Annotated in this window: 53 protein-coding genes and 1 other RNA gene (2 of these 54 running past the window's edge); 34 read left to right on the plus strand and 20 right to left on the minus strand. The window is 57.2% G+C overall.

Annotated elements, in window-relative coordinates; all coding sequences use genetic code 11:
• From gatA to rnpB, 4 genes are all read left to right on the plus strand, one after another.
• A protein-coding gene (gatA, locus tag ACR0CZ_RS07075; protein ID WP_170392222.1) for an Asp-tRNA(Asn)/Glu-tRNA(Gln) amidotransferase subunit GatA crosses the window boundary here: on the plus strand, positions 1 to 1,170 show its 3' portion. The gene continues 318 nt to the left of window position 1, outside the view; the window shows 1,170 of its 1,488 coding nt (coding positions 319-1,488); the start codon falls outside the window, past its left edge; the stop codon is at positions 1,168 to 1,170.
• 41 nt (positions 1,171 to 1,211) lie between these two features.
• Entirely contained in the window at positions 1,212 to 1,916 is a 705-nt protein-coding gene (locus tag ACR0CZ_RS07080) for an excalibur calcium-binding domain-containing protein (protein ID WP_170392220.1), read from the plus strand.
• Complete coding sequence (locus ACR0CZ_RS07085) at positions 1,900 to 2,571, plus strand: N-acetylmuramoyl-L-alanine amidase (RefSeq protein WP_480503508.1); 672 nt, start codon at positions 1,900 to 1,902, stop codon at positions 2,569 to 2,571. The genes ACR0CZ_RS07080 and ACR0CZ_RS07085 overlap by 17 nt, the downstream gene beginning before the upstream one ends.
• Positions 2,572 to 2,695: 124 nt before the next feature.
• Positions 2,696 to 3,089, plus strand: an RNA gene (gene rnpB, locus ACR0CZ_RS07090) — RNase P RNA component class A.
• Between the two features lie 6 nt (positions 3,090 to 3,095).
• Here the strand turns inward: rnpB and ACR0CZ_RS07095 are convergent.
• On the minus strand, positions 3,096 to 3,428 hold the full coding sequence (locus tag ACR0CZ_RS07095) for a GYD domain-containing protein (protein WP_170392216.1): 333 nt from the start codon (positions 3,426 to 3,428) through the stop codon (positions 3,096 to 3,098).
• A 380-nt stretch (positions 3,429 to 3,808) separates the two neighbouring features.
• Here ACR0CZ_RS07095 and rpmG point away from each other — a divergent pair, with 380 nt between their 5' ends.
• Both rpmG and ACR0CZ_RS07105 read left to right on the plus strand, forming a co-directional pair.
• Entirely contained in the window at positions 3,809 to 3,976 is a 168-nt protein-coding gene (gene rpmG / locus ACR0CZ_RS07100) for a 50S ribosomal protein L33 (protein ID WP_010441901.1), read from the plus strand.
• Between the two features lie 207 nt (positions 3,977 to 4,183).
• Positions 4,184 to 4,690 carry a membrane lipoprotein lipid attachment site-containing protein gene (locus ACR0CZ_RS07105; RefSeq protein WP_170392214.1) on the plus strand — a complete coding sequence of 169 codons (507 nt, stop codon included), beginning with the start codon at positions 4,184 to 4,186 and terminating at the stop codon, positions 4,688 to 4,690.
• A gap of 294 nt (positions 4,691 to 4,984) precedes the next feature.
• Here ACR0CZ_RS07105 and ACR0CZ_RS07110 read toward each other — a convergent pair whose 3' ends face one another.
• The 8 genes from ACR0CZ_RS07110 to ACR0CZ_RS07145 all read right to left on the minus strand — a co-directional run bounded on the left by ACR0CZ_RS07110 (position 4,985) and on the right by ACR0CZ_RS07145 (position 13,894).
• Positions 4,985 to 6,040, minus strand: coding sequence for an ABC transporter ATP-binding protein (locus ACR0CZ_RS07110; RefSeq protein ID WP_170392212.1), 1,056 nt, complete (start codon positions 6,038 to 6,040; stop codon positions 4,985 to 4,987).
• Positions 6,040 to 7,287 carry an MGH1-like glycoside hydrolase domain-containing protein gene (locus ACR0CZ_RS07115; protein ID WP_480503505.1) on the minus strand — a complete coding sequence of 416 codons (1,248 nt, stop codon included), beginning with the start codon at positions 7,285 to 7,287 and terminating at the stop codon, positions 6,040 to 6,042. Before ACR0CZ_RS07115 ends, ACR0CZ_RS07110 begins: the two co-directional genes overlap by 1 nt.
• A gap of 5 nt (positions 7,288 to 7,292) precedes the next feature.
• Positions 7,293 to 8,501 (minus strand): carbohydrate ABC transporter permease, encoded by a 1,209-nt coding sequence (locus ACR0CZ_RS07120; protein ID WP_170392208.1) that lies wholly within the window; start codon positions 8,499 to 8,501, stop codon positions 7,293 to 7,295.
• On the minus strand, positions 8,501 to 9,733 hold the full coding sequence (locus tag ACR0CZ_RS07125) for a carbohydrate ABC transporter permease (RefSeq protein WP_170392206.1): 1,233 nt from the start codon (positions 9,731 to 9,733) through the stop codon (positions 8,501 to 8,503). The genes ACR0CZ_RS07120 and ACR0CZ_RS07125 overlap by 1 nt, the downstream gene beginning before the upstream one ends.
• A gap of 57 nt (positions 9,734 to 9,790) precedes the next feature.
• Entirely contained in the window at positions 9,791 to 11,146 is a 1,356-nt protein-coding gene (locus tag ACR0CZ_RS07130) for an extracellular solute-binding protein (RefSeq protein WP_170392204.1), read from the minus strand.
• Positions 11,143 to 12,303, minus strand: coding sequence for a LacI family DNA-binding transcriptional regulator (locus ACR0CZ_RS07135; RefSeq protein ID WP_480544541.1), 1,161 nt, complete (start codon positions 12,301 to 12,303; stop codon positions 11,143 to 11,145). Before ACR0CZ_RS07135 ends, ACR0CZ_RS07130 begins: the two co-directional genes overlap by 4 nt.
• Before the next feature lie 439 nt (positions 12,304 to 12,742).
• Positions 12,743 to 13,480 (minus strand): Bax inhibitor-1/YccA family protein, encoded by a 738-nt coding sequence (locus ACR0CZ_RS07140; RefSeq protein WP_010441904.1) that lies wholly within the window; start codon positions 13,478 to 13,480, stop codon positions 12,743 to 12,745.
• A gap of 195 nt (positions 13,481 to 13,675) precedes the next feature.
• Positions 13,676 to 13,894 carry a YjiS-like domain-containing protein gene (locus ACR0CZ_RS07145; protein ID WP_170392202.1) on the minus strand — a complete coding sequence of 73 codons (219 nt, stop codon included), beginning with the start codon at positions 13,892 to 13,894 and terminating at the stop codon, positions 13,676 to 13,678.
• Positions 13,895 to 14,021: 127 nt separating this feature from the next.
• Between ACR0CZ_RS07145 and ACR0CZ_RS07150 the strand changes: the two genes are divergently transcribed.
• Positions 14,022 to 14,900, plus strand: coding sequence for a LysR family transcriptional regulator (locus ACR0CZ_RS07150; protein WP_170392200.1), 879 nt, complete (start codon positions 14,022 to 14,024; stop codon positions 14,898 to 14,900).
• On the opposite strand, the gene ACR0CZ_RS07155 is transcribed toward ACR0CZ_RS07150, so the two are convergent.
• Positions 14,884 to 15,852: an NADPH:quinone oxidoreductase family protein gene (locus ACR0CZ_RS07155; protein ID WP_480537014.1), complete on the minus strand. Its 969-nt coding sequence runs from the start codon at positions 15,850 to 15,852 to the stop codon at positions 14,884 to 14,886. The two genes, ACR0CZ_RS07150 and ACR0CZ_RS07155, sit on opposite strands and share 17 nt — an antisense overlap.
• A 337-nt stretch (positions 15,853 to 16,189) precedes the next feature.
• Between ACR0CZ_RS07155 and ACR0CZ_RS07160 the strand changes: the two genes are divergently transcribed.
• The 3 genes from ACR0CZ_RS07160 (at position 16,190) to ACR0CZ_RS07170 (ending at position 18,846) form a co-directional block, all read left to right on the plus strand.
• Positions 16,190 to 16,561 (plus strand): helix-turn-helix domain-containing protein, encoded by a 372-nt coding sequence (locus tag ACR0CZ_RS07160; RefSeq protein WP_170343628.1) that lies wholly within the window; start codon positions 16,190 to 16,192, stop codon positions 16,559 to 16,561.
• Positions 16,562 to 16,605: 44 nt separating this feature from the next.
• Positions 16,606 to 17,397, plus strand: coding sequence for a histidinol-phosphatase (gene hisN / locus ACR0CZ_RS07165; RefSeq protein ID WP_170392196.1), 792 nt, complete (start codon positions 16,606 to 16,608; stop codon positions 17,395 to 17,397).
• A 114-nt stretch (positions 17,398 to 17,511) separates the two neighbouring features.
• Positions 17,512 to 18,846, plus strand: coding sequence for an 8-oxoguanine deaminase (locus ACR0CZ_RS07170; protein ID WP_170392194.1), 1,335 nt, complete (start codon positions 17,512 to 17,514; stop codon positions 18,844 to 18,846).
• Positions 18,847 to 18,908: 62 nt separating this feature from the next.
• Here the strand turns inward: ACR0CZ_RS07170 and guaD are convergent, their stop codons facing one another.
• Positions 18,909 to 20,201, minus strand: coding sequence for a guanine deaminase (gene guaD / locus ACR0CZ_RS07175; protein WP_170392193.1), 1,293 nt, complete (start codon positions 20,199 to 20,201; stop codon positions 18,909 to 18,911).
• 138 nt (positions 20,202 to 20,339) lie between these two features.
• On the opposite strand from guaD, the gene mgtE reads away from it, so the two are divergent.
• The 5 genes from mgtE to ACR0CZ_RS07200 all read left to right on the plus strand — a co-directional run bounded on the left by mgtE (position 20,340) and on the right by ACR0CZ_RS07200 (position 25,936).
• Positions 20,340 to 21,734 (plus strand): magnesium transporter, encoded by a 1,395-nt coding sequence (gene mgtE, locus ACR0CZ_RS07180; RefSeq protein WP_170392191.1) that lies wholly within the window; start codon positions 20,340 to 20,342, stop codon positions 21,732 to 21,734.
• Entirely contained in the window at positions 21,731 to 22,297 is a 567-nt protein-coding gene (locus ACR0CZ_RS07185; RefSeq protein ID WP_170392189.1) for a 5-formyltetrahydrofolate cyclo-ligase, read from the plus strand. Before mgtE ends, ACR0CZ_RS07185 begins: the two co-directional genes overlap by 4 nt.
• Before the next feature lie 112 nt (positions 22,298 to 22,409).
• Positions 22,410 to 23,222, plus strand: a complete 813-nt coding sequence (locus ACR0CZ_RS07190; protein ID WP_170392187.1) for a TIGR00282 family metallophosphoesterase — start codon at positions 22,410 to 22,412, stop codon at positions 23,220 to 23,222.
• 92 nt (positions 23,223 to 23,314) lie between these two features.
• Positions 23,315 to 25,093, plus strand: a complete 1,779-nt coding sequence (locus tag ACR0CZ_RS07195) for an SLC13 family permease (protein WP_170392185.1) — start codon at positions 23,315 to 23,317, stop codon at positions 25,091 to 25,093.
• 96 nt (positions 25,094 to 25,189) lie between these two features.
• A complete protein-coding gene (locus tag ACR0CZ_RS07200; RefSeq protein WP_170392183.1) occupies positions 25,190 to 25,936 on the plus strand; it encodes a YbaY family lipoprotein in 747 nt (248 codons plus the stop codon).
• Here ACR0CZ_RS07200 and ACR0CZ_RS07205 read toward each other — a convergent pair whose 3' ends face one another.
• The 4 genes from ACR0CZ_RS07205 to ACR0CZ_RS07220 all read right to left on the minus strand — a co-directional run bounded on the left by ACR0CZ_RS07205 (position 25,937) and on the right by ACR0CZ_RS07220 (position 31,063).
• A complete protein-coding gene (locus tag ACR0CZ_RS07205) occupies positions 25,937 to 27,598 on the minus strand; it encodes an FAD-binding dehydrogenase (protein WP_170392181.1) in 1,662 nt (553 codons plus the stop codon). It abuts the gene before it with no gap.
• Between the two features lie 11 nt (positions 27,599 to 27,609).
• The gene (locus ACR0CZ_RS07210) at positions 27,610 to 28,467 is read right to left on the minus strand and encodes a bile acid:sodium symporter family protein (RefSeq protein WP_170392179.1); all 858 of its coding nucleotides are present in this window, start codon (positions 28,465 to 28,467) and stop codon (positions 27,610 to 27,612) included.
• Positions 28,468 to 28,539: 72 nt separating this feature from the next.
• Positions 28,540 to 29,274, minus strand: a complete 735-nt coding sequence (locus ACR0CZ_RS07215) for a glutamine amidotransferase (RefSeq protein WP_170392177.1) — start codon at positions 29,272 to 29,274, stop codon at positions 28,540 to 28,542.
• Positions 29,275 to 29,290: 16 nt separating this feature from the next.
• Positions 29,291 to 31,063: an SLC13 family permease gene (locus ACR0CZ_RS07220; protein ID WP_170392175.1), complete on the minus strand. Its 1,773-nt coding sequence runs from the start codon at positions 31,061 to 31,063 to the stop codon at positions 29,291 to 29,293.
• A 110-nt stretch (positions 31,064 to 31,173) separates the two neighbouring features.
• On the opposite strand from ACR0CZ_RS07220, the gene ACR0CZ_RS07225 reads away from it, so the two are divergent.
• Both ACR0CZ_RS07225 and ACR0CZ_RS07230 read left to right on the plus strand, forming a co-directional pair.
• Positions 31,174 to 31,914 carry a YebC/PmpR family DNA-binding transcriptional regulator gene (locus ACR0CZ_RS07225; RefSeq protein ID WP_170392173.1) on the plus strand — a complete coding sequence of 247 codons (741 nt, stop codon included), beginning with the start codon at positions 31,174 to 31,176 and terminating at the stop codon, positions 31,912 to 31,914.
• Positions 31,915 to 32,086: 172 nt separating this feature from the next.
• Positions 32,087 to 33,361: an MFS transporter gene (locus tag ACR0CZ_RS07230; protein ID WP_480503498.1), complete on the plus strand. Its 1,275-nt coding sequence runs from the start codon at positions 32,087 to 32,089 to the stop codon at positions 33,359 to 33,361.
• Here ACR0CZ_RS07230 and ACR0CZ_RS07235 read toward each other — a convergent pair.
• Positions 33,358 to 34,251 (minus strand): LysR family transcriptional regulator ArgP, encoded by an 894-nt coding sequence (locus tag ACR0CZ_RS07235; RefSeq protein WP_170392170.1) that lies wholly within the window; start codon positions 34,249 to 34,251, stop codon positions 33,358 to 33,360. The genes ACR0CZ_RS07230 and ACR0CZ_RS07235 overlap by 4 nt on opposite strands.
• 84 nt (positions 34,252 to 34,335) lie before the next feature.
• On the opposite strand from ACR0CZ_RS07235, the gene ACR0CZ_RS07240 reads away from it, so the two are divergent.
• The 6 genes from ACR0CZ_RS07240 to ACR0CZ_RS07265 all read left to right on the plus strand — a co-directional run bounded on the left by ACR0CZ_RS07240 (position 34,336) and on the right by ACR0CZ_RS07265 (position 40,163).
• Positions 34,336 to 34,935, plus strand: coding sequence for a LysE/ArgO family amino acid transporter (locus ACR0CZ_RS07240; RefSeq protein WP_170392168.1), 600 nt, complete (start codon positions 34,336 to 34,338; stop codon positions 34,933 to 34,935).
• A 40-nt stretch (positions 34,936 to 34,975) separates the two neighbouring features.
• Positions 34,976 to 35,908, plus strand: coding sequence for a DMT family transporter (locus ACR0CZ_RS07245; protein WP_170392166.1), 933 nt, complete (start codon positions 34,976 to 34,978; stop codon positions 35,906 to 35,908).
• Between the two features lie 57 nt (positions 35,909 to 35,965).
• Positions 35,966 to 36,538 (plus strand): choline-binding transcriptional repressor BetI, encoded by a 573-nt coding sequence (betI, locus tag ACR0CZ_RS07250; RefSeq protein ID WP_170392164.1) that lies wholly within the window; start codon positions 35,966 to 35,968, stop codon positions 36,536 to 36,538.
• Entirely contained in the window at positions 36,535 to 38,043 is a 1,509-nt protein-coding gene (betC, locus tag ACR0CZ_RS07255) for a choline-sulfatase (protein WP_170392162.1), read from the plus strand. The genes betI and betC overlap by 4 nt, the downstream gene beginning before the upstream one ends.
• 88 nt (positions 38,044 to 38,131) lie before the next feature.
• Entirely contained in the window at positions 38,132 to 39,790 is a 1,659-nt protein-coding gene (betA, locus tag ACR0CZ_RS07260; protein WP_170392160.1) for a choline dehydrogenase, read from the plus strand.
• Positions 39,791 to 39,923: 133 nt separating this feature from the next.
• A complete protein-coding gene (locus ACR0CZ_RS07265) occupies positions 39,924 to 40,163 on the plus strand; it encodes an HP1242/YdcH family protein (protein WP_170392158.1) in 240 nt (79 codons plus the stop codon).
• A 56-nt stretch (positions 40,164 to 40,219) separates the two neighbouring features.
• On the opposite strand, the gene ACR0CZ_RS07270 is transcribed toward ACR0CZ_RS07265, so the two are convergent.
• Both ACR0CZ_RS07270 and ACR0CZ_RS07275 read right to left on the minus strand, forming a co-directional pair.
• On the minus strand, positions 40,220 to 41,620 hold the full coding sequence (locus ACR0CZ_RS07270; protein WP_170392156.1) for a helix-turn-helix transcriptional regulator: 1,401 nt from the start codon (positions 41,618 to 41,620) through the stop codon (positions 40,220 to 40,222).
• Positions 41,621 to 41,684: 64 nt separating this feature from the next.
• The gene (locus ACR0CZ_RS07275; RefSeq protein WP_170392155.1) at positions 41,685 to 42,890 is read right to left on the minus strand and encodes a multidrug effflux MFS transporter; all 1,206 of its coding nucleotides are present in this window, start codon (positions 42,888 to 42,890) and stop codon (positions 41,685 to 41,687) included.
• Between the two features lie 181 nt (positions 42,891 to 43,071).
• Here ACR0CZ_RS07275 and ACR0CZ_RS07280 point away from each other — a divergent pair, with 181 nt between their 5' ends.
• The 3 genes from ACR0CZ_RS07280 (at position 43,072) to ACR0CZ_RS07290 (ending at position 45,602) form a co-directional block, all read left to right on the plus strand.
• A complete protein-coding gene (locus ACR0CZ_RS07280) occupies positions 43,072 to 44,604 on the plus strand; it encodes an acyl-CoA carboxylase subunit beta (protein ID WP_170392153.1) in 1,533 nt (510 codons plus the stop codon).
• Positions 44,605 to 44,632: 28 nt separating this feature from the next.
• Complete coding sequence (locus tag ACR0CZ_RS07285) at positions 44,633 to 45,112, plus strand: DUF6497 family protein (protein ID WP_480439172.1); 480 nt, start codon at positions 44,633 to 44,635, stop codon at positions 45,110 to 45,112.
• A 136-nt stretch (positions 45,113 to 45,248) separates the two neighbouring features.
• The gene (locus ACR0CZ_RS07290) at positions 45,249 to 45,602 is read left to right on the plus strand and encodes a hypothetical protein (RefSeq protein ID WP_170392151.1); all 354 of its coding nucleotides are present in this window, start codon (positions 45,249 to 45,251) and stop codon (positions 45,600 to 45,602) included.
• An 86-nt stretch (positions 45,603 to 45,688) separates the two neighbouring features.
• Here the strand turns inward: ACR0CZ_RS07290 and ACR0CZ_RS07295 are convergent, their stop codons facing one another.
• The gene (locus tag ACR0CZ_RS07295) at positions 45,689 to 46,840 is read right to left on the minus strand and encodes a DcaP family trimeric outer membrane transporter (protein WP_170392149.1); all 1,152 of its coding nucleotides are present in this window, start codon (positions 46,838 to 46,840) and stop codon (positions 45,689 to 45,691) included.
• A gap of 650 nt (positions 46,841 to 47,490) precedes the next feature.
• Between ACR0CZ_RS07295 and ACR0CZ_RS07300 the strand changes: the two genes are divergently transcribed.
• Both ACR0CZ_RS07300 and ACR0CZ_RS07305 read left to right on the plus strand, forming a co-directional pair.
• The gene (locus tag ACR0CZ_RS07300) at positions 47,491 to 47,694 is read left to right on the plus strand and encodes a hypothetical protein (RefSeq protein WP_170392147.1); all 204 of its coding nucleotides are present in this window, start codon (positions 47,491 to 47,493) and stop codon (positions 47,692 to 47,694) included.
• Between the two features lie 117 nt (positions 47,695 to 47,811).
• A complete protein-coding gene (locus ACR0CZ_RS07305; protein WP_170392145.1) occupies positions 47,812 to 49,857 on the plus strand; it encodes an acetyl-CoA carboxylase biotin carboxylase subunit in 2,046 nt (681 codons plus the stop codon).
• 76 nt (positions 49,858 to 49,933) lie between these two features.
• Here ACR0CZ_RS07305 and ACR0CZ_RS07310 read toward each other — a convergent pair whose 3' ends face one another.
• Positions 49,934 to 50,380 (minus strand): DUF4174 domain-containing protein, encoded by a 447-nt coding sequence (locus ACR0CZ_RS07310; RefSeq protein ID WP_170392143.1) that lies wholly within the window; start codon positions 50,378 to 50,380, stop codon positions 49,934 to 49,936.
• Positions 50,381 to 50,550: 170 nt separating this feature from the next.
• On the opposite strand from ACR0CZ_RS07310, the gene ACR0CZ_RS07315 reads away from it, so the two are divergent.
• From ACR0CZ_RS07315 to ACR0CZ_RS07340, 6 genes are all read left to right on the plus strand, one after another.
• Positions 50,551 to 51,366, plus strand: a complete 816-nt coding sequence (locus tag ACR0CZ_RS07315; protein ID WP_170392141.1) for a hypothetical protein — start codon at positions 50,551 to 50,553, stop codon at positions 51,364 to 51,366.
• Entirely contained in the window at positions 51,363 to 53,489 is a 2,127-nt protein-coding gene (gene scpA / locus ACR0CZ_RS07320) for a methylmalonyl-CoA mutase (protein ID WP_170392139.1), read from the plus strand. Before ACR0CZ_RS07315 ends, scpA begins: the two co-directional genes overlap by 4 nt.
• 109 nt (positions 53,490 to 53,598) lie before the next feature.
• Positions 53,599 to 54,201 (plus strand): VOC family protein, encoded by a 603-nt coding sequence (locus ACR0CZ_RS07325; protein WP_170392137.1) that lies wholly within the window; start codon positions 53,599 to 53,601, stop codon positions 54,199 to 54,201.
• Entirely contained in the window at positions 54,198 to 54,722 is a 525-nt protein-coding gene (locus tag ACR0CZ_RS07330; RefSeq protein WP_170392135.1) for a GNAT family N-acetyltransferase, read from the plus strand. The genes ACR0CZ_RS07325 and ACR0CZ_RS07330 overlap by 4 nt, the downstream gene beginning before the upstream one ends.
• Before the next feature lie 9 nt (positions 54,723 to 54,731).
• Positions 54,732 to 55,412: a molecular chaperone DjiA gene (locus tag ACR0CZ_RS07335; RefSeq protein ID WP_170392133.1), complete on the plus strand. Its 681-nt coding sequence runs from the start codon at positions 54,732 to 54,734 to the stop codon at positions 55,410 to 55,412.
• A gap of 3 nt (positions 55,413 to 55,415) precedes the next feature.
• Positions 55,416 to 56,182: the 5' portion of an endonuclease/exonuclease/phosphatase family protein gene (locus tag ACR0CZ_RS07340; RefSeq protein WP_170392131.1), read on the plus strand. 226 nt of this gene lie beyond the right edge of the window; 767 of the gene's 993 nt are visible here — the first part of the coding sequence; its start codon is at positions 55,416 to 55,418; the stop codon falls past the right edge of the window.

Here is a 56,182-nt window from a genome sequence, read left to right on the forward strand (position 1 = left end):
TCGCAACAATTGGCGGATGCTGGTGCTGTGATGCTGGGCAAGCTGAACATGGACGAGTTCGCGATGGGTTCGTCTAATGAAACATCCGTTTACGGCAATGCGGTCAGCCCGTGGCGGCGCGGCAATGACGATGCACAGCTGACACCCGGCGGCTCGTCCGGTGGCTCAGCCTCGGCTGTCTCGGCTGACCTGTGTCTGGCCGCGACCGGTACCGATACCGGCGGTTCGATCCGCCAGCCTGCTGCTTTTGTCGGTATCACCGGCATCAAGCCAACCTATGGTCGTTGCTCGCGCTGGGGCATTGTGGCCTTCGCCTCTTCTCTGGATCAGGCCGGTCCGATGACCAAGAACGTCCGAGACGCAGCGATCATGCTGGAAACCATGTGCGGTCATGACCCCAAGGATTCCACCAGCGCCGAGCTGGCCGTGCCAAATTTCGAGGCGATGCTGACCGGCGATATCAAAGGCAAGAAAATCGGTATCCCCAAGGAATACCGCATGGACGGCATGCCTGCCGAGATTGAAAAGCTTTGGGCCGATGGCACCGCTATGCTGAAAGACGCAGGCGCCGAAATCGTAGATATCTCGCTGCCGCATACCAAATACGCGCTGCCTGCCTATTACGTGATTGCTCCTGCCGAGGCGTCGTCGAACCTCGCCCGCTATGACGGTGTCCGGTATGGCCGCCGAGCGCAGTTGGCTCAGGGCGATGGCATCACCGAGATGTACGAAAAGACCCGCGCCGAAGGCTTCGGTCATGAGGTCCAGCGCCGGGTGATGATCGGCACCTACGTGCTGTCTGCAGGCTTCTATGACGCCTACTACAACCGCGCCCGCAAGGTCCGCACCCTGATCAAGAAGGACTTCGAAGATGTCTTTGCCGCAGGCGTTGATGCGATCCTGACCCCGGCAACGCCGTCGGCCTCGTTCGGTCTGGGCGAGATGACCGAGGCTGATCCTGTTCAGATGTACCTGAACGATGTGTTCACCGTGACAGTGAACCTCGCTGGCCTGCCCGGTATTTCGGTTCCTGCTGGTCTGGACAAACAGGGCCTTCCGTTGGGTCTGCAGCTGATCGGCCGTCCGTGGGAGGAAGGCGATCTGCTCAACACCGCCTACGCGCTAGAGAGCGCGGCTGGGTTTGTGGCCAAGCCCGGAAAATGGTGGTAATCCTCAAACTTGACACGGCAATAAAGAACCGGAGCAGCCAAATGCGCAAATTGCTTCTGATCCCGGCCCTTTGGCTGATCGCGGCATGTGATACCGTTACCCCTGTTTCGGGTACCGGTTTCAATACGCCGGAATATCAGGCGCAGCGCGAGGCCGAACTGGCCGGGCAGGGTCTGGCCGGTAATCCGCTTGCGCCACCCGAGGCGGTTTCAGAGCAGCCGCTCTCGGCGCAGGGGGCTGTTGGTGCCGTACCAACAGGCGACGCCTCTGACATCGCCAACCAGACGGCCATTGCCTTGGCGAATACGTCGGGTCAAGAGACGCGCGTCGCGCCTCTGACTGCAACAATCAACCCAAGTATCTCTGATGAACAGGATTTTGAGGCTGTCTCAAACCGTCGCAGTGTCGATGCCGACGCCGCTCGTATCGAACAGAATCGGCAGTCTTACGAGGTCGTCGCCCCTACTGCCGTGCCCGAGCGTGGCTCTGACGGGCAACCCAATATCGTGCAATACGCCCTGAGCACTTCGAACCCCATCGGTACCCAGTTGTACAGCCGAGCCGGATTTAACCTGCAGGCCAAGGCACAGCGCAACTGCGCTCAGTTCGCCTCTCCTGATCAGGCGCAGATTGAGTTTCTGTCGAATGGAGGCCCCCAGCGTGACCGCAAAGGGCTGGATCCGGATGGCGACGGTTACGCCTGCGGCTGGGACCCCAGCCCGTTCCGCAGTGCCGTCAACAACTAAGCTCTCCCCCATCTGGCACCCATCGCCCAATTTCGGCCCCCGTCGGGATGGGCTGTCACCCAAGCTGATCGTGCTGCACTACACCGCAATGGAGAGCGCTGCTGCCGCGCTTGAACGTCTCTGCGATCCGGGTCCCGAGGTCTCCGCCCACTACCTGATCGGTCGTGACGGTGCGCTATGGCAGCTTGTCCGAGAGGAAGATCGCGCTTGGCACGCCGGGGCAGGGGAGTGGCAAGGGCAAGCCGACATAAACTCCCGCTCGATCGGGATCGAGCTGGACAATGGCGGAGATCACCCGTTTGCCGAACCCCAAATGCGTGTATTGGAACAGCTTTTGCCCGAACTCATGCAGCGTTGGACCATCGCGCCAGAGGGTGTGATCGGGCATTCCGACATGGCACCGGGCCGCAAGTCCGACCCCGGCCCCCGGTTCGACTGGCAAAGGTTGGAACACCAGCGCCTTGCCGCTCGGCGTGGTACTGCCCTCGAACCGAACGTCAACTTCCGCGAGCTGGCGCAGAACCGGGGCTACACAGCGACAAGCGACGAGAAGACGCTCCTAAATTCCACGCGCCTGCGCTATCGCCCGTGGGCCTCCGGCCCCTTGCACCCCGATGATCTCAAAGCGCTCTGTCCACTCCCAAGATCAACCTGATCCGCCCTTCATCTGGCCAAAAATATCTCGGGGATGAATTGGCCGCAGGCCAAGAAGGGGCTGGCCCCTTTAACGTGCCAACCACCCTTGACGCCACCTTGCACAGAGCCTACCCAACCCACGCGCGGAGGGCCGGATGGCCGCTGGGGTCGTAAGGCCCGAGAGGAAAGTCCGGACTCCACAAGGCAACGGTGCCGGGTAACGCCCGGGCGGGGAAACCCGACGGAAAGCGCCACAGAAATCAGACCGCCACACACGTGTGGCAAGGGTGAAACGGTGGGGTAAGAGCCCACCGCGCCGCTGGCAACAGTGGCGGCACGGCAAGCCCCACCGGGAGCAATGCCGAATAGGGTCCCCGCGCGGGCCGGTCGGTGCAAACCGATACCGCCGCTAGGCACGCCTTGGCCGAGAGGGACCGGGTTGGCAGCTCGAGCCGCGCAGCAATGCACGGCCTAGAGGAATGGTCATCGAAGGGGGCAACCCTGGAACAGGATCCGGCTTACAGGCCCTCCGCGCATCTCCTGTTACCCGCCCGGAGGTGTGTAGGTGCCGCCAAGTGCTGCAGCTTTTTCGGCGACGGCAACAAATTCCTGCGCCGACCATGCGCGAACGGTCTCGATCCTCGAAACCGCACCCGTGCCCGCGACGGCCATGCCAATTGCCACAGCATCACTGCCTTCAGGCAGTTCGCTGATAACGACGACATCATTGCCTCCGGTGGTTATATAAAATGAGATCAGTCTGCCGCCTGCTTTCTCAAGCAAGGCCTTGACGGGACCGGTGCGATCTTCCGGTTTTGCCAACATTCCTTTGACCCCATCTTGCGAATAAGACGCATAGGTAATGAAAACAGGCATATTTCTCTCCCTTGGTTGCAGTTTATTCGGAGCGCTAAAAGCGGCCGACTCCTTGGCCGTGTCGCGTGCAGGATTGCGCGCAAACCGGAAAAGACCCGGCTAAATAGACAGCCGGGCGTTGCTATAGTTGTGAGCGGTGTTGTCCGCCGGAATTTACATCCGGCCCGGTATTACCTAAGTCCGCAAAACGGGCTTCGAAGGTTCCGGCGACACTATCACAGAATCGTGAGCGCTCCAAATCGACTGCTCTTGAAGCCGTGTCAGGAATTGTTCCCCTAACGCGGCGAATCCGGTTGACTTGGGCGCATGAGCGGTTAAAAGCGCACGCTCATAAGGATTCAACCGAAAGGCCCCTGCCTTTTCGGACGCAGGAGATAACCATGGCGAAGCCGACGACAATCAAGATCCGTCTGAACTCGACCGCGGGCACGGGCCACTTCTACGTGACCAAGAAGAACGCGCGCACCATGACCGAGAAAATGACCATTCGTAAATACGATCCGGTCGCTCGGAAGCATGTCGAGTACAAAGAAGGCAAGATCAAGTAATCTGCCCTCTGACATACTTTTTGAAGAAGGACTCTGCCATGCAGGGTCCTTTTTTGTATTGTTTTGGGGTATCTCTTGGTCGGCTTAAACCAAGCAGGGGCGTTGCAGGGGCGCATCAGAGGTTTGGGTGTTCTGAATCTCAGCGGCTTGCTTTTTCTAATCCCCTGCCGCTACGCTTCAGCAACCCTTTCCAAAATGTTGACCGCCATGAAAAAAATCTTGTTGCCCGCTCTTGCTGTTCTGACATTGTCAGCCTGCGAAGACCCCTTTAACCGCGAAGGTGTTGGTTTCACCGGGATTGATGGTGAACCGCGCACAGTGTCGGATGTGAAAGGCGCCGTAGCCTTTTTGCCGCCAGAAACCAACATCCCGGCGGAACTGGCCAAGCTACCAACGGTACAGGTTACATCGGACAAAGCCGAGCTTGAAAAGATCGCGGGTGTCGCAATCGATAATGGCGGTCGCTCAGATGCGAATTCAGTTCAGCTCACTGGCAGTGATACCAATCTGTACCTGAGCAATGTCAGTGTAAACGGTCAGTTGTTCGGCGTCCTGCGTACGGAAAACAACTCCACCAAAGTTGATACATCGGTGGGCTCGGCCTTTGGCGCTCAAACGGAACGCTTTACCGGATGCTTGCCCGCGGGTGATGTATACCGCAAAGGTTCGTCCGAGCGCAGTTCGGGTTTTGCAGTGCCACTGAACTGCCGTTAATTTAGCTTACACAATCTAAGTAAAAGCCCCCGCCATTGGCGGGGGCTTTCTAGTTTCAGTGTTTCTGCAAGTCTTACGAGACGCTGAACAAGGGCCCAAACCCAGCAGCGGTCATTCAATCCATGTGACACACCGGACGATGATCACGTGAGTTCAGAGGCCCCCGCCATCCGTTGGCATCCAAGCAAGCGCTATGCGTGTTCTCTATTTCGCCCCACCGCCAAAGAATAATCAGTGGTGAAACTCAGACCCGATCAGCAGAACTGTTTAACCTCAACTGATAGGAAGCAACGTTCATTGCTCTACCAATGCCTGCCCATTCTCGTCAAAGAAATGAAGTTTGTCGGTGGGAAAATGCAGGCCGATCTTTGCCCCAGGCTTTAGAGCGGTGTCCCCATTCAGGCGCACGGTAACCTTCTCTTCGGCGCCGCAATCCACGATCAGGAAGGTATCTGCCCCCAGATACTCAATCACCTCGATGATGCCATCACATTGCCCATCGCCCGACGATACAACATCGATGTGTTCGGGGCGAATGCCGAGTTTGCTTGCTACACCCGAGCGCGCGAAGTCGCCGCCTCTGCCATGTTCCAGAGTGTAGCCATCGTTCTGAGTCGTGCACGGCAATATGTTCATTTTGGGGCTGCCAATGAACTGTGCGACAAACAGATTGGCAGGGCGTTCGTAAAGTTCGCGGGGTGTGCCGACTTGCGCGATCTTGCCGTACTCAAGCACGACGATGCGGTCGGCCAATGTCATCGCTTCAACCTGATCGTGCGTCACGTAGATCATTGTGCGCTTTAGGTTCTGATGAAGTTTCGCGATTTCGTAACGCATTTCGACACGAAGCGCTGCATCAAGATTCGAGAGCGGTTCATCGAACAGAAACGCCGTCGGGTCGCGCACGATAGAACGACCAATCGCAACGCGCTGCCGCTGTCCACCGGACAGGTCCTTGGGGCGACGTTCCAGAAAAGGTCCCAGCTTGAGAACCTCGGCGGCTTTATTGACCTGCTCTGCTATCTCGGCCTTCGGAACACCCGCGACCTTAAGTGAGAACCCCATATTTTCGGCGACCGTCAGGTGGGGATAAAGCGCATAGGATTGGAACACCATCGTCAGACCCCGCTTGGAGGGTGGGTGATCCGTGACATCATTGCCGTTGATTAGTAGCGATCCGCGCGAGATATCTTCAAGCCCACCGATCATGCGAAGCAGGGTGGATTTTCCACAGCCCGATGGACCGACGAAGACGATGAATTCACCTTCATCAATCATTAGGTCAACGCCTTTGATGACCTGGGCCGAGCCAAACCACTTTTCGACGGATTTTAGTTCGATGCTGCCCATTAGTTCCTCCCTGCCCAATGCAGCCAAACTGCGGCTGTCCAGGTGAATGAATTCCCTCCGGCAGGGCTGCCGGTCAGTGGATCGTAGTATTCAGCGAAGCCGTTCGTTGCGATCAGCTGCGACGTTTTCTGGCGCAGTGCCTCGGCTTCTTCCAGGTGCCCCATATCCGCCAATCCAAACCCGATCAGCATATTCATGAACCCCCAAGTGGGACCCCTCCAGTACCTGCGTTGGTCGAAGTTGGGCATCGCGGGGTCATAGCTGGGAACTGGAAAGGGTACTTTTGCAAGCGTCGCCTGCAGGCGCTCCAGCATGTGCTGTGAATCAAGCCCCCCAAACCAGCAAAGATACGACGCGTTAGAGATGCTTCCGGCCCAATCACCAGTCAGCGCATCACGCGAGTCGAACGAGCTCAGCGTTTCGTTCCACAAAGATCGCGCGCCCGCTTCGAGCCTTTGAATGTCGCTACTTAGTCCATCCGCAGCAATTCCAAGCCTTTCGCTGATCTCCTGCAGATCGCGTGCGGCGCGCAGAGTGATAAATGTCATCGTCGGATCTGCGACTCGGAAGGGATTCAGGCTCAGCAACTTCTGTTGATCCCAGTCGGCCTGACAGCCGATCTGAACCAATTTGATATAGCGGTCATAGTCGTATTTGGTCGGTCGATCTGCACTGTTGACGTGGCTTGTGTCACGGCGCTGGTAGTCTCCGACACCTGTGGGATCTACGCCCTCCATTGCTTTGTCCCAGTCCGGTGCATTGTCGCGACCAGCTTCCCACGGATGCGTGGTGCAGACCGCGCCGTGTTCGTCGAGTCGCCATCTCATGATCCAGCGATGCCACGCCAGCAGAGATGGGAAAAGCGCGCGAACGCGGTCCGCGCCTGCATCGCCATCTTTTTCCCAGATCTTCCGCGCCACAGTTGCAGCCACCGGGGGCTGAATGATGCCTGAGGATGGGATCGGCCCGTGGCCACCCCAGACATCCGGGCCGGGGTAATATCCGTCATCCTGTTTGTGGAACAGGATATGCGGCACCATTCCATCATCCCACTGGCCCGAGAACAGTGTTTCAAGTTCCACCCAGGCTCGATCAATGTCGAACTCGGCAAAACCAAGCGCCGCAATCGCGCTGTCCCAATTCCATTGATAGGGGTAAAGCCCTTCGGTCGGGATGGTGTAGCCGCCGCGATCATTGGCAACCAGAATGTTGCGCGCCTCGCGGTCGGGGTTTGTATGTTGGTTCATCTCAGTCATCCTTTGACGGACCCCGCAGTCAGGCCCTTAGTCATGAAACGTTCAAGTCCCAGGAACAGCGCCATGATCGGAACGGTGGCGATCACCGCACCGGCCATCAGATGCTGTCGGGGAATTTCCGAGGAGTTCAGCATCGTGACGCCTCGGGTCAGGGTAAATTTCGAAGGGTCGTCCAGCAGCATGAAGGCCAGCAGGAACTCGTTCCAAGCGATCATGAAGACGTAGAGCGAGACCGACGCCAGCGCAGGCAGGCTAAGCGGCAGCGTAATCTTCCAAATCACTGCCAGCCGCGAAAGCCCATCCATGAGACCGGCCTCTTCCACCTCAGTCGGCAAGCCACGGAAATAACCTTGCAGCATGTACAGCGCGACAGGGATCGTCGTGACCGGGTAGATCATCACGATGCCAAGGATCGAGTTGCGCAAGCCAGTCAGCGAGAACGCGATATAGATCGGCAGCGCCAGAACGATCATCGGCACCATGTAGATCAGCAGGATCGAGCGTGAGAACGCCTTTTGCCCCGAGAAACGGAACCGCGCGACGGCATAGGCTCCGGGGACGCTGAACAGCAGGGTGATAAAGACCGTCAGGACCGAGACGTAGAGCGAGGTCCAAAGATAGGTGCCGAAGTTGAAATCGCGAAACAGCTCGGTATAGCTGCGAAACAGCGCGGTGCCTTGTGATAGATCTACCGAGAAATCCAGCGGGTTCTGCAACAGGGCCTGTTGCGACTTCAGGCTGGTCATCACCATCACATAGAACGGAATGATCACGATCGCCGTGAAGAAGATATAGCCAAAGCCCGTGCAGAACCGGATCACGGCCTCTTCGTACTCGTGGCGGGTGAGCTCGCCGAACGGTGTCTCTTTCAGGATTGCGGCAACGGATAGGTGTATCACGACCGCCATCGCCACGACGGTGACCAGTATTGCCTGCAGGGATGTGTCAGAGCCGATCAGGACAGGCCCGACTCCGGTCAGGCAAGACAGGCCTAACAAGGCGGATACACCCAGTCGGGCCGGTGCGCGTTGCGCCGAGAAGCGGACATACACCAGACCGGCAATAGCCCCCCATATCAAGCAGAGCAAGACCTGTGGCCGGAACGCAGCCCCGGTCGAGAATGACATGGTGATGGCGACAGTAGTGGCGATCACCACCAGCCAGAGCGCGCCTAGAATCGGGGCGGTTATATACCCTTTGCGCATCACAAACCCTCCTCACGGCTGATGAAGCGGAAGAAGACGAAGCTGAAGGCGATCAGGCACATCAGGATCACAACGGCCACCGCTGCGCCTGCGCCGATGTTCGAAACCGCAAAGGCCTGTTCATAGACATTTACGGTCAGAGTACGGGTGCCGGCATTGCCGCCGGTCAGCAGGAAGATGTCGTCGAACTTGTTAAACGTCCAAATGAAACGCAGCAGGAACAGTACCGACAGGATACCCAGCAATTGCGGGATGCTCAGCAGCCAGAACTTCTGGAATGGTGAGGCTCCATCCATATCCGCTGCTTCATACATGCTAGAGTCGATGGATTGCATCCGCGCCAGAATGAACAGGAAGGACAGCGGGAAATAGCGCCAGATCTCGAACACTGTCACCATGATCAGCGCCAAAGGGCGTTCCCCGAAGAAGTTGATCGGTTCACTGCTTAGTCCCATCTGCACCAACAATGCGTTGGCAGAACCCGAGAACGGGTCGAACAAGGTGACCCATGTGAAGGCCACAGCGATGACTGGCGCCACATAGGGGAACAGATAGAGGCCGCGTATGAACCCTTGTCCCTTGAAGCTTTTATTCAGTAACAATGCTGCAAACAGGCCCATCACCAAAGCTCCAATGGTGCCGACCACGGTGTAGAACAACGTGACCCACAGCACGCCCCAGAACTCGTCTCCATCAAAGACACGGGCGTAGTTTTCCAGACTGAATTCAAGGTTGGTCAGGACGCTGGGTCCGCTCCCGGTCACGCCGGGCTCTGATCCTTCGAGCAGCTCTTCGAAAACGTCCGGATCTCCGTTCAAAGTGACCGGAATACGGATGCGTTCGCGTTGACCGCCTTCCAGTGTGCCGAAATCGCAGAACAGGTTTTGCCCGTCCAGAACACAGGGACTTGCAACTTCGCGCGCCGTCACGCCGTCCGGTAGAACATCTGTCAGGGTGACGCCGACAACGGCGATGTCCTGACTTGAGTTGCGGACGCGGTATTCAATCCGCAGATCGTCTCCCGATCCGCGCAGGCTTTCACGCACCACAGGTGCAGGCGGACGAAGGTCAGACAGGGTGAAGGGCTTGAAGCTGATCCAGAAGATCGCCAGCAAGGGCAGGATCACCACAAGCGATACACTGATCACTGTCGGAGCCAGCAGCGTCCAGGCCAGACGCGCCTCGCGTTTGGCTAGCGCCCCGGTTCCGGTCGGTGGGGTGGCCGAAGACATGGGATACCTCGAAGGGTTGGGTGCAGCGGCGTAATCGCCGCTGCATGTGTCACAAGGTTACTGAACCTTCGCGAGCTCGTCGTTCATTGCGGCCACTGCAGCGGCGGCATCGATTTCATCGTCGATATATTGGCGCACGACCCGGTTAATTGCCTGGCTGTTGATCATTTTGGACGCCAAAGCCAGCTGGCCTTCAGCAACGCCCCAGCGCTGCGCCACGTCCAGACCGCCGACGATCTCATCGATCATCGCCTGATCATACAGCTCGCCCAACGGGGCTTTGCGGTCCACGCCAACAGGCAGCTCTGCCCATGCTTCCGAGAACGCGGTCGGGTTGTCAGCATTACCGCGACGGACCGGAAACTTGCCCTCGGGTGCGATGGCCAGTGTTTGAGTATAGCCGTCGTCCATGGCGAATTTCACGAACTCCATCGCCGCGTCGGTGTCGGCGTCGTTGGTGATGCCAAAGTAACGAACGTCACCCCAAGCCGCGCCATCCGGGTTCGATGGGCCCGAGAAGTTAGTGACGATACCAGTCTTCGAGGCCAGATCGCGCGAGGTCGGATCATCGTTGATCGTCGGCGGGGCGCTGTCGCGCAGACCGGCCAGTTCGTCAAGGATGAAGGGCGACCAGATGATCATCGCTGCTTTGCCATCAAAATACAGCTCGCGCGATTGTTTCCAGAATAGCTCACCCGGGGGCGAGGCTTTCGAGATCGCCTTGTAGAAATCCAATACCTCTATGGTCTTGGCTTCATCCAGCGGCTGGAAGCCGTCCGCGCCAACAGGGGTCACGCCATTGGCGAGGAACACATGCTCCAAAACCTGACTCATGAAGTTTTCATCAACTTTGGTTGCAGCAACGAAACCGTACATCTCGGGCGGGTTGTGCAACTGCTCCAGCGCAGCAACGACGTTGGCGAATGAGTTCGGGGCCTCAAGGCCCGCTTCATCAAACAGGTCTTTGCGGTAGACAACCATTTGGGTCCATCCATCGACCGGTACCGACGCGGTTTCGTCATTGAACGCCGCCATACCAAGCGCGCCGGGGGCGAAGGTGTCGGCGCCCAGTTCTTCGATCACTTCGGTGGCGGCTTCGGTGTCCAGAATGCCCGCTTCAGCCCATGGCAGGGCATATTGCAGCGGATGATAGACCACATCTGGCAGGTCTCCGGCGGCAAATGCTGCTGTGGCGCGTGTACCCAGATCACTTTCGGTGACCGGGATAACCTCGACCGTGGTGCCGGTTTCAGCCTTGAACTGGTCAGCCATTTCCTGTTGCTTGGCCAGCCGCTCGGGCTGTTCTTCGGTGGTCCAGAAGCGGATCGTATCCGCCTGAGCTGACGTCGCCGCCAATACTAGCGCAAGCGATGTTCCAAGCATCATTCGCGATGCTAAAGGTGCAAGTTTCATAGTCGGTTTCCTCCCCGGTTATGATCTTTTGAAAGTTGAATTTTTCGGGCCAGTTCCTCGGCTGTAACGCTTGGTGGCCCGTCGGAACTGCGTTCGATCAGAACGGCCTCACCAATCTCACGCAGATCTGCGGGCGCTTCACCGCGAGTCTGACTGATCAGCATCGTCGCAAGGCGTTCTCCTGCCCGCTTAGAATCGACGCTGAACGTGGTTAGACCAGGGCTGACATATTGGCATTCAGGGATGCCGTCATATCCCAGAATTGATACATCTTGCCCGACCTCGAGGCCCAGTTCTGTACAGACCGAGTAACACCCCAGCGCAGCCAGATCCGTTGCAAATACTATTGCAGTAGGTGGGTGATTCAGCGTCAAAAGCGCGCGTGCCTCAACCGCACCCTCCTCGCGCGTACGAGCACCTTCCCGGATCAACTCGGGATCGGCAAGCAAGCCCGCGATCTTGAGACCTTCGAGATAACCGTCACGGCGCAGATGGCTGTAGTTGAATTTCGGATCGCTACCGACATATCCGATACGCGTATGGCCAAAATCGACGAGCCGACCAACCGCATCACGGGTTGCAGATTCACCCGAAATGTCGAACCAGGATGTCTCATCCTGCCAGTCCGCCTGCCCATACCCCGTGCGGCCATACATGATGAAGGGAACCTTCAACTCTTGCAGGTATTTCACCCTCGCATCGTCGACCTCGGTCCGGGGCAGAATGAATCCATCGGCTTTGCGCTCTTCGACAAGCCGCCCCAATACATCAAGCATATCTTTTTCGGACTTCGCCGTAGAAATCGTCATCGTCCAGTCGGATGCGCTCGCCGCTTCGCATGCTCCGGCCAGAAAGTCCTGAAGAAATGGATTATGCCGGTCTGGTTCTTCGCTGTTGATGACCATGGCGATGGCGCGCACCCGCCCGGTTCGTATCGCCTGCGCATGGCTGAGTGGGCGATAGCCCATCTTTCGCGCCGTGGTTTCAACGCGCTTTCTCGTGGATTCCGAGATGTCGGTATATCCATTCAGGGCGCGGGACACCGTGCTCTTAGAAAGCCCAAGATGATCGGCCAATTGATCCAGTTTTACCCTGCCGGGGCCAGAATGACTCCGGGGGCGAGACTGCGGTTGCTGGAGACTTGGATTCGTCATCATTCTTCTATTTGTTTTCTCCGAAACCGGTTTCGGCAATCAAAATTATGAAATTCTTTGATTGGATCGACCAAGTACACGAACGTTCCAATGGCGAAAGGCGCTGATGAACGCATATGCAAACTTGCAAACGCGGCTTTCAGAGTGGTGCAAAATTAGGGTTGCGCCAACATGGTTGACTGCCGACTGCTACAGTAACTGCAGGCTGATCATTGTTCGCGGAGCTTTGATGGGAATCGGTGAATTGAGCATGAGGACTATGCGTAAATACGGGCGACTATCCGGCTATGAGGGCGTGTAAAATTTGTGGAGGCAAAATAAACTAGTCGGAAAATCATGCGAATTCACCAAGGCTTGGTATGGGCTTTTGAAGAGCAACATAAAAAAAGCCCCGCTTAGCGGAGTGCTAAGCGGGGCTTTCTGTATTCTGTTGGAAGCAGTTTTATTCTCTGTTGCCCAGTAGTTGCAGCAGGAACATGAACATGTTGATGAAGTCCAGGTACAGGTTCAATGCACCCATGATTGCCGCTTTGCCAAGCCATTCCTGATCGCCAGCATGAGCCATCTGCAGATAGGTGGTTTTGATCTTCTGCGTGTCATAGGCGGTCAGGCCGGCAAAGATCAGCACACCCAGGATCGACACTGCGAACATGATCGCAGGCGACTGCAGGAAGATGTTGATAACCATCGCGACGATCAGGCCGATAACGCCCATCATCAGGAAAGTACCCATGCCGGACAGGTCTTTCTTGGTCACATAACCGTACAGCGAAAGACCTGCAAACGCGATCGAAGTCACCAGGAATACCTGCGCGATCGAGATGCCGGTGAATGCTACGAAAATCCAGCTCAGCGACAGGCCCATCACGGCTGCAAATGCATAAAAGAACAGCTGTGCGCCGGACGCCGAGAGGCGGTTGATGGCGGCGCCAAAGCCAAACACCATCGCCAAAGGTGCAAACATCACGATCCAGCCCAGGATATTGGGGCTCAGCGTGACCGGATCACGGAAGATCGACAGCAGTTGCGGGCTCGAGCCCACGGCCCATGCCACGGCAAATGTGATCAGCATGCCTACGGACATCGTGCCGTAGACTTTGTTCATATGGGCGCGCAGGCCCTCGTCTATCTCGGCAGCGCGCGCGCCGGACGCCGTCCGGATCGTGTCGAATTGTGCCATATAGGGGTCTCCCTTCAATATTCTGTTCGCAGCCCACGGATGCGAGCCGGTTTCCCGGTAAATATCGGAGAGTGTGGCCCTCGTTTCAAGGGTTTTAAGCCTGAAACTCAGCAAAACTGTCGGCAATTTTTGCAACTGTCGCCAAAAAACCGGCGGCTTGGTCGCCAAATCCCTCAAGCCGCCGGTATTTTCGAATTAATACAGATGTTTGTGCCAGCTGTCGGGCGCGTCCCAGAACGGGCGCTCTGCTTCGTTACGCGCGTCTTTGCGTGAAACGCCGATGTCATGCAGTGCATCATCATCAAGCTGGGCGAGTTCGCGACGCTGACGAGCGAGGTTAAACAGGTCAAGTATCCGAGCACCAATCGCCTTACGCTTGATGCGACGAGGGGTTGAGATGGCTATATGGGTCATGATCATTGCCCTTTCCTGATTGTTTGATGAAACTTAGCGCTTCAATCAATTTCCTTGATCTATATGGAGCAGTCTGACATATTTTGGAAATGAATGTTTATGACGAGTCTCATAAGGAATATTGAACATGCGAAATTTGGACATCACTACATTGCGGTCTTTCGTAGCTGTTGCTGATCATGGTGGCGTGACGCGTGCCGCTGGATTTCTTCACCTCACGCAATCTGCGGTCTCTATGCAGCTCAAGCGGCTGGAAGAGCTTTTGGGCCTGGAATTACTGGATCGATCCGGCCGAACCATCGCGCTAACGGCGTCCGGAGAGCAGTTGCTGGCTTATGCGCGGCGGATGATTGCGTTGAATGATGAGGTAATCGGGCGGCTGACGGATCAGGCGTTTGAGGGCGAGGTCGTGCTAGGCGTACCGCATGACGTCGTTCATCCGTTCATCCCGCGGGTGTTGAAGCGTTTCAATGCCAGCTTTCCCCGGGTCAGCGTGAACTTGGTAACGTCCAACACGCGGCACTTGAAAGAAGAGTTCGCACGCGGAAGCTTCGATCTGATTGTGACTACGGAATCGGGTGCGGGCGAAGGTGCCGAAACCCTGCACCATATGCCTTTGCGTTGGGTTGGCGCGCTGAACGGATCTGCCTGGCGCCAAAAGCCTTTGCGGCTGGGGTTTTGCCGGAATTGCATTTTTCGCCCAGTCGCGACAGCGGCGCTGGATGATGCGGGAATCGAATGGGATATGAGCATCGACAGCGATTCCGACCGCACCGTTGAAGCCACCGTCAGCGCTGATCTGGCTGTGGGAGTTTTGCTGGAAGGCACCCAGCCCAGCCATCAGGAACTGATTGACCATGCCGGGGTTCTGCCGGATTTGCCTGTGCAGTTCATCAACCTCTATGGTGCCGAGCGGGTACGTGAGGAATACGTATCAGAGCTTGCGAACCTACTGCGCCAAAATTTCAATCATCCAACGGCGCAGCCGCTTAAAGTGGCGAGTTGATGCGGATCACCACCTTGCCAGTGGATTTGCGATCGCGCAGCAGTTCCAAACCTTTTGCTGCATCCTGCAAGGGCAGGACGTGGCTGATATGAGGCTTTATCCGGCCCTCAGAATGCCAGCGGAACAAGGTGCTGAAGCAGTCGCGCACGATCTCGGGTCTGAAATTCAGATAGCCGCCGATATATACGCCGATCACGGTCAGGTTCTTGACCAATAGATGGTTGGCCGGGATCTGAGGCACCTCACCTCCCGCAAATCCGATCGGTAACAAGCGGCCTTCCGGGTTGGTCGCGCGGAAGGCGGCCTTGAAGACATCTCCACCAATCGCATCGTAGACCACGTCAGCACCACCCAGAGCGAGAACGCGGTCGCGCAGGTCTTCGCTTGCGTCAAGCAAATGGTCTGCACCAGCTTTTTGTGCCACGGCCAATTTGTCATGCCCGCGGGCTTGGGCGATGACTGTCGCCCCCATCAGTTTTCCGATTTCAACTGCGGTCAATCCCACGCCACCGGCGGCCCCGGTGACCAGCAGTGTCTCACCCGGTTGCAAGCGCGCCCGGTGTGCCAGAGCAATGTGGCTGGTGCCATAGGCGATCTGGATCGCGGCGGCGTCTTCGAAACTTGTGGAATCTGGAAGGGGAATAGCCCGGTCTGCATCAAAAACGCCTGATTCGGCCAACCCACCCTGGCCGGAATAAACCGCAACGCGATCACCCAGTTTCAAATGCGCGACATTGTTTCCAATTTCGGTGACAATCCCCGCGATCTCCATGCCCAGTGTATACGGCGCTTCGGGAGTATCCTGATACGTGCCTTTCTGCATCAGAAGGTCTGCGAAGTTCAGGCCGCAGGCGCGGATTGCGATACGAACTTGGTTCTCTTGCAGCGGTACTTCGCGTGTTTCGCATAGCTGAGCGGGTGCCCCTTTGGTCTCGATACGAAATGCCTGCATCATTGGTCTCCGCTCTTTTGTCGCCATAGGCCGTTTGGCTTGGCCGTTTGTCAATTCCATTCGCAATCTTCACAGCGTTAAACTGAATAGGGTGGATCAACTGTTTCCCATTTAGAAACTATTAATCTCTATGTTGGCCGTACAACCACAAACCACTGTTCGAATTCTCTGATTCAACCAGCTTGAAAAAATAACGGATTGCGGCAATATTGTACTATGGTGCTGTTCGGGGGGCACGATCCGAATTAGGGAGTTCTTAAGCAGCGACCCGCTAACTAAGCGGCGATGGCTGCTGTCGCGGTTTCCCGGACAGGTGTTTGTGTAAAGGAGACTACCAATGACCCATCACGTCGATGTCCATGTGGGCAAACGCGTCCGGCATCGCCGCTGGCTGATTGGCATGACTCAGCAGCAGTTGGCGCAGCAAGTTGGTATCAAGTTTCAACAAATCCAAAAATACGAAACAGGGGCCAACCGGATAAGCGCATCGCGTTTGTGGGACATTGCCGAAGCGTTGGATGTTCCCGTCAGCTTTTTCTTCGAGGGTCTTGAAGAGGCTCAGAAGTCGGATGCAGACAAGAAATCGGTTCCTGCGGATTTGATGGGTGACAAAGAAGCGCTTGATCTTGTTCGCTCGTATTATGCGATCCCGGAAAACCAGCGTCGCCGCCTGTTTGAACTGGCACGCGTGCTGAGCGACGTCGCCTGATACAAGCGCTTGACTTCGCGGGGTGTGGGGCGCACGGGTAAGCAATGCAAAACACCCTACGAAGCGATCTAGAGATTGCCGAAGAAATGGCCGACGCTGCGCGGGCGGCCATTCTTCCGTTTTTCCGCCAATCTAACCTGAAGACAGACAACAAACTCGATGCCGGTTTTGATCCGGTGACAGCCGCTGATCGCGAAGCAGAAAAAGCAATGCGTAGGGTGCTGGCTGATCACCGGCCTGAGGACGGTATCCTGGGGGAAGAGTTCGGTCATTCCGAGGGAACTACCGGACGAGTTTGGGTGCTGGACCCAATTGATGGCACGCGCGGTTTCATAAGTGGTACGCCCACATGGGGTGTTCTGATCGCCCTAAGCGATGAGACTGGACCGAAGCTTGGTGTGATCGATCAGCCCTATATCGGCGAACGTTTTATCGGAGATAAAGAGCACGCCTTTGTCAAAGGCCCTTTGGGACGCACCGAACTGGGGACGCGTGACACTCGATCTCTGGACCAGGCGATCATCTTCACCACCTTCCCGGAGGTTGGCAGCGCGGTCGAGGCCGCCGCCTTCAAGGCGGTTTCTCAGAAAACGAAGCTGACACGCTATGGGATGGACTGTTATGCCTACGCGTTGCTCGCTGCAGGTCAAACCGATCTAGTGGTCGAGGCCGGATTGAATTCCTACGATATCCAGGCCCCAATCGCGGTGATCGAGGCCGCGGGTGGTATTGTGACGGATTGGCAGGGTAATCCGGCTCATAATGGTGGGCGTGCGCTCGCTGCAGCCAATACTGAGATTCATGCGGCAGCGCTAGAAATTCTGAAGCAATACTAAACGGGTTGCCGACCCTTCTTTGCAACTTTAAACTGATCACGGCTGGTTCTTACGCCCGTTTTCCACCAGCCCATCACTCCATGCATGAGACGGGCAGTATGCGGGAGTGCGAAAATGACAGAATTTCTGATCCGTAACGCCAATATGATCCTGACGATGGATGATGATCGGCAAGAGCTTGCAGGCGCTGATCTGCTGGTTCGGGATGGTAAGATAGCCCAGATTGGCCACCGCCTTACGAGCGATGGCGAAATACATGATGCCACTGGGTGTGTTGTGACCCCCGGTCTGGTGAACACCCATCACCATCTCTACCAAACGCTCACCCGCGCGGTTCCCGGCGGGCAGGACGCTTTGCTGTTTGGTTGGTTGCGAACGCTCTATCCCATCTGGTCCCGCTTTGGTCCTGACGAGATGTTTATATCTGCCCAGATCGGATTGGCCGAGATGGCACTGTCCGGCTGCTCGCTTAGCTCTGACCACCTTTACCTATATCCCAATGGCGCGCGGCTTGAACACACGATCCATGCAGCGTCAGAGCTGGGGCTGCGTTTTCATCCCACGCGTGGAGCTATGAGCATTGGCGAAAGTGATGGTGGACTGCCTCCTGATGCTTTGGTCGAATCCGAGCAGGCTATTCTGGAGGATATGATCCGCGTAGTAGATGCCTATCACGACCCATCTGAGGGTTCGATGTGTCGCGTTGGTTTGGCGCCATGTTCGCCGTTCTCGGTTAGTCGGGACCTGATGCGCGATGCCGCGCTGTTAGCGCGCGACAAAGGTGTGATGCTGCACACCCATCTGGCGGAGAACGATGAGGATATAGCCTATTCTCAAGATCAGTTCGGCTGTAGACCCGGCCAATACGCCGAAGAATTGGGCTGGACCGGTTCGGATGTCTGGCACGCTCATTGTGTCAAGCTGGATGGCGCCGAGATTGACCTGTTTGCACGTAGCCGAACCGGCGTTGCGCATTGTCCATGTTCCAATTGTCGTCTTGGTTCAGGTATCGCGCCAGTCCGAAAAATGCGTGATCAAGGCGTGCCAGTCGGGTTGGGTGTGGATGGATCAGCCAGCAACGACAGCGGCAATCTGATGGCCGAGGCGCGCCAGTCCATGCTGCTGCAACGAGTCGCAAACGGCGCTGACGCCATGTCGGCCCGTGAGGCGCTTGAGATCGCCACCCGAGGCGGGGCGGATGTGTTGAATCGGCCCGATTGCGGCCGGCTTATGCCCGGTAAACGAGCTGATATTGCCATTTGGGACGTGCAAGGAATTGAAAGTGCAGGCAGTTGGGACCCCGCTGCGCTCCTTCTGGCCGGACCAACGCGTGTCAAACACCTCTTTGTCGAGGGACGCCAGATTGTTCGTAACAGTCAGATCGCCACGATCGACCTGCCAAGGGTCATAGAAACCCAGAATCGTCTGGCACGCGCGCTGGCAGAATAGCGGATCCGCTCTTCATCTGGCTAAAAATACCTCCGCCGGAGGCATGGGCCATAGGCCCATTCCTATCGACCAGAAACAGCTCGTCCGGCGATCCAGGTATCGGTTACGGCACGGTCATCACCCATCATAATGGTCGGGAACACCGCTTCCCAAAGATCATCAGCATGAGCTTCGCGCTGGGCGATAGCAGGCGTCGATGCGAGGTTCAGCACCGCCAGATCGGCCTCCATGCCCACGGCGATGTTGCCAATACGGTCATCCATCCGCAGGGTACGAGCCGATCCCACCGTTCCAAGCCAAAGCAATTGCGAGGGGTGCAAGGGATGGCCTCGCAATTGACCAATCTCATAGGCCGCAGCCATTGTGCGCAGCATTGAAAAACTTGAGCCGCCTCCGGTGTCGGTGGCCAAGCCCACGCGGTGCCCTGAGTGGATCAGACCATTCATGTCAAACAGGCCAGAGCCGATAAACGTGTTTGATGTGGGGCAGTGGATCAGAGCTGCATCTACCTCGCGCAGACGATCGCGCTCCCGCTCTTCCAGATGGATCACGTGCCCGTAAAGGCCATTTCCACCCAGCAGCCCAAACTGCTCATAGGTGTCCAGATAGTCGCGCGCGTCGGGGAACAGGGATCGGACCCATTCGATCTCATCGGTCTGTTCGCTCAGATGGGTTTGCATCAGGCAGTCGGGATGCTCGGCCCAAAGCGCGCCCATCGCCTCCAGCTGTTCTGGCGTCGATGTCGGCGAAAATCGTGGAGTGATGGCGTAAGATATGCGATCAACCCCATGCCACTTTTCAAGCAGAGCTTTGGACTGGTCGTATCCGGTTTGTGCAGTATCTCGCAGCCCCTCAGGCGCATTGCGATCCATGCAGGTTTTACCCGCGACAACCCGCTGCCCACGCGCCTGCGCGGCGGTAAAGAAGGCATCAACACTCTCTGGATGAATGGTGCAAAAGCTGCACATGGTTGTGGTGCCATGGGCTGCGGTTAGGTCTAGATATCTGTTTGCAATTTCAGCGGCATAGGCGGGGTCGTCAAACTTCATCTCTTCAGGGAACGTGTAGCTGTTCAGCCAATCGATCAGCCGCTTTCCCCAGCTCGCGATCATTGCCGTCTGCGGATAGTGGACATGAGAATCCACAAATCCCGCCATGATCAGCTGATCGCCATAATCCTTAATGTTGGCTTCGGGATGCGCGTCAGACAGGTCGGACGCCTGGCCCAGTGCCGCGATGCGGCCATCTTCGATCAGGACGGCTTGGTGAATTTTGGTCGCATCGGTGGGCTCACCTTCGAACGGTGATCCGTTGAAGCTAAGCACACGTCCCTTCAGAAGCGTCTTTTGCGCCATTTGTTCTGTTCTCCGCCTGTTTTGGACCGCCAACCAGCATAGGGGCGCGAAAGATGCGGGTAAATTGGACCATTGTCATTGTTTTCCGGTAGCTGCTTCTTCTATCTAGGGGCAATCGACAAGAAAGAGGGGCAGCGCATGACGACAGGCAACGACGAAGCCAGACCCGATCAGCCCCGCGATGAGGACGCCTATGCGCTGGACCCGCGAACCGTTGCGGCCATCCTTTATGCGGTTGATGTCGAAGACCGTGCCAAGCTGATTGAGCTGATGGAGCCGCTACACGCGGCCGATATCGCTGACCTTCTGGAACAGATCAATCCTTACGACCGTGCGCGCCTGATCCGGCTGTATGACAAAGAGTTCGACGGCGATATCCTGTCGGAGCTCGACGAGTCAGTTCGGGAAGAAGTGATCAATGTCCTGAAACCGGACGTTCTGGCCGAAGCCGTTCGGGATATGGAAAGTGATGACGTTGTTGACCTTCTGGAAGACCTTGAAGAGCCGCAGCAAGAAACCATCCTGGGCGCGCTTGAAGACTCCGAACGCGTCGCGGCAGAGCAAGCCCTATCTTATCCAGAAAACTCTGCTGGCCGCCTTATGCAGCGCGAGGTGGTCATGGCGCCCGATCACTGGACCGTGGGGCAGGCCATCGATTTCATGCGTGCCAATGACGATTTGCCGGAACAGTTTTATCACGTCATACTTGTTGACCCGCGATTGAAACCGGTTGCTCAGGTCACGCTGGGCAAGTTGATGGCAACCCGGCGCGAGGTGCCGCTGCAGGACATTGCCGAAGATGAATTCTACACCATCCCCGTCGAACAGGATGAAGAGGACGTGGCCTATGCGTTCAATCAGTATCACCTGATTTCGGCTCCCGTCGTGGATGGCGACGGTCGTTTGGTCGGTGTCATCACCATCGACGATGCGATGGTGGTCCTGGACGAAGAATACGAAGAGGATATGCTGCGTCTTGCGGGCGTCTCGGACGAAAGCTCTCTGTCCGATAGTGTAGCGGCAACCAGTAGGCGCCGCTTGCCTTGGCTTGGTGTCAATCTGGTTACGGCGATTTGCGGATCGCTGGTGATTTCTCAGTTTGAGGCCGCGATTGATCAACTGGTGGCGCTCGCGATCCTGATGCCGATCGTCGCCTCGATGGGGGGCAATGCCGGGACCCAATCACTTACCGTTGCAGTGCGGGCGTTGGCAACACGCGACCTGACCGGCTCGAACGTAGGGCGCGTAATCCGGCGAGAACTGCTGGTGGGAATGCTCAACGGGCTGTGTTTCGCTATCGTGTTGGGAACCGTCGGGATGATGTGGTTCGACTCCCCGCTGCTGGGTGTCGTGATCGGATCGGCGCTGGTCGTGAACATGATCATCGCGGGCTTTGCTGGTACGGTAGTACCGGTAGTGCTGGACCGTCTGGGTGTTGACCCGGCGCTGGCGTCAGGAACCTTTGTGACCACGACAACGGATGTCATGGGGTTCTTCATCTTTCTGGGGCTTGCCAGCGTGGTGCTACTGTGAACGAGACAACCGATCTGACCGAAATCAAGGCCGCAGCGCGCAAGGCGGCATTCGCGCGACGCAAGGTAGCGTTTGATATGCGCATCCCGGGCGCGGCCGGGCGCTTGTCCGAGGTTCTGGCGGGTCATCGCGGTGTTCCCATGTCTGGCTATATGCCGATCCGCACCGAAATCGACCCGCTGCCTGCAATGGCCGAGGCTTCTGCATATGGCACAGTGGGCGTGCCTGTCATTCAGGCCGCAGGGCAGGCGTTGCGCTTCTCTCGATGGACGCCTGAGGGCATACTGAAAGATGGACCCTTCGGCGCGAAAGTGCCCGAGATCGATGACTATTTCGACCCGGAAATCCTGATCGTGCCACTGGTTGCGTTTGATGCGAAGGGTGGCCGCTTGGGCTATGGCGGCGGCTTCTATGATCGCACGCTTGAAGGGTTGCGCGCCAAGCGCCCGACGCTTGCCATAGGATTTGCCTTTGATGCGCAGGAAGCCGAACATCTGCCGCTGGAGCCGACCGATCAACCACTCAATATGGTGATTACTGAAAGCCGGGTGCTAACTTTCTAAGCTATCCCTCGCTATGCGCGATCGCGATTTCCTTTACATTGGCAGGCTTCAGGCTGAGTGATTGTTTGCTTCTGCCTTGTTATTGCCACTTCCAGCCCCTAGGACCGCAATCATGAGGATTTTGTTTCTTGGTGACGTCATGGGGCGTTCGGGTCGCGCCGCCATCCAGCAGCATCTGCCACGCCTGCGTGACGAATGGCGGCTGGATTTTGTCGTTGTCAACGGCGAGAACTCCTCGAACGGAATGGGGCTGAGCGGGGACCACGCCAAGCTGCTTTTGGACGCGGGGGCCGATTGTATCACCTTGGGCGATCATGCTTTCGACCAGAAAGACATGCTGCAGTTTATTGAGAAAGAACCTCGCATCGTGCGTCCGTTGAATTATGCCAAAGGGGCACCGGGGCGGGGGCATCGACTGTTCACCGCGCCGGGCGGTCGCAAGGTTCTGGTGGTGCAGGTGTTAGGGCAGGTCTTCATGAAACGCCCCTTTGACGATCCCTTTTCGGCCATTGAACCGATCCTGAAATCGCACCCACGCGGCGGCCAGGCGCAGGCGATCATCGTCGACATGCATTGCGAGGCAACGTCCGAGAAGATGGCGATGGGCCATTATTGCGACAAACGCGCGACCCTTGTGGTTGGGACGCATACGCATGTGCCTACCGCGGATGCGCAGGTATTGCCGGGCGGTACAGGATACCTGACCGATGCCGGGATGTGCGGCGACTATGACTCGGTCATCGGAATGGACAAGCAGGAACCGATGCGCCGGTTCATAACCGGGATGCCCAAGGCGCGGTTTACGCCTGCGACCGGTGAGGCGACCTTGAGCGGAGTTTTTGTCGAAACCGATGACCGCGATGGAAGCGCAAAATCCGTGCAGATGATTCGTGTTGGCGGGCGGTTGCAGCAGTCTACACCCTGAAAAGCACGTCAGACTTGCCCCGCCGCACGCAATACGTGAAACTACCTATTAGGGCGCGTATGCCAGATCAGGGTTCGGACAGAATACCAAGAATGCAATTCCTTCAACTGACAGAGATGGGCAGCGCAATTCTGGCGCTGATGATCGTAGCGGGCATGTTCATCATGTTTCTGCGCGAGGTCTATCCGACCGAAGTTGTCGCCATCGGCGGGGCGGCCCTGATGCTGGCAACCGGTATCCTGCCCTATCAAAGTGCGCTTGCAGTCCTTTCGAATCCCGCGCCGTGGACCATCGGCGCGATGTTCATCATCATGGGTGCCTTGGTGCGCACCGGAGCGCTTGACGCGTTCACCTCGCTCGCGCAGAAGCAGGCGCAGGTGAACCCTCGGTTTGCCATCGGGTTATTGATGGCGTTTGTCGTCGTCGCTTCGGCGGTGGTGTCGAACACACCGGTTGTCGTTGTAATGATCCCGGTCTTTATCCAGATCGCCCGCACGCTGAACGTTTCGGCGTCCAAATTGTTGATCCCGCTCAGCTATGCGGCGATCCTTGGGGGTACGCTGACGCTGATTGGCACCTCGACTAACCTGTTGGTCGATGGTGTGGCCCGCGCACAGGGTATGACGGCGTTTTCAATCTTCGAGGTTACCCCGCTGGGCATCGCGCTGGTGATCTACGGTATGGTGTACCTGCGCTTCATTGCGCCACGACTGCTACCCGAGCGTGACAGCATGGCTGAGATGCTCAGCGACCGGTCCAAGATGAAGTTCTTTACTGAGGCGGTTATCCCACCCGACAGCAATCTGATCGACCGCGAAGTGACCGGTGTTCAGCTGTTCAAGCGCCCCGGTGTGCGCCTGATCGACGTCATCCGAGGCGATGATTCACTGCGGCGGAACCTTAAGGGGGTGACGCTGAAAGTGGGCGACAGGGTAGTTTTGCGCACCGAGATGACCGAATTGCTGAGTCTTCAAAGCAACAAGGAACTCAAGCGCGTGGATCAGGTCTCAGCTGTTGAGACCAAGACGGTTGAGGTTCTGATCACGCCGGGCTGCCGTATGGTCGGTCGAACGCTTGGTGCGATGCGGTTACGTCGCCGATATGGTGTCTACGTCCTGGCGGTTCATCGCAGGAACCAGAATATCGGGCGTCAGTTGGATGCTTTGACCGTGCGCGTCGGGGATACGCTGCTGTTAGAGGGCTCGCCTGCGGATATCCAGAAGCTGGCCGCCGATATGGATATGGTCGATGTTACGCAACCTTCGGCACGAGCGTTTCGCCGCAGCCATGCGCCCATAGCCATCGGTGCGCTGGTCGGGATCGTCGCCCTGGCGGGGTTGGGCGTGGCACCGATTTTGCTGTTGTCGATCATCGCCGTTGCCGTGGTTCTGCTGACCCGATGTATCGACGCGGATGAGGCGTTCTCATTTGTCGAAGGCCGATTGCTGGCCCTGATCTTCTCCATGCTCGCAATTGGGGCTGCGCTCGATAAATCGGGTGCGGTTACACTGATTGTCGAAGCGGTCGCACCGGCGCTGGGCATGTTGCCACCTTTCTTGATCATATGGGCCGTATATCTGTTGACCTCGGTGCTAACCGAATTGGTTTCGAACAACGCCGTGGCGGTGGTGGTCACTCCTATCGCGATCTCTCTGGCTCAGGCTGTAGGAATTGATCCGCGCCCGCTGGTGGTCGCGGTGATGGTGGCGGCATCGGCATCCTTTGCGACGCCGATTGGCTATCAGACCAACATGATGGTGTATGGCCCGGGTGGGTACAGATTCACCGATTTTCTGAAAGTTGGTGTGCCGCTGAACCTGACTGTGGGTCTGCTGGCGTCACTTCTTATTCCGTTCATCTGGCCGCTCTGACACTGGCACGGATTCGCCGACCTGGTGTTTCGGGCCTTGTAAATGTCGATATCGTCACAATCTTTTTGCCTAAGATGAATGTGAAAGGATGGGATCATGCCTTTTCCAAAACTCGGGCAGGCCATTGTGGCCGGAGCAATCGTATTGGCCTTGCTGGGCAGCCAAAGCTCGGCAGGAACAGTAACTGGCACGGCAACCTACCGTGAACGGATCGCCCTGCCACCGGATGCGACGCTATTTGTCGAATTGCAGGATATCTCTCGGGCCGATGCGGCAGCGGTCACGCTGGCGGCGCAACGCTATGCGTTGAACGGAGTGCCCTCGGAATTTGAGCTGACTTTTGATGACGCGCTGATCCGCGAGGGTATGACCTATGCAGTACGCGGATCGATCTATCGCGGGGGTGAGCTGTTGTTTACGACGGATACGGTCCATCCCGTGCTGACCAACGGCGAAGGCAATTCGGCAGATCTTGTGCTGGTGCAGGCCGGTGCTCAGAGCCCCGCGGCCCTGGAAGGGACTGAGTGGACAGCCATCGGTATCGGTGGAACCGTGCTCGACACAAAACGGCCGCCTCAGCTTTCCTTCGCCCAAGGTGGTGCGTTCGGTGGCACGGGCGGTTGCAACCGGTTTTCCGGGCAAGCCGAGATCACCGGCAACAGCCTTGAGTTTCCAGACAATATGGCCGCGACTTTAATGGCGTGCCCGCCAGAGTTGGACGAGGTCGAGGATCAGTTCTTTGCTGCCCTGCAAAACGTGACGAACTATGCCGTTGCCGGCGACAGCATGGTTTTGCTCGATGCTGCAGGTGAGCCGATACTGAAATTCGTGCGCACTCAGTAATCAGGCCACTGCGCGGGACCTTCCTGCGTTGCGACCCGAGAAGATGCAACCGCCCAGAAACGTGCCCTCTAGCGCGTTGTACCCGTGATAGCCGCCGCCGCCAAAGCCCGCGACCTCTCCGGCTGCAAACAAGCCGGGGACGATTTGTCCATTGGCGCCGATCATCTGACTGTCCAGATTGGTCTGCAGCCCGCCCAGTGTCTTGCGGGTCAGTACGTGCAGCTTGACCGCGATTAGCGGGCCGTTTGATGGATCGAGGAACTTGTGCGGTTTGGCCGTCCGGATCAGCTTGTCGCCCCGATAATTGCGTGCCGCAAGGATGGCCATCATCTGGGCGTCTTTGGAAAACGGATTGTCGACCTGAGAATCCCGTGCCTCGATCTGGGTGCGCAGATGCGTCTCGTCTATCAGACCCCCGCCTAATTGGTTCATGCCGCTGACCAATTCAGTCAGCGTGTTGGCGACGACGAAATCCTCGCCCTTTTCCTTGAACGCCTCGACCGGCCCAGTCGCCTTGGTGCCAGACAGGATGCGCTGACGGATCACCTCTTTCCAGCTGCCCGAAGTGAAATCCGGGTTCTGCTCGGACCCCGAAAGTGCAAATTCCTTTTTGATGATCTTCTGGGTCAGAACGAACCAGCTGTATTCATATCCGGTTTTCAGGATCTCTTTCAGCGTTCCCAGCGTATCGAACCCCGGCAGGCAAGGGGGTTGTAGGCGATTGCCGCGCGCATCGAACCACATCGAACTTGGGCCGGGTAGAATACGTATACCGTGCGCGGGCCAGATCGGATCCCAATTGCGCACCCCTTCGGTGTAATGCCACATTCTGTCACCGTTGATGACATGTCCGCCAGCTTTCTCGCTGATCGGGATCATGCGGCCATCGACATGAAACGGAACGCCTGCCACCATATCTTTGGGCGGTTCACCCAGCCGGTCGCGGGGCCAGTTCTGTCTCACCATCTCAAAATTCCCACCGATCCCACCAGAGGTGACAATAATCGAAGGGGCATAGACTTCGAATTCGCCTACTTCGTCCCGGTTGGTCTTGCCACCTCTTTGAATGCCGTCATCGGCCAGGACTTCCCCTGACACGCCTTTGGCAGAACCATTTTGCATAATGATGTGGCTGACTTGGTGACGGAACTTCAATTGGATCAAGCCGGCGTCGACATGCGCGCGGACGCGGCGGATAAAATGCTCAAGTACACCTGGGCCGGTTCCCCAAGTGATGTGAAAGCGCGGGACCGAGTTGCCATGTCCGTCCGCATAAGAACCGCCGCGTTCGGCCCAGCCCACGACGGGAAACCAGCGCAGCCCCATGTCATGCAGCCACGGACGCATTTCACCTGCGGCGAACTCGACATAGGCTTCAGCCCATTTGCGGGGCCAGTTGTCTTCATCGCGGTCAAACTGCGCGCTGCCCATCCAGTCGCGCAGCGCCAGATCGTGGCTGTCGCGGATGCCCATGCGACGTTGCTCGGGGGTGTCGACCATGAACAGGCCGCCGAGGCTCCAAAACGCCTGTCCACCCAGAAAATGCTCGGGCTCCTGATCCAGCACGATCACCCGCTTGCCCCGGTCGCCCAATTCGGCCGCCGCCGAGAGGCCCGCAAGGCCGCCTCCGATCACGATCGCATCTGCGGTGGTATTGGTCATCGGATGTCCTTTCAGCGGCTGCGGAACCAAAGGATGAAGGGGGTTACGACCACATACATCGTGATACCATAAACGGCGGCAGGAACGGCAAGTGGGCTGAAGCCGGTCGTGGTGCCGGTGATCAAAGCTGCCAGCGTAATTCCCATCGCCGAATTCTGAATGCCAGTCTCGACCGAGATCGTTTTCGCCTCACTCCATGTCAGATTGGCGATGCGCGCCAGCCCCAGACCGATCAGCAACAGCGCAACGTTCAACGCGATCAGAGCTGCCCCAATCGAGCTGAGGTTTTGGATGAAGAACTGCCAGTTTCCGGCCAGTGCCGCCGCGACGATCAGCACGAACAGTATCGATGCGAGCGTCGAAAGCGGGCCGTCGACCCGAATGGCGAACCCCCTTGCAAAGTGACGTATGGCGACGCCAATGGCGACTGGAAGGGTCGTGATCAGGAACAGCGCGGTGGCTAATGCGCTGATCGAAACTTTGGGTGCGGCCTCGCCTATGAAATGATCTATGGACCATGCGGCGAGAATGGGGACGGTCACGATGGACAGCAGGCTGATCACCGCTGTCAGGCTGACCGACAGCGCCACATCACCCTTGGCAAATTTTGCGAGGATGTTGCTGGTGACCCCACCGGGGCAAAAGCTTAAAAGCATGACACCCACGGCGATTTCAGCGGGCAGTCCGAACAGAGTGACCGTCGCGAAGGCAGCCAATGGTATCAGCACAACTTGACTGATGGCGCCAATGGCGAAGGGGTACCCCCGCGCCAAAACCCGGCGGAAATCGGCGGCTTCTAGCCCGATCCCCAGTGACAACATGATAATGGCCAGCGAAATGGGCAGGCCAACGTTGATAAGCAGGTCCAAGAACAACTCCTCCCAAAGTCATTCGGGCCAGCCTATGCGAGGGGTCGTAGATCAGGCAACAACGCCGTTGGGTCACCCGTAGCGTTGAGCAAACCGGCGCAGGATTTCACCCGGCTCCGTAACGTCTGCGGCATGGCACATATCGATCAAGCTTTGCGCATCCTCTGGCGGAAAATAGCCGTGGTCCTTGTAGATGTTGATCCGCTGCTCAAAACCTTTGGCGTCCGCTTCGGGGTGGAATTGGGTGGCATAGACATTCTGCCCCCAGCGGATCATCTGAAACGGGCAGGGGTCAGACGCTACCAGATGAACGCAGCCATCCGGCAGTAACTGTACGGCTTCCTTATGTCCCACAAACGCTTCGAATTTCGGCTTTAGGCCTGCGGTCAAGGGGTCTTGGGCGCCATCCTCTGTCAGACGGCAGTCGGACGGTCCGACCGGTTCGCCAAATTGCCGTTTGCTGACATCTCCGCCCAAATGTACGGCGAGAATACCCAAGCCATAGCAGCAGCCCATGAACGGGTGATCTTTCGCCGTGATCTGGGGCATCAGTCTCATGATCGCGCCTTCGATCTTTGCATCCAGCGCGGATTTGGTGGTCGGATCGTCACTGACGCAGCCGGGACCCCCACCCACGATGACACCAGCGTAATCGACGACATCCAGCCCTTCGGGCAGGTCTTCGCAATCCAGCCGGATGCGATGAGTTTGCGCAGGGCTCAGCCCGGTTTTGTCCAGTATCGAGGCATATTCGGCATCCGATGCATCGGTTTCCGGGCGCAGTTGCAGGATCAGAAAGCGTTTCATAAACAGCCTTTAGCCATCAAAGCGGCCAGAACACAAGGATCGCGGGGATCGAGACCGCGATGATCAGGATTTCCAGCGGCAGCCCCATGCGCCAGTAATCACCAAAACGGTATCCTCCGGGACCAAGCACCAGCGTATTGTTCTTGTGCCCAATGGGCGTCAGAAACGCGGCAGACGCCGCAACGGCCACCGTCATCAGAAACGGATCGGGCGACACCTCAAGCGTGCGCGCCATCTGAATGCCAACCGGGGCGGCGACAATGGCGGTGGCTGTGTTGTTCAACACATCGGACAGGGTCATCGTCACGACCATCAGTACGGTCAGGATTGCCCAGGCGGGCAGGCCGTTGGTCAGCTGAATCAAGGCGTTGGCGATCAACTCGGTTCCGCCCGAGGTTTCAAGCGCGCTGCCCAGTGGGATCATTGACCCCAGCAATACAACCACCGGCCATTCGATGTGGTTGTAGATATCCGCAATCGGCATGATCTTAGTCAGAACATAGGCTACGACCACGAACCCCAGTGCGATCGGCAGATAGATCAGCCCGATACTGGCCGCCAACACGGCAGCCGCAAATAGGCCGATGGCAAGCCAGGCTTTCTCATTCGCGGTTACATTCAAGCCGCGCTCGGCCAAGGGCAGGCAGCCGAGCCACTCAGTGACATCGGGTGCTCGGTCGCGCGGGCACAGCAGCAATAAGATGTCGCCGGGCTCGACCTCGGTTTTGCGAACCTGACTGGTGATCCGGCGCCCTTGGCGTGAAATGCCCATCAGGACTGTACTCTGTCGCCAGGCCAGTCCTAACGCCTGTGCAGTTCGCCCAGTGATGCGCGCGCTTTCGGGGACAACGACTTCAACCACTTCCAGCCCTTCGCCTTCGGCAGTCAAAACCTCCTGCCTACGGGCGTCCGAGAAATCCAGATTGAGCGCGGCGCGGAACTCATCCAGCGCTTCGGGGCGTGCTTCCAGAACAAGCGCATCGCCTTCATGCAGGGTTGCGTGGGTTGATCGACCATAGCGTCGCTTTCCGTCCCGGATCAGGCCGATGATAGCGACGTCAGATTTCTCGGCGGCCTCATAGAGCTCACTGACCCGTTTCCCGATATGGGGCGATTCAGGCGGGATCGTCAGTTCGGCGATGTATTCGGCCAAAACTTCCGAGGTTTCTTCCTGCGCGCCGCGATTGGGGATGAGGCGCCAGCCGATCAGCGCGACGAACGCCAGCCCCGCAATTGCAGCCAACCCGCCCACCGGTGCGAAATCGAACATATGAAACGGTTCGCCCAGCGTTTCAGCCCTGATCGAGGCGATGATGATATTTGGCGGCGTACCGATCAGCGTGGCCATCCCTCCCAGGATCGTCGCAAAGCTGAGCGGCATCAGGCTAAGGCCGACCGGGCGCCCCGCTTTGCGCGCGGTCTGGATATCGACCGGCATCAGCAGCGCCAGCGCCGCGACGTTGTTCATGAAGGCCGACAGGATCGCCCCGATGCCGCCCATTAGCGCGATATGCGCGCCCAATCCGCGCGATGCGTCGACCAGCGTGCGCGTGATCATGAACACTGCACCCGAGCGCACCAGACCGGCAGAAACCACCAGCACCAACGCCACGATGATCGTGGCCGGGTGCCCGAACCCGGCAAAGGCATTCTCAACGGGCACCACACCCAGCGTGACCGCGATCATCAAGGCGGTGAATGCTACAAGGTCATAGCGGAACCGCCCCCAGAGCAGCATTCCGAAAACGGCGATGAAAAGGGAAAAAAGAATGATCTGATCTGTCGTCATACCGCCACCATAGTCACGGGCGAAGACAGGGCAAGCCGCTCTCTTGATCCTTTGCCCCGCAAACGTCTATATGAGCGCCAAACACGCAATCACGATGACGAGGACGCACCATGGCAGGCCACTCCAAATGGGCCAATATCCAACACCGCAAGGGACGTCAGGACGCCGCGCGGTCCAAACTGTTTTCCAAGCTGTCGAAAGAGATCACGGTCGCCGCCAAGATGGGCGACCCCGATCCGGACAAGAACCCGCGCCTGCGTCTGGCGGTGAAAGAGGCCAAGTCGAATTCGGTGCCCAAGGACGTGATCGACCGTGCGATCAAGAAGTCTGTAGCAGGCGAGGGCGATGAATACGAAGAAATCCGGTATGAGGGCTATGGTCCCAACGGTGTGGCCGTGATTGTTGAAACGATGACCGATAATCGCAACCGTACCGCCTCGACTGTTCGTTCGACCTTTTCGAAGAATGGTGGAAACTTGGGTGAAACCGGCTCGGTCGGGTTCATGTTCGACCGCAAGGGCGAAGTTGTGTATCAGGCAGACGCAGGCGATGCGGATACGATTTTCGAAGCCGCGATCGAGGCCGGGGCAGAGGATGTCGAAAGCTCGGATGACGGTCACATCATCTGGTGCGCAGATACGGATCTGAACGATGTGTCAAACGCGCTGGAAGAGGCGCTGGGCGAATCCGAATCCACCAAGCTGGTCTGGAAGCCGACAACGACGACCGAGTTGGGTCTGGAAGACATGCAAAAGCTGATGAAATTGGTGGATGCATTGGAAGACGACGACGACGTTCAGCGCGTGACCACTAACTTCGAAGCGACCGACGAGGTTATGGCGCAGCTCTGATGTATCGGACACACGCCAGATGAACCAAACCCGGCCCAGCGGCCGGGTTTTTCTGTTGCAGCTGCGCGTTTTACACAAGCCTTGGTCCTGAAGCCTCTTGCGATTAAACTCAGATCATTGAGGCTGAAGGACCTGAAAGGCAACCGTAGGCACATCATGCAGAGCATCGCAAATGGCGAGTAAATCGACTGATCCGGCCCGACGAAATGTCCCGGTTCTGGCTAGCCAAAGTATCCTTTCCCAGGTGGCGTGGACTTTGGGTAGCCCGTCTATCGTATTGCCATTCCTTGCGGTCTCGCTGGAGTTACCGATGTTCCTTGCCGGTGCATTGGTGTCGATCCGCATGGTTGGCAGCATGATCTCGGACGTGTTTTTCGCCCGCTCCATCGCTGCGCAGGCGCGGAAGAAACGCGGGATTGCCCTGACCGAGATCGGAATTGGCGGTTGCCTTCTGATGGCCCTTTTGATCGCAGCCACCGGCAGTGTCTCATTGACGGCCATTGCCTTTGTGATCGCCTTTTTCATGATTGGGCTTATTGAAGAAAGCCAATCCCTGATGCTGTCTGACTTGTTGGGCGATCATCTGAAATCGAAATCCCGGATGGTTATCCGTTATCTCCAATTGGGCGCGGGAGGTCTTTGTGCCATCGGCTTGGTGTTGCTGATACACGAGATCACGAAAGAGTACCCGCCATTCTCGCGGCATTCCGCGGTGATTGCGGCCTCGGTCGTGTTTTTCTTGTTTTCAGCATTATGCATTCTCGGCATGGCCGAGATCGCCCCCGATGAGTCCTGTAATGGAAAACCCAAAGGTGCAGGGCGTCAATCGCTGCAGAACATCATCTCCGGCATCGTAAGTATGTTCGAACAGCCATGGTTCCGGCGCTATATGGCTCTGCGGCTTCCTTTGGTTGTCGTGTCGCTGTCGGTTCCGTTTTTTGCGCTCATCGCTGCCGAGGCACATCACAACTCGGCCAAGGGTTTGACGGCCATGATCATCTCATCCGCGTCCGGCTATCTGGTCTCGGCACCCTTGTGGCAACTGGTGAACATGAAATCACACCGTACCGTGATGGTCGCGGGCAACTTGTTGGTCGCAGTGACAGGGATCGTTTTGTTGGCGTTCCACTATGCCGGTATCGATCACGAAGTTCACTTGCACGCCATTGCCCTGTTTGTCGTCTCGGTGGCGACAACTGGAATTTCCAGTGCGCGCCAGCTGTATTTTTTAGATGTTGCGCCCAAGGAACAACGTATTCAGGGCGCAGCAGCCATCAAATCCATCTGCAGACTCGCTGCCGTTGCACTGTCTGCAATTTTGGCTGCGGTTGCACATATGCACGAGGTTGCCGCTGCCATCGTGTTTATCGTGCTGGCCAGCATCTGGGCGGCATTTAGCTGTTACCGCATCGCGAAACCGCAAAAGGCTGCAGAGTCGCAGGCCTAATGTGCCGCTGGCGCGATCAGTTGCTGCGTTGCCGCGCGGCGTACCGCTTGGGTCAAGGGTGCAAGGGCAGGGGCAAGGACGCGCCCGATCTGCCAGGTCAGTTCGATATCGAGCGGCGCATCGGGGATTACTTCGCAGATCTGCCCATTTGCGATCGCTCTTCTTACAAGGCTTTCGGGGTTCATACCCCATCCTAATCCGGCGATTGCCGCATCAACAAAGGCATTTGTGGACGGCAGAAAGTGAGACGGTGGCGAAAGACGGCTGCCTGTCTGGGCATATATCCAGGATTTCTGCAGATTATCCTTGCGGTTAAAGGTCAAGCAGGGGGCCTGTGCCAGGGATTTGGCGGAAACCCCATCAGAAAACCACCGTTGCATGAAGCCGGGGCTCGCGGTCGGCAAATAGCGCAAAGTGCCCAACGCAATGGCATCGCATCCGGTAATGTTTTGACCACCCACCGTTATCGCCGCACTTACGTCGCCACGCCGCAGCCAGTCAGCCGAATGGTCCTGATCGTCAATTACAAGGTCGAACAGTATGTCTTCGGCGCGCGCCATCGCGTCGATAAACCACGTGGCCAGACTGTCAGCCGGTAGCGCGACGCGAACCCGTACCGGACCTTCACGCTGATCCAAAGTCAGCTCTCGCGCCAGCTTTGCCTCCAACAGGCCGATATCTTCGGCATGACGGGCGATCCGCAGACCCGCCGGAGTGCCGATGCATGGGGTGCCGCGATGAATAAGGGCCGCACCAACACGATCCTCCAACGCCTTGATCCTCTGCGAAATAGCCGACGGGGTGACGGATAGCTCTGCGGCTGCGGCCTCAAAGCTGCCGTGTCGCAAGATCGCCGCCAATGCTGAGAGCTGATGAGGGTCGAGGAGCATTAGAGTTACTTAATCTGGGTAATCATCATTAATTTGATAGATTCACACCGGCCATGTAGTCAACGAGCATCGACAGGAGGCTGCATGTTCCCATCAATGATTGCCGGGTTTGCCCTGAGTTTTAGCCTTATATTGGCGATAGGCGCTCAGAACGCCTTTGTTCTGCGCCAAGGCCTGCGGCGCGAGCACGTCTTTGCACTGTGCCTGACCTGCGCAGTGTCTGACGCGATACTGATCGGGGCGGGTGTTGCAGGGTTCGGCACCCTGGCTCAGGCCGCGCCGTGGTTTGAAACGGTGATGCGCTATGGTGGGGCGGTATTTCTGATTTGGTACGCCCTACGAAGTTTTGGGTCTGCCTGGCAAGGTGGGGCGGTGATGGATACCGTAACAGGGCAGCGCACCAGTCTGCGTGCGGCCATGCTGACCGTGCTGGCCTTCACTTGGCTCAACCCCCATGTATATCTGGATACGGTCGTATTGATCGGGTCGATATCGGCCCAATATTCAGATCGCATGGGGTTTGCGATAGGGGCGATGACTTCGAGTTTCGTTTTCTTCTTTTCGCTCGGCTACGGTGCCAGAGTGCTTTCACCGATTTTTGCCCGCCCGCGCGCATGGCAGATTCTTGATTTTATCATCGGAATCGTGATGCTTATGATCGCGTTGAAACTTGTTATCATGTGAAGGGTTGTCCCGGATCAGAATTCGGTGTTCAACCGTTTGTATGACCTCACCTAATGATCAGCACCGCCCGCTTGTTGGCATGTTTTGGATGCTTGCGGCCGGGCTGTCCTTTGTGGGCATGAATGCGCTGGTGAAGGTGCTGGGAACCAGCATGAACCCCATTCAAGCGGCATTCTTGCGCTATGTCCTGGGTCTGGTGTTTCTTTTGCCCGCAATCCGGGCGATCCTCGGAACTCCATTGACCCCGCGCAATCTAACGCTGTTTGGACTACGCGGAATGGTCCACGCCATCGCCGTCATGCTTTGGTTTTTTGCGATGACGCGCATCCCCCTCGCCGAGGTGACCGCGATGAATTACATGACACCTATCTACGTCACGGTGGGTGCGGCACTGTTCTTGGGTGAAAAGCTAGCTTTTCGTCGTATCGCCGCGATTGGTGTTGCTGTGATTGGAGTAGTGATCATCCTGCGCCCGGGCTTTCGCGAGATATTGCCCGGTCACATAGCGATGCTGGGGGCTGCACTAGCGCTTGGTGGTTCCTATCTGCTGGCCAAAGTCATGGTCCGTGATATCCGTCCCTCAGCCGTTGTTGCCCATCTTTCGATATGGGTCACCATCGCGCTTATCCCTTTCGCCGTCGCGGTTTGGGAGCCGCCCAGCCTGCGCGATCTTGGTATACTTTTCATCGTCGCCAGCTTTGCGACTGCGGGACACTATTTCATGACGCTTGCATTGCAGGCTGCCCCGGTGGCCGTGACCCAGCCGGTGACGTTCCTGCAGCTGATCTGGGCCACTTTGCTCGGCGCTTTGGCCTTCCATGAACGCATCGACATCTGGGTAATTGCAGGAGGCACTCTGATCCTGGCTGCCGTCAGCTTCATCACCTGGCGTGAAGCCGTGCTGAGCCGTGGCGGCACACCGCCGCAAGGTTCTGAGACCCCACCGGCGAAACCAAGAACCGTTATTGATTGACGAGTCAATAAAAACCGCTTAGCCTTCCTTGCACTCAGGTATGGCGAAGAGGCGAAGATGCCAAAACTCGGAATGGAGCCGATCCGGCGGGACGCGATCGTCAAGGCGACGATCGCCGAGCTTGGCGCGCAAAAATCCCTTGATGTCACCGTTAGCCAGATCGCCAAACGCGCAGGTATGTCCAGTGCATTGGCGCATCATTACTTTGGGGGCAAAGAACAGATATTCCTAGCCGCGATGCGGCGTATCCTGACGGATTTTGGATCTGAAGCGCGCGCACAACTCAGTACGGCAGATCCGGAAGAGCGCGCACAGGCCATCATTCGCGCCTGTTTCGCGCCATCATGTTTCACACCGGATGTTATCGCAGCTTGGATGACTTTTTATGTTTTGGCTCAAACCAACGATGATGCGCTGAGGCTCTGGCAAATCTATCAGGCACGCATCCGCTCGAACCTGATCCATGCGTTGCGCCCACATATGAGTGACCCGAGCGAGGCCGCCGAAGGTATGATTGCGCTGATCGATGGGTTGTACATCCACTCTGCACTGAATTCCCCACAAGAGCCGCAGCGGGCAGTCACCCATGCGCTGCGGGTACTGAGAGTTTTCCTAGAGGCCGAAAAATGACAAAGCCGAATATTCTGATCCTGATGGTGGATCAGCTCAACGGGACCCTCTTCCCCGATGGTCCTGCAGAATGGTTGCATGCGCCGAACCTGAAGAAGCTGGCGGCAAGATCAACGCGTTTCGCAAATGCATACACTGCTTCGCCGCTCTGTGCTCCGGGACGTGCGAGCTTTATGTCGGGTCAACTGCCATCGCGCACTGGCGTCTATGACAACGCCGCCGAGTTCAGCAGCGATATCCCGACCTATGCCCACCACCTTCGTCGTGCAGGATATTACACCTGCTTGTCCGGCAAGATGCACTTTGTTGGCCCAGACCAGTTGCACGGGTTCGAAGATCGTCTGACCACTGATATCTACCCGGCAGATTTCGGTTGGACGCCGGATTATCGTAAACCCGGTGAGCGCATCGACTGGTGGTATCACAATATGGGCTCGGTCACCGGGGCAGGCATTGCCGAGATTTCTAACCAGATGGAATATGATGACGAAGTCGCTTATAACGCCAAGGCCAAGCTATATGACCTTGCACGCGGCAAGGATGATCGCCCCTGGTGTGTGACCGTCAGCTTCACGCACCCACACGATCCTTACGTAGCGCGACGCAAGTACTGGGATCTGTATGAAGATTGTGAGCATCTTGAGCCACAGATCGCGGATTTGGGATATGACAATCAGGACCCGCATTCCAAACGTATTTTCGATGCCAATGACTGGCGCAGCTTCGACATAACGACCGAGGATATTCGCAAATCCCGTCGCGCCTATTTCGCCAATATCTCATATCTGGATGACAAGATCGGTGAGATACTGGAGGTTCTGGAAACGACGCGGCAAGAGGCGATCATACTGTTCGTGTCCGACCACGGCGACATGCTGGGTGAGCGCGGGTTATGGTTCAAGATGACTTTCTTCGAGGGCTCTTCCCGCGTGCCGCTCATGATTTCTGCCTCCGATCTTCCAGTTGGTCGCATCGATACACCAGTTTCGACGATCGACGTGACACCGACGCTTGGTACGTTGGCGGGCGTCGATATGGCGGAAATCTCACCTTGGACGGATGGTGAGGATCTTGTGCCCTTGGCAAAGGGCACAGACCGAACCGCGCCGGTTGCAATGGAATATGCCGCCGAGGCCTCATACGCTCCTTTAGTCTCTCTGCGCTATGGCAAGTGGAAATACAATCGCTGTACATTGGACCCCGATCAACTGTTCGATCTCGAGGCTGATCCGCATGAGATGGAAAATCTTGCTGGCCTGCCCGAACATGCAGGCACCTTGCAAACACTGCGTACTAAATCCGAGTCGCGATGGGATTTGGATCGCTTTGATGCCGATGTGAGGGCCAGCCAAGCCCGGCGCTGGGTGGTTTACGAGGCATTACGGCAGGGTGGCTATTATCCTTGGGATTACCAGCCTCTTCAGAAAGCGTCTGAACGGTACATGCGCAATCATATGGACCTGAACGATGTCGAGGATAGCCAGCGTTATCCGCGTGGCGAGTAATCCTTTACATTTTTGAAATTGCACCCGTCGGAAGTGCGGAGATTTTTCGTCGAAAAATCTTGCCCCGAAGGTGAACGGAGACACGAATATGGAAGCAGATTTTGTCATTGTTGGCGCCGGTTCTGCTGGTTGCGCGATGGCTTACCGTCTGAGTGAGGCCGGAGCTTCGGTTTTGGTGATCGAGCATGGCGGCACTGACGCCGGACCCTTCATCCAGATGCCTGCCGCCCTAAGCTATCCGATGAATATGTCGCGATATGACTGGGGCTACAAATCCGAACCCGAACCACATCTGAACAATCGTCAACTTGCTTGCCCTCGGGGCAAGGTGATCGGAGGGTCTTCTTCGATCAATGGCATGGTCTATGTGCGCGGTCACGCGCGAGATTTTGACACCTGGGCCGAGATGGGCGCAGATGGATGGTCTTACGCAGATGTGCTGCCGTACTACAAACGCATGGAAACCTGGCATGATGGTGGCCATGGCGGTGATCACACCTGGAGAGGCACGGATGGACCTCTGCACGTGTCGCGAGGGCCTCGTGAAAATCCGCTGTTTAAGGCGTTCGTCGATGCAGGTCAGCAGGCTGGATATGAGGTCACTGGCGACTATAACGGTGAGAAACAAGAAGGTTTTGGGCCGATGGAGCAGACCGTCTGGAAAGGACGGCGCTGGTCGGCGGCGAATGCGTACCTTAGGCCAGCGCTCAAGCGGCAAAACTGCGAAATCATCCGGGGTCTTGCGGCGCGCGTGATTATTGATTCTGGGCGCGCATCCGGGGTCGAATTGATACGGGGTGGCAAACGGGAAGTGATCACAGCGCGGCGCGAGGTTGTATTGGCGGCTTCGTCTATCAATTCGCCTAAGTTGCTGATGCTTTCGGGGGTTGGACCCGCGGCGCACCTGGCTGAGCACGGTATCAAAGTGGTCGCCGACCGCCCTGGCGTCGGCGCCAATCTGCAGGATCACCTAGAACTTTATATCCAACAGGCCTCGATACAACCGATCACGCTATACAAGCATTGGAACCTGATCAGTAAGGGGATGATCGGGGCGCAATGGTTGTTTACCAAAACCGGCCTTGGCGCCTCGAACCAGTTTGAAAGCGCCGCCTTTGTGCGTTCGAAACCGGGTGTGGAATATCCTGACATACAATATCATTTTCTGCCGATGGCGGTTCGCTATGACGGGCAGGCGGCAGCCGAAGGGCACGGATTCCAGGCGCATGTGGGGCCAATGCGGTCGCCCTCGCGCGGCGCTGTGACTCTGCGATCCGCCAAAGCCGAAGACGCGCCGGTGATCCGGTTCAACTACATGAGCCATGATTCGGATTGGGAAGACTTCAGAACCTGCATTCGCTTGACCCGAGAGATCTTTGGACAGCAGGCGTTCAAACCCTTTGCCGGTAAAGAGATCCAACCGGGGGCGGAGGTTCAGTCGGACGATGAGCTAGATGCCTTTATCGCCGAGCATGCCGAAAGCGCCTATCACCCTTGCGGGACTTGCCGCATGGGACGTGCGGATGACAAGGATGCCGTTGTCGACCCGCAAGGGCGTGTGATTGGGGTGGATGGATTGCGCGTCGCCGATAGCTCGATTTTCCCGCAAATCACCAATGGCAATCTGAACGCGCCATCGATAATGGTGGGTGAAAAGATGTCGGACCATTTGCTGCAGAAAGACCCTCTGCCCAAAGCGAACGACCAGCCCTGGATAAGTCCGAGATGGGCAACGGCACAGCGCTGACACATCCAAAACCCACGGTGTGCATTTATCCTGAAAGCTGGTTGATTGCGCTCAGAATTTGATCGGCGTCAAAGCGGAGTGCGACAGTCATGTTTAGCCTTGGGATGTAACGCTGAAACAAGGAGCCAACTGGATGTCTCATACCCCGCATGAACTGGCTGAAGAGTTCCCCGACAAGCTCGAAGTGATGAGCCAGCTCAAGCAAACGGATGCGCATTTTGCCCGACTTGCGGATGAGTATCATGAGGTCAACCGCACCGTGCATCGGGCTGAAACCAATGTTGAGCCGATGGAGGAATTGGCCGAGGTTGATTTGCGCAAGAAACGCGCGGCGCTCAAGGACGAGATCTGGGCGATCTTGTCAAAAAGCTAAGGATTAGGCGGGGGCTCTGCCCCCGGACTCGCAGGATATATATGGCCAGATGAAGATCAGGTGACCTCATAAGGCAGGGTGCCGCGGCTATGGGCGTCGATGGTCAGGCGGCGCTCTAACGGTGGGACCGATCTTTGGTGGCAGGTCTGGCGCTCGCAGATGCGGCAGGATATGCCGATGGGCTCGTAAGCGCTCGCGTTGTTTATGTCGAGATTATCGGCGTAGACCAATGCTTCGGCATGACGAACCTCACATCCCAAGGCGATGGCATAGCGGCGGACAGGAGCACCGAACGAGCCTCCGGATTTTGAAACATCACGAGCCAATGAGATATAGCGGACGCCATCCGGTGTCTCGGCTAGCTGTTGCAGGAAATGACCCGGGGTCTCGAATGCCCGGTGGACATTCCAGAGTGGGCAGGCACCGCCGAAACGGGCAAATTGCAAGCGCGTAGCTGAATGGCGTTTGGTGATCGTTCCGGCCTGATCGACACGGACAAAAAAGAACGGAATCCCCTTTGCGCCGGGGCGCTGTAGCGTGGACAGGCGGTGCGCCACCTGTTCAATCGATGCCCCGAACCGGTTGCTGAGCAGCTCCAAATCATGCCGATAGTCTTGCGCTGCGGACAGGAAAGCGCCGTAAGGCATCAGCGAAGCCCCGGCAAAATAGTTGGCGAGGCCAATCTTGGCGATGGCGCGGGCCTCATCGCTTTGGAAACGGGCGAAATCTAGCGTTGCTTCAAGCAGCTTATCCTGACTGATCAACGCCACCTGCAGCAGCAGTTGGAAGACCTGCGTTTGTGGTGCGGCTCGCGAGGAAAGGCGCAGGGTTTTGTCACCAGCATTGTAGCTGCGTAAGGTTTCTGTGTCGGCGAAAGTGACGTGAATGCCGCGTTCTGACAGGCTGTTCAGGGCGACTTGCCGAATATCGCTGGTTTCATCGGCACGGCTGGCGAAGCGTTCGGCAGCGCGGTCAACGGCGTCAATATAATTGTCGCAGTAGTGAAAGAAATCGCGCACCTCTTCCCATGGGCTGGCCTGAATACGGGCATCCTCGCGGCCCAATGCCTCGTCGAGCGAGGCGAGGCGTTCATGGGTCTGGCGATAGGCGCGGTGTAACTCGATGAACGCGCGTGCAAGCGCGGGCGCATTTGAAGCGGTGAGCCTGAGATCAGCCAGAGGGGGCGCCGTTTCGGCGAACACCGGATCGGCCAGTGCTTCGCGCATATCCGAAACCAATCGTTCGCTATCCCCTGTGCTGAGTTCGGTCACATCCATACCAAACTCTTGCGCCAGTGCCAGAACAACGGTCGTCGAAATCGGCCGGTTGTTATTCTCCATCTGGTTCAAATAGGGCAGTGAAACGCCCAGTTTTGCGGCGAAATCCTTCTGCGTGAGGGTCAGGCGTGTGCGCATTTCGCGCAGCTTGGCGCCAGCGTATAATTTCTGAGTGGCCATGGCGGTTCTTTGCAGCTTTACTGAATCTGCAGGCTAACTTTGCAAACCCTGTCGCGCAAGCCGTCTACAGACCCAATTGCCGTTCGCGCCAGATAACAACGCTGATCGCGCAGATTGCCAGTGCGGCGGTTGCCAGCATCAGCCAAAGCAGAGGCATCGCGCCCGTCTCATGCGTCAGCAATGCGCCTGCCAATGCGCTGAGTGCCGCGCCGCCGCCCAACATGATCGCACCGCTCAAACCAGAGGCAGTAGCCGCCAGATGCGGGCGGACCGAAAGCGATCCGGCGGTTGCATTTGGGATCGCCATGCCGTTACCCAACCCGACGAAGGTCATCAGGCCAAAGAAGCTGAGCGCCGTTCCCAAATCCACTAGGAACAACAAAGCTGATAGGGCCACGCCAATTGCATTCAGCCAGCATCCCCAGCGCACCATTCGGTTGACGCCGAAGCGAACCGAGAATCGACCGCTGATGAAGTTACCGAAGAAATAGCCAATCGCAGGCGCACCAAAGTAGATGCCGACCTCGGCGGCTGTCATGCCGAACACTTCGGTCCCGATAAATGGTGCGCCCCCGAGATAGGCAAAGAACGCGCCTGAAGAGAAAGCTGAGGACAGGGAATAGCCCCAGAAGCGAGGTGATCTCAGCAATTCAGGATATTCGCGAAATTGCTGCATCAGTGTTTTGCCGCTTGCGGCGGCGGTTTCGCCAAAATCTTGGTAGGTCAGCGCCAGCGCTAGTGCCGCAAGGGCAAAGGGTAGCCAGAAATTGGCTTTCCAGCCAAAAGTTTCTTCGAGAAGCCCGCCGACAGCAGGGCCGATCATCGGGACGACTGCCATCCCCATGGTGACATATCCGAGCATCGAAGCAGCCTGGTCCTGTTCGTACATGTCCCGCACAGCCGCACGGCTTAAGACAATACCAACGACAATGACGGCCTGAAACATTCTGAAGGCCAGAAAGGTTTCGACATTTGGGGCGTATATACACCCGAGCGTTGCCAGTAGGAAAAGGGCGAGTCCCCACAGCAGTACAGGCCGACGTCCGGCCTTATCGGCAATGGGTCCTATTAAGATTTGCAGTGCCGCGTTGACCAGAAGATAAAGCGCGATCGAAAGCTGCATCACCTTGTAATCAGTCTGAAAATACGTCGCCATAAAGGGAAGGCTGGGCAGATACAGATTCATGCTCAGCGCCGACAATCCTGACAACAAAACGAGTGTTGCAAGCGTGGGGGGCGTGCGGCTGACAGAGGGTGAACTGAACTGCATGGTTTACCTTTAGACCCTGATCGCGCGAAATGCCATCGGCAGTTTGGCTTGTTGTGTTAATTAACAAATTTGCAGTTATCTCAAATAGTGTTGCCAAATATTTGCAAATTTGCCGAAAACTTCTTTGGCCGCCGATCCCAACTCGTTATGGTCGCGCAAATTCTCTTGGGAGACTACCGACATGAAAGACATCCTTTCCGAGCTCGAAGGCCGTCGCAACAACGCGCGATTGGGTGGTGGGCAAAAACGCATCGACTCGCAACACGCCCGCGGAAAGCTGACGGCACGCGAACGGATCGAGTTGCTGGTAGACGAAGGCAGCTTTGAAGAGTTTGACATGTTTGTCAGCCATCGCTGCACTGATTTCGGAATGGAGAAACAAAAGCCTGCTGGTGATGGGGTGGTCACAGGCTGGGGTACGATCAATGGTCGAATGGTCTACGTCTTCAGCCAGGACTTCACCGTATTCGGCGGCTCGCTGTCAGAAACCCATGCGCAGAAGATTTGCAAGATCATGGACATGGCAGTTCAAAACGGAGCGCCGGTGATCGGGATCAACGACTCGGGCGGGGCGCGGATTCAGGAAGGCGTCGCTTCATTGGCCGGATATGCCGAAGTGTTCCAGCGTAATATCATGGCCTCGGGCGTCGTTCCGCAGATCAGCGTGATTATGGGGCCGTGTGCAGGTGGTGCGGTTTACAGTCCTGCGATGACCGACTTCATATTCATGGTCAAAGACACCTCGTACATGTTCGTAACCGGCCCAGACGTTGTGAAGACCGTGACCAATGAGGTCGTGACGGCAGAGGAATTGGGCGGGGCTTCAACCCACACCAAAAAGTCGTCGGTCGCTGATGGCGCGTTTGAAAACGATGTGGAGGCGCTGGCCGAGGTGCGCCGTCTTGTCGACTTCCTTCCGCTCAACAATCGCGAGAAACCGCCAGTTCGCCCGTTTTTTGACAGCCCTGACCGGGTCGAGACATCGCTGGATACGCTGATCCCGGACAATCCGAACACGCCGTACGACATGAAGGAACTGATCACCAAAGTGGCGGATGAGGGTGATTTTTACGAGATTCAGGAAGATTACGCTAAGAACATCATCACCGGTTTTATCCGGCTTGAGGGGCAGACCGTGGGCGTCGTAGCCAACCAACCCATGGTATTGGCAGGATGTTTGGACATCGATAGTTCCCGAAAAGCGGCCCGGTTCGTGCGGTTCTGTGATTGCTTTGAAATCCCGATCCTGACGCTTGTTGATGTTCCGGGCTTTCTGCCGGGCACTTCGCAGGAGTATGGCGGCGTGATCAAGCACGGCGCGAAACTGCTATTTGCTTATGGCGAAGCGACCGTGCCAAAGGTCACCGTAATCACGCGTAAGGCCTACGGTGGCGCGTATGATGTTATGGCGTCCAAACACCTGCGCGGCGATTTCAACTATGCGTGGCCCACGGCAGAGATCGCGGTGATGGGTGCAAAGGGCGCGACCGAAATCATCCACCGCGCCGATCTCGGCGATTCCGATAAGATCGCACAACACACTCAGGACTATGAGGACCGGTTCGCAAATCCCTTCGTTGCGGCCGAGCGCGGCTTCATTGATGAGGTGATCATGCCACAATCGACCCGCCGCCGTGTATCACGTGCATTTGCGAGCCTGCGCGGCAAGCAACTGAAGAACCCTTGGAAAAAGCACGACAATATCCCGCTGTAAATGCCCGCCGAGGAGGCCCGAGCCGTAAATGCCCCGATTGACCGGACATAAGACCGTGCAGGTTGCAACCACTCTGCACGCTCCCCCGGAGGAAGGAAGCCGCCGCTGGCGGATCCGGGGATGCGCCGGGGTTTTTACGTTGCTGGTCGGAGTAGGTTCGGCGCTGGCCTCAAACCTGCTGCCCGTGCCGTCGGGTCAACCGGTCGAGCTTAGCGATGTGCTTCTGGACACCAATCCGGGTGAGCTTTGGGTGCGGTTTCGGTTCATTGCACCCAAGATCGGATCGACTGCAGGTCGTATCACATATGATGTCGCCGTAGTCGACATGGAGCATTTGTGTGAAACACTGGCGGTGCCTTACGTGGCCCAGCACGAATTGCAGCCTGCCCGGATTGTGATTTCGTTTTCGGACAGACCGGTAGCGTTCGGCACCTCCGAACCTGACGCAACGCAGTTCTTCGAAGCCTACCGGCTGGATCAATCCCGGTGTATCTGGGAGGGGCTCTGACCATGAACCAACAATGTCACGGTCTCAGAGTGTCCCGATACAGTGATGCAGCTCTGGAGGTTCGCATGATCACTTCAATCCCGCAGGCATGTCCGATGGCCTGCCATATCTGGAACTTGTCCGTTGAGGTTTCGCAATGCTGAAACATCGCGGTTTCCCCGGACGTTTGCCCGGAACAGACTTCCAGTTCACCATTCGGCGGGCCAATCCCAAGGGCGTTACGCCGCTGACCCAGCGAGAACGCTTTCGCGATCGCAAACCCGCCGACAAGCGCGCAGATGTCGCGTTTATCGAGGCGTTATGGGCGCATTTTGGTGATCAGCCCTTTGAGCGAGGCAATCTGGACGCGGGCCGTCTAAGTTGGCTGTTCGGGCGTGAGGTTGTCGCCGCCGAAGACCCGTTTGATCCTGCAAGCTACGATGCTCTGCTGGTGATCAATCTGGACGCCGCGCGCCAATCTTTCCCTGACGTGTTCGACGGAGTGCGCTGATTGTGACCGGGGCTGCCGCACATAACACTCAGATGATCAGTGACACTGGAACCCTGCCCGCTAATGGGCAGGGTAGGCTGTTTTCATCAGAAGTTGAGTTGCGCGGCCAACTGGACACGGTTGCCGTCGAATGTGTCGCCGGAAATTGTGTCGTTCCGCTCTCCATAGATGTATTCGGCGCTGAGCGTCAGGTTGTCTGTCGCCTTGTAAAAGGCATTGACGTGGATCGTCTCAAGCTCGGTGAACGACAAAGTACCGGTCGATGTAGGCAGGTCGTAGTCTTCCTTGCCATAGGCGATGCCGACGTTCCATTTGGAACTCAGGTCTTGACGGAATTCGATGGTGTAGCCATCAACATCGTTGGCCTGACCCCCGACGACTGCGTCACCCAAGCCGATCAGGTAGGGGCCAAGTGCCTCGCCGTTGACATAGTTGACCTGAAACAACCCACCTTCCCACGGTCGGATCGAGCCCGACAAAGAGAAACCGGTCTGATCGACCTCGACGTCGCCGGATTGCGCCTTGCCGTAGAGCGCCGAGGCACGAGCGATGTATTTGCCATCGTTGTATTCGACCGAACCAGTCAGCACAGGATCATCCGAATCCGAGCCGCCGACGTTTTCTTCAACGGAAACGGCGAAGGTGGTATTCGATCCGATATTGTTGGTGTAGCGCACCTGCGGAACGCGCGCGAAAGCGATCCCGACCGGCCCGTTAAATTCCACCGAGGTCGGGTAGGTGTCCAGAGGTTGGAAATTGGTCCAGTATTGTCCGATCAGCCATTGTTCCCCAATTCGGATATTGGCATGACGAATTCGGAATTCGGCGGTTCCGTCCGAGCCGAAGGCATCGACTTCGATCTGGCCCTGAATGTCTCCGATTCCCGAAGGCGTGCTGGTGCGCAGCCCGATACGAGACTGACGGACTGTGGCGCCAAACGTACCATCTGTCTCGGCCGAGGGTTCGCCAATCACGTTTACGAATGCGGTGTCGCCCTGATCGTATTCGAAGTCATAGAAGAAGTCGGCTTTGACATAACCGTAGACGTCCAGAGTGGTGTTGCCGATCTGCAGATCCCCAGTGCCAGACCCGGGATTGGAGGATTCCAGCGCTTCGACCCGGGCGCGCAGTGCATCCAGTTCAGCCTGAGTTTGTGCATCTTGCGCCAAGGCTTGCATACCGGTCACGGAAAGCGCGCTGGCAGCAAGCAGGCTAGCATTTTTACCCTTTGTTATCATATGGATAGTTCCTTGTGTGCGAGTGTGCAGGGGCACCGTTCCACGCAACTGAATTCTTGGGAAATCACCAAGTTGAGAGAAGATGCTCTCAATTTTTCAAGCAAAAGTGTCGGTAGACATGTGACGTTTCACGCTGCGCTGAAACCGGAATCTAAGTTACTGTCACCGGAAGGATTTTTGCGTGAGTTTGTAGTGATGTTGCGTGAGGTGCCTCGCGCACTGCCTCGCTACAAGTCTTCGATTTGTAACAGGAACGTGACGGATTTCAGACGTAGTCGTCGCTGTCCGGGCGATTACGACGTCGGCGCAAATCTGCGTGGTGCCGCGCTGGATGGGCAGGTTTCAGCCGGAATCTCAGATGGAAACAATAACTGGTTGGCGGCCAGAATTGTGCTGTGCACAGTGATTGGGCCGTGCGGCTCTATTTTGCCTGCGTCGCACAAGCACCTACTATTCCGTACCCCTTCCTTCCGCGGGCAGGCTTGTGTTCCCCACAGAGTTCTGTCCGCGGTTTTCTTTTTGTCAGGATTGGACAAAAAGCGGCAAAAACCTGCGCAATTCGCAAGTTTGTGGTCCGTGTTATTGCATAACAAGGCGCGAAATCGGCATCTGCTCTCAAAGACTGCAAAAAATCTAGAAGGGCAGAAACCATGCGAATCAAACGAATTTCCCTTGCGTTGGCAACCTGCGCGGGTTTGGCGGCCTGCGGTGGCTCGACCGGCGAACAGGCGATCCTTGGCGGCGGTGCGGGGGCTCTGGGGGCGGCGGTCCTCAGTGCAGATCCGCTGCTTGGGGCGGCAGTTGGGGCTGCGGGCAACGTGCTTTACTGCAAGACCCAGAACAACTGTAACTAAAGCTGAATTTAACGGGGCTGGAAAAGTCCCGTCTGTCATTGCGCATCACGCCGTCGTGGGGTCAACGCCCCGCGGCGGCGTTTTGCGTTTCCAGAACATCAAGCCAAAGGACGTTCCATGTTCAACAAGATCCTGATCGCAAACCGGGGCGAGATTGCCTGCCGGGTCATCAAGACCGCCCGCAAGATGGGCATTGGCACGGTTGCCATCTATTCAGATGCTGACAAGAACGCCCTGCATGTTTCAATGGCGGATGAGGCCGTGCATATCGGCCCGCCGCCCGCCAACCAGTCATACATCGTCATCGACAAGGTGATGGATGCCATCCGTAAAAGCGGCGCGCAGGCGGTCCACCCCGGTTATGGCTTTCTGTCCGAGAACTCCAAATTCGCCGAGGCGCTGGATGCCGAAGGCGTCGCCTTTGTCGGCCCCCCGGTCGGTGCGATCGAAAGCATGGGGGACAAGATCACCTCGAAGAAGATCGCGCAGGAGGCCGGGGTTTCGACGGTGCCCGGTTACATGGGCCTGATCGAAGACGCCGATGAGGCGGTGAAGATTTCGAACGACATTGGCTATCCGGTGATGATCAAGGCCAGCGCAGGCGGTGGTGGCAAGGGCATGCGGATTGCGTGGAATGACGAAGAGGCGCGGGAAGGTTTCCAGTCATCCAAGAACGAGGCCGCGAACTCCTTCGGCGACGACCGGATTTTCATCGAGAAATTCGTGACTCAACCGCGCCACATCGAAATTCAGGTGCTCTGTGACAGTCACGGCAATGGCATTTATCTCGGGGAACGCGAATGCTCGATCCAGCGCCGGAACCAGAAGGTTGTGGAAGAGGCGCCATCGCCGTTCCTTGACCCTGAAACCCGCAAGGCGATGGGCGAACAGGCGGTCGCGCTTGCCAAAGCGGTGGACTATGCCAGTGCCGGTACGGTGGAATTCATCGTGGATGGCGAAAAGAACTTCTACTTCCTCGAAATGAACACACGACTGCAAGTGGAACACCCGGTGACCGAGTTGATCACAGGTGTTGATCTTGTGGAGCAGATGATCCGTGTGGCGGCTGGAGAAAAACTGTCGATCACGCAGGATGACGTCACCCTGACAGGCTGGGCGATTGAAAACCGTCTTTATGCAGAGGACCCTTATCGTGGCTTCTTGCCCTCGATTGGCCGCCTTACCCGTTATCGCCCGCCGCAGGAGGTCGCAGCCGGCCCGCTGCTTGTGAATGACAAATGGCAAGGTGATGCGCCTAAAGGGGATAGCGCTGTGCGTAACGATACCGGCGTCTATGAGGGCGGCGAGATCAGCATGTATTACGACCCGATGATCGCCAAGCTGTGTACCTGGGCACCAACCCGCGAACAGGCGATTGAGGCGATGCGCGTGGCGCTGGACAGTTTCGAAGTCGAAGGCATCGGTCACAACTTGCCATTCCTGTCAGCGGTCATGGATCACCCGAAATTTGTAAGTGGTGACATGACGACCGCTTTCATCGCCGAGGAGTATCCGGACGGGTTCGAAGGCGTCGACCTTCCCGAAGAAGATCTGCGTCGCATCGCAGCCTCGTGCGCTGCCATGCACCGGGTTGCCGAAATCCGTCGCACCCGCGTATCGGGCCGGATGGACAACCATGAACGGAAGGTCGGCAAACGTTGGAATGTCGCTCTGCAAGGGCAGGATTTCAGCGTCAAGGTTAAGGCTGACAAACAGGGCGCGACTGTCAAATTCAAAGACGGGTCAGCTCTGCGTGTGTCCTCTGACTGGACGCCGGGTGACCAACTTGCGGTGTTGGACGTGGATGGCAGCCCGTTGGTCTTGAAGGTTGGAAAGATATCGGGCGGGTTCCGTATCCGAAACCGAGGGGCTGACCTCAAGGTACATGTGCGCACCCCGCGTCAGGCCGAACTGGCCCGCCTGATGCCCGAGAAGCTGCCGCCTGATACATCGAAAATGCTGCTCTGCCCAATGCCGGGCTTGATCGTGAAGATTGATGTGGAAGTAGGTCAGGAGGTGCAGGAAGGTCAGGCACTTTGTACCGTTGAGGCGATGAAGATGGAGAACATCCTGCGCGCTGAGAAAAAAGGCGTTGTCTCCAAGATCAACGCGGGCCCCGGCGACAGTCTGGCCGTTGATGATGTGATCATCGAGTTCGAGTGATGATGCGGACACCTGCGACATATCTCTCAAGGTTCCCAGCGGCTTCCGCCGGGATATTGAGGCATGTCGCAGGTGCTCAGCCGCCCTCACGTCGTTCGCGGATTTCGCGTTCGCGCAAAGGCGTCTTGTCAATGGATCGGCCAATCTCACGCACGCTCCATGGGCTGGGTTTGCGCAGTTTGACGACACCATCCTTGTCGACAAATACCATCTGGAAACCACGCGGTCGCAGTTTTGATCGGATCGATGATCGCGCCGCCGGATCAGTATCGGTCAAGACGATCACGTCGCGATCCCGCATTGCGTCCTCGCCTTCGAGTAACATGTCAATCTGTTGCTGGAATCTTGGGTCTGCCGGGGTATCGGCAAAAACGACGATCGGGCGATGCGTCCAGAGAAAATCGCTTAGATCGCTGTCAGCTACTGGACGAACAAAGCTGTCATCCGCAGGGGCAGTCGCGTCGGCGGCCAAGGCGGCCAACGGGAATAGTGCCGAGAAAACAAAGGCAAGCGTGCGTGTCATGAGGCCTCCTGTTGTGATGAATATAGCCGCTGCTGGGGCGAATGCGACTGACGAAATGCGTGTGATCACCAAAAATTTGCTTCGTGGACGCCGCACCCACCCATGCGTATTTATCAATTTGCCTACAAAATGCGCCGTTCCCGCGGCCTTCGCGTGGGGAGAGTAGGCCGATGGAAGTGATCCTGCATTGCGGTGCACATCGATGTGCAAGCACCAGTTTCCAGAACTATCTGAGCCGGAACGTGCAGGTCCTTGCAGATCAAGGTCTGGCGTATTGGGGGCCGGAGCGAACACGCTCCAATGGCCTCAACAGCTTGAACAAATTGACGCCTGAGGTCTGTGATGGATTACGCCGCGAGCTGGACGTATGTCAGAAAGACGGCGCGACGCAGCTATTGGTCAGCCAAGAGAATTTCGTGGGCTCAATGGAGCGCAATATTGCCTTTGCCTCGCTCTATCCAGGTATGCAGGAACGTGGGCAGCTTTTGGCAAGGGCATTTGATGGAAGAGTCACCAAAATTGCTTTGAATATCCGCGCGTTGGATATGTATTGGTCTTCCGTGGCCGCCTATAAGTTCAAACGTGGTAGCGCCCCAATAGAGCCCACAAAGTGGACCCGCATCGCGCAAAGCAAGCGGAGCTGGCGAGACGTCATCACCGATATTAGCCACGCCTTCCCGGGCGTCCCATTGCTCGTTTTGCCGTTTGAGGAATTTGCGGGTCATCAACAGGCGCAGCTTCAGGCGCTGACGGGTCGCACCGCGCCCGAATTCAGCGATGGCCTTGCGTTGAATGCTGCGCCCAAACCCACGCCCCATGGTCTGACCGCTGAACATGCGATGCAGCTTTGGGCTGATTATGCCGATGATCTGGAATGGCTTGCCTCGGGCGCCGATGGGAGGGCTGAACTGATCTGCCGGACAGATAGCAATGCACGCGGGGTCGCCCCCGCCGAAACCAGAATTGAACAGAGGAAATCGACATGACCGACACCAACGACTGGCAGGTGCTGGCTGAAAAAGAGCTGCGCGGCCGACCTTTGGGCGATCTGACCAAAGTGACGCTGGAAGGCATCGACGTCAAACCGCTTTATACTCAGGAAGACACGGCTGATCTGCCGCATATGGGCTCGCTTCCGGGCTTCGGTCCGTTTACGCGCGGCGTAAAAGCGACGATGTATGCGGGGCGCCCTTGGACGATCCGTCAATATGCAGGCTTCTCGACGGCTGAAGAATCGAATGCGTTTTACCGCCGCAATCTGGCAGCCGGCCAGCAAGGTGTCTCGGTCGCCTTCGATCTGGCGACTCACCGGGGGTATGACAGTGACCATCCCCGTGTGGTGGGCGATGTCGGCAAGGCCGGTGTGGCCATCGACAGCGTTGAGGATATGAAAATCCTGTTCGACGGTATCCCGCTGGACAAGGTTTCAGTCTCAATGACGATGAACGGGGCAGTGATCCCGGTTCTGGCCAGCTTCATCGTTGCAGGTGAAGAGCAGGGGCATGACAAGGCCGTGCTCTCGGGCACCATTCAGAACGACATTCTGAAAGAGTTTATGGTGCGTAACACCTATATCTACCCGCCCGAGCCTTCGATGAAGATCATCTCGGATATCATCGATTACACTTCGAATGAGATGCCCAAGTTTAACTCGATCTCGATCTCGGGCTATCACATGCAAGAGGCGGGGGCGAACCTGGTGCAGGAACTGGCTTATACGCTGGCCGACGGGCGCGAATATGTGCGCGCCGCGACGGAATCAGGCATGGACGTGGATAAGTTCGCGGGTCGTCTGTCGTTCTTCTTTGCCATCGGTATGAATTTCTTCATGGAGATCGCCAAACTACGCGCTGCGCGCACCCTTTGGCATCGGGTAATGACCGAGTTCGGGGCGAAATCCGAACGGTCGAAAATGCTGCGAACTCATTGCCAGACCTCGGGCGTGTCGCTGCAGGAACAGGACCCCTATAACAACGTGGTCCGCACCGCCTATGAGGCCATGAGCGCGGTTCTGGGCGGCACACAGTCACTGCATACCAACGCACTGGACGAGGCGATCGCGCTGCCAACCGATTTCTCGGCACGTATCGCGCGAAACACGCAGCTGGTGTTGCAAGAGGAAACCGGCGTGACCGATGTGGTCGATCCGCTGGCGGGCTCTTACTACGTCGAAAGCCTGACCAACGAGCTGGTCGAAAAAGCCTGGGCTCTAATGGAAGAGGTCGAGGAAATGGGCGGTATGACCAAGGCCGTTGCTAGTGGCATGCCCAAGCTGCGGATCGAGGAAAGCGCTGCGCGCCGTCAGGCCATGATCGACCGGGGTGAAGAGGTCATCGTTGGTGTCAACAAGTATCGCAAAGAGCAAGAAGACCCGATCGATATTCTGGACGTCGATAACGTGGCCGTGCGTGAAGCTCAGGTCGCGCGGCTGGAGCGTATCCGTGCAACGCGCGACGAGGCGGCTTGCCAACAGGCGCTGGACGCCCTGACAACAACCGCCCGCGAGGGAGGCAACCTGCTGGCCGCCGCCGTCGAGGCCGCCCGAGCCCGCGCATCCGTAGGAGAGATCAGCATGGCAATGGAGAAAGAGTTCGGTCGCCACCGTGCCGAAGTGAAGACCCTGGCCGGTGTTTACGGTGCGGCCTACGAGGGTGACGAAGGTTTTGCCGCGATTCAGAATTCCATAGAAGAATTCGCCAAGGCCGAGGGGCGTCGCCCGCGTCTGCTGGTGGTCAAGATGGGGCAAGACGGCCACGATCGAGGGGCCAAGGTGATCGCCACTGCTTTTGCTGATATCGGGTTTGACGTAGATGTCGGCCCTCTGTTCCAGACACCTGCAGAAGCCGCACAGGACGCGGTGGACAATGATGTGCATGTGATCGGGATCTCTTCGCAGGCTGCGGGGCATAAGACATTGGCACCCCAGTTGGTTGAGGAACTGAAAAAGGCGGGGGCTGAGGACATCATAGTCATCTGCGGTGGGGTCATTCCGCAACAGGATTACCAGTTCCTTTACGATCACGGTGTGAAGGCTATCTTTGGTCCGGGAACGAACATCCCTGAAGCGGCGCAAGATATCTTGCGTTTGATCGGCGAAGCCAAAACCTGACGCCAGCGCCAAGATTTTTCGTACGAAAAATCTTGTGATTTCGCCCCTTTGCGGAAAACATGCGACCAGACCGAAATGGTCTGGTCGTTTGTCATCAGGAGGCGTCTTCATGTTACTGGATCATCTGGCTGTTGCGGGCGAAACGCTTGAAGAAGCTTCTGACCATATCGAACAGGCGCTGGGCGTACGGCTTCAGGACGGCGGCAAGCATGAAAAATTCGGGACGTATAATCGACTTCTGGGCTTGCGGGATGGGCTCTATCTGGAGGCGATTGCGATCGACCCCGAAGCCTCCAAACCGCAAAGGACGCGCTGGTTCGATCTGGACCGGTTCACCGGATCACCCCGCCTGACCAACTGGATTTGCCGGGTTCCGGATATCGAAGCGTCACTGACCGTTTTCCCCGACGGCGTCGGACAACCTATCGATCTGAACCGAGGCGCGCTGCGCTGGCGTATGGCAGTCCCCCCAAATGGACGTCTGCCATTTGACAACCTCTTTCCGGCGCTTATCGAGTGGCAGGGTGATCTGCATCCGGCGCAAATGCTTCAGGACAGTGGCTGCCGGTTACGCCGCCTGATTGTGTGCCATCCGGATGCAATCGACTTAGCCAAAGGTCTGGGGGCGTTGGAGTATGTCGCGTTTGACAGCGGCCCGGCTGCATTGCGCGCTGAATTCGAAACACCGCACGGGTTGCGCGTGCTGGAATGAACATCCGGCAGGCCAGAACCCAAGATGCATCCGCGATTGCGGCGATAGCAAACGTGATTATCCGTGATACGCTGGTCACTTTCACCACCGATGATCGCAGCGTTGAAAGCGTGGTGGCAGAGATCGAAACCAGAGGTCCCGCCTTCTTGGTCGCCGAGCGCAGTGGTGCCGTCGAGGGGTTTGCGACCTATGGCACCTTCCGCTCGGGACCGGGATATGCGCAGTGCCGCGAACATTCGATACAGTTGGCACCCGAAGCCAGAGGCCAGCATGTTGGCCGTTCGTTGATGGAGGCTCTTGAAGCCAACGCGCGGGAGGATAACGTGCATGTCTTGGTGGCGGGCATTTCATCGGCCAACCCTGCAGCCATCGCCTTCCATAAGGCAATTGGCTTCAAGCAGGTGGGACGCATGCCTGAAGTGGGGTTCAAATGGGGGCAGCGGCTGGATCTTGTCCTGATGCAGAAAATACTCGGCCCGCAGTCATCTGTCGCACCTGACAGTCGTGACAAGGCACGCTAGGGTGCGCCCATGTCGATCTGGTCCAGAATAGCCGACGCGCTGAACGCGCTTGCCCAGGGCGAAAGCCTGACTGCGGTGTTTGAGAAACTGCGCACGCCGCCAGAACGTTCGGTGGCCTTTGCGATTGCTGTCGTGGCGCTTGGCGCCAAGATGGCCAAGGCCGACGGTCAGGTGACGCGGGATGAGGTGACGGCTTTTCGTGAAGTGTTCCAGATCGCGCCCGAAGATGAAGACGGGGCGGCCAAGGTCTTTGACATGGCACGGACAGACGTTGCTGGATATCAGGACTATGCCCGCCGGATTGCCCGCATGTTCGCCGAAGATAGCACCACCCTGTGCGATTTGATGGAAGGGCTGTTTCACATTGCCATGGCGGACGGGTTCTACCATCCGAACGAAAACGAGTTTTTGGAAGAAGTCAGCCGCATTTTCGGCCAGACCGACGCTCAGTTCATGGCCCTGCGCGCGCGTTTCGTACCGGATGCGCCGAAAGACCCCTATACGGTTCTGGGCGTTCCCCGCGACGCTCCTCTGACCGAAATTCGCAAGGTTTGGCGGCAACTGGTGCGAGAAACTCACCCCGATGCGATGCTGGCACGCGGCGTTCCGGAAGAGGCGGTGCGGCTGGCCGAGAAAAAGATGATCGATATCAACCGCGCCTGGGATGAAATCAACGGCGCCCGGGTCTGATCCGTGCGGTTGGCGACCTACAATATCGAATGGTTCGCCAACCTGTTTGATCGCAATGACAGCCTGATTGTCGATAACAGCTGGTCAGGGCGTCACGATGTGACCAAGGCCCGGCAGGTTGAGGCGATCGCAAAGGTGCTGACGGCGATTGATGCCGATGCGATGCTGATCGTCGAAGCCCCCAACACAGGCAAGTCTCAGAATACCGTCCGTTCCTTGCAGCGATTTGCCGAGGCGTTCGGTCTGCGTACAAGCCATGCAATCATGGGATTTCCCAATGATACACATCAGGAATTGGCCCTGCTTTATGATCCCGAAATTCTTACAGCCAAACACGACGCAAGGGAGGCTGAGAACGCGCCGCGTTTCGATGCCGAGTTCCGGATCGACCTGGATGTGGATGCAACCGAGGATCTTGTTCGGTTTTCAAAGCCTCCGATGGAATTGGCGATCCAAACAACCTCAGGGCAGGAGTTTCGACTGATCGGGGCGCATCTGAAGTCCAAAGCGCCCCATGGCGCTGCGTCGCGGGATGAGATGATACGAATTTCGATTGCCAATCGCCGTAAGCAGTTGGCGCAGGCGGTATGGCTGGGTCGACGGGTCCGACATCATTTGACGGAGCAAGAGCCGGTGATTTTGCTGGGCGATCTCAATGACGGACCCGGACTGGATGAGTTCGAACACCTCTTCGGTCGATCGTCGGTCGAGATATTGTTGCAGGCGGGGCTCTATGATCCTCATGCAGCAAGGGCATTGGAACTGCGCCC

The sequence above is a fragment of the Ruegeria sp. H9 genome (genome assembly GCF_056532915.1).

What these genes read in the sequence shown, in the direction of transcription:
- ACR0CZ_RS07080 (WP_170392220.1), top strand. Translation starts at nt 1,212, where the DNA reads ATGCGCAAATTGCTTCTGATCCCGGCCCTTTGGCTGATCGCGGCATGT.
- ACR0CZ_RS07095 (WP_170392216.1), bottom strand. Translation starts at nt 3,428, where the DNA reads ATGCCTGTTTTCATTACCTATGCGTCTTATTCGCAAGATGGGGTCAAA.
- rpmG (WP_010441901.1), top strand. Translation starts at nt 3,809, where the DNA reads ATGGCGAAGCCGACGACAATCAAGATCCGTCTGAACTCGACCGCGGGC.
- ACR0CZ_RS07105 (WP_170392214.1), top strand. Translation starts at nt 4,184, where the DNA reads ATGAAAAAAATCTTGTTGCCCGCTCTTGCTGTTCTGACATTGTCAGCC.
- ACR0CZ_RS07110 (WP_170392212.1), bottom strand. Translation starts at nt 6,040, where the DNA reads ATGGGCAGCATCGAACTAAAATCCGTCGAAAAGTGGTTTGGCTCGGCC.
- ACR0CZ_RS07115 (WP_480503505.1), bottom strand. Translation starts at nt 7,287, where the DNA reads ATGAACCAACATACAAACCCCGACCGCGAGGCGCGCAACATTCTGGTT.
- ACR0CZ_RS07120 (WP_170392208.1), bottom strand. Translation starts at nt 8,501, where the DNA reads ATGCGCAAAGGGTATATAACCGCCCCGATTCTAGGCGCGCTCTGGCTG.
- ACR0CZ_RS07125 (WP_170392206.1), bottom strand. Translation starts at nt 9,733, where the DNA reads ATGTCTTCGGCCACCCCACCGACCGGAACCGGGGCGCTAGCCAAACGC.
- ACR0CZ_RS07130 (WP_170392204.1), bottom strand. Translation starts at nt 11,146, where the DNA reads ATGAAACTTGCACCTTTAGCATCGCGAATGATGCTTGGAACATCGCTT.
- ACR0CZ_RS07135 (WP_480544541.1), bottom strand. Translation starts at nt 12,303, where the DNA reads ATGATGACGAATCCAAGTCTCCAGCAACCGCAGTCTCGCCCCCGGAGT.
- ACR0CZ_RS07140 (WP_010441904.1), bottom strand. Translation starts at nt 13,480, where the DNA reads ATGGCACAATTCGACACGATCCGGACGGCGTCCGGCGCGCGCGCTGCC.
- ACR0CZ_RS07145 (WP_170392202.1), bottom strand. Translation starts at nt 13,894, where the DNA reads ATGACCCATATAGCCATCTCAACCCCTCGTCGCATCAAGCGTAAGGCG.
- ACR0CZ_RS07150 (WP_170392200.1), top strand. Translation starts at nt 14,022, where the DNA reads ATGCGAAATTTGGACATCACTACATTGCGGTCTTTCGTAGCTGTTGCT.
- ACR0CZ_RS07155 (WP_480537014.1), bottom strand. Translation starts at nt 15,852, where the DNA reads ATGCAGGCATTTCGTATCGAGACCAAAGGGGCACCCGCTCAGCTATGC.
- ACR0CZ_RS07160 (WP_170343628.1), top strand. Translation starts at nt 16,190, where the DNA reads ATGACCCATCACGTCGATGTCCATGTGGGCAAACGCGTCCGGCATCGC.
- hisN (WP_170392196.1), top strand. Translation starts at nt 16,606, where the DNA reads ATGCAAAACACCCTACGAAGCGATCTAGAGATTGCCGAAGAAATGGCC.
- ACR0CZ_RS07170 (WP_170392194.1), top strand. Translation starts at nt 17,512, where the DNA reads ATGACAGAATTTCTGATCCGTAACGCCAATATGATCCTGACGATGGAT.
- guaD (WP_170392193.1), bottom strand. Translation starts at nt 20,201, where the DNA reads ATGGCGCAAAAGACGCTTCTGAAGGGACGTGTGCTTAGCTTCAACGGA.
- mgtE (WP_170392191.1), top strand. Translation starts at nt 20,340, where the DNA reads ATGACGACAGGCAACGACGAAGCCAGACCCGATCAGCCCCGCGATGAG.
- ACR0CZ_RS07190 (WP_170392187.1), top strand. Translation starts at nt 22,410, where the DNA reads ATGAGGATTTTGTTTCTTGGTGACGTCATGGGGCGTTCGGGTCGCGCC.
- ACR0CZ_RS07195 (WP_170392185.1), top strand. Translation starts at nt 23,315, where the DNA reads ATGCAATTCCTTCAACTGACAGAGATGGGCAGCGCAATTCTGGCGCTG.
- ACR0CZ_RS07200 (WP_170392183.1), top strand. Translation starts at nt 25,190, where the DNA reads ATGCCTTTTCCAAAACTCGGGCAGGCCATTGTGGCCGGAGCAATCGTA.
- ACR0CZ_RS07205 (WP_170392181.1), bottom strand. Translation starts at nt 27,598, where the DNA reads ATGACCAATACCACCGCAGATGCGATCGTGATCGGAGGCGGCCTTGCG.
- ACR0CZ_RS07215 (WP_170392177.1), bottom strand. Translation starts at nt 29,274, where the DNA reads ATGAAACGCTTTCTGATCCTGCAACTGCGCCCGGAAACCGATGCATCG.
- ACR0CZ_RS07220 (WP_170392175.1), bottom strand. Translation starts at nt 31,063, where the DNA reads ATGACGACAGATCAGATCATTCTTTTTTCCCTTTTCATCGCCGTTTTC.
- ACR0CZ_RS07225 (WP_170392173.1), top strand. Translation starts at nt 31,174, where the DNA reads ATGGCAGGCCACTCCAAATGGGCCAATATCCAACACCGCAAGGGACGT.
- ACR0CZ_RS07230 (WP_480503498.1), top strand. Translation starts at nt 32,087, where the DNA reads ATGGCGAGTAAATCGACTGATCCGGCCCGACGAAATGTCCCGGTTCTG.
- ACR0CZ_RS07235 (WP_170392170.1), bottom strand. Translation starts at nt 34,251, where the DNA reads ATGCTCCTCGACCCTCATCAGCTCTCAGCATTGGCGGCGATCTTGCGA.
- ACR0CZ_RS07240 (WP_170392168.1), top strand. Translation starts at nt 34,336, where the DNA reads ATGTTCCCATCAATGATTGCCGGGTTTGCCCTGAGTTTTAGCCTTATA.
- ACR0CZ_RS07245 (WP_170392166.1), top strand. Translation starts at nt 34,976, where the DNA reads ATGACCTCACCTAATGATCAGCACCGCCCGCTTGTTGGCATGTTTTGG.
- betI (WP_170392164.1), top strand. Translation starts at nt 35,966, where the DNA reads ATGCCAAAACTCGGAATGGAGCCGATCCGGCGGGACGCGATCGTCAAG.
- betC (WP_170392162.1), top strand. Translation starts at nt 36,535, where the DNA reads ATGACAAAGCCGAATATTCTGATCCTGATGGTGGATCAGCTCAACGGG.
- betA (WP_170392160.1), top strand. Translation starts at nt 38,132, where the DNA reads ATGGAAGCAGATTTTGTCATTGTTGGCGCCGGTTCTGCTGGTTGCGCG.
- ACR0CZ_RS07265 (WP_170392158.1), top strand. Translation starts at nt 39,924, where the DNA reads ATGTCTCATACCCCGCATGAACTGGCTGAAGAGTTCCCCGACAAGCTC.
- ACR0CZ_RS07270 (WP_170392156.1), bottom strand. Translation starts at nt 41,620, where the DNA reads ATGGCCACTCAGAAATTATACGCTGGCGCCAAGCTGCGCGAAATGCGC.
- ACR0CZ_RS07275 (WP_170392155.1), bottom strand. Translation starts at nt 42,890, where the DNA reads ATGCAGTTCAGTTCACCCTCTGTCAGCCGCACGCCCCCCACGCTTGCA.
- ACR0CZ_RS07280 (WP_170392153.1), top strand. Translation starts at nt 43,072, where the DNA reads ATGAAAGACATCCTTTCCGAGCTCGAAGGCCGTCGCAACAACGCGCGA.
- ACR0CZ_RS07285 (WP_480439172.1), top strand. Translation starts at nt 44,633, where the DNA reads ATGCCCCGATTGACCGGACATAAGACCGTGCAGGTTGCAACCACTCTG.
- ACR0CZ_RS07290 (WP_170392151.1), top strand. Translation starts at nt 45,249, where the DNA reads ATGCTGAAACATCGCGGTTTCCCCGGACGTTTGCCCGGAACAGACTTC.
- ACR0CZ_RS07295 (WP_170392149.1), bottom strand. Translation starts at nt 46,840, where the DNA reads ATGATAACAAAGGGTAAAAATGCTAGCCTGCTTGCTGCCAGCGCGCTT.
- ACR0CZ_RS07300 (WP_170392147.1), top strand. Translation starts at nt 47,491, where the DNA reads ATGCGAATCAAACGAATTTCCCTTGCGTTGGCAACCTGCGCGGGTTTG.
- ACR0CZ_RS07305 (WP_170392145.1), top strand. Translation starts at nt 47,812, where the DNA reads ATGTTCAACAAGATCCTGATCGCAAACCGGGGCGAGATTGCCTGCCGG.
- ACR0CZ_RS07310 (WP_170392143.1), bottom strand. Translation starts at nt 50,380, where the DNA reads ATGACACGCACGCTTGCCTTTGTTTTCTCGGCACTATTCCCGTTGGCC.
- ACR0CZ_RS07315 (WP_170392141.1), top strand. Translation starts at nt 50,551, where the DNA reads ATGGAAGTGATCCTGCATTGCGGTGCACATCGATGTGCAAGCACCAGT.
- scpA (WP_170392139.1), top strand. Translation starts at nt 51,363, where the DNA reads ATGACCGACACCAACGACTGGCAGGTGCTGGCTGAAAAAGAGCTGCGC.
- ACR0CZ_RS07325 (WP_170392137.1), top strand. Translation starts at nt 53,599, where the DNA reads ATGTTACTGGATCATCTGGCTGTTGCGGGCGAAACGCTTGAAGAAGCT.
- ACR0CZ_RS07330 (WP_170392135.1), top strand. Translation starts at nt 54,198, where the DNA reads ATGAACATCCGGCAGGCCAGAACCCAAGATGCATCCGCGATTGCGGCG.
- ACR0CZ_RS07335 (WP_170392133.1), top strand. Translation starts at nt 54,732, where the DNA reads ATGTCGATCTGGTCCAGAATAGCCGACGCGCTGAACGCGCTTGCCCAG.